Annotated in this window: 24 protein-coding genes (1 of these 24 running past the window's edge); 13 read left to right on the forward strand and 11 right to left on the reverse strand. The window is 72.8% G+C overall.

Features of this window, described 5'->3' with window-relative positions; translation table 11 throughout:
- Positions 1 to 145 precede the first annotated feature (145 nt).
- Positions 146 to 874, reverse strand: a complete 729-nt coding sequence (locus ACZ4U4_RS15525) for a hypothetical protein (protein ID WP_467873730.1) — start codon at positions 872 to 874, stop codon at positions 146 to 148.
- 198 nt (positions 875 to 1072) lie between these two features.
- Here ACZ4U4_RS15525 and ACZ4U4_RS15530 point away from each other — a divergent pair, with 198 nt between their 5' ends.
- The 5 genes from ACZ4U4_RS15530 (at position 1073) to eccCa (ending at position 38243) form a co-directional block, all read left to right on the forward strand.
- Positions 1073 to 1390, forward strand: coding sequence for a WXG100 family type VII secretion target (locus tag ACZ4U4_RS15530; RefSeq protein ID WP_467873732.1), 318 nt, complete (start codon positions 1073 to 1075; stop codon positions 1388 to 1390).
- A 148-nt stretch (positions 1391 to 1538) separates the two neighbouring features.
- Positions 1539 to 2057 carry a WXG100 family type VII secretion target gene (locus tag ACZ4U4_RS15535; RefSeq protein WP_467873734.1) on the forward strand — a complete coding sequence of 173 codons (519 nt, stop codon included), beginning with the start codon at positions 1539 to 1541 and terminating at the stop codon, positions 2055 to 2057.
- A gap of 129 nt (positions 2058 to 2186) precedes the next feature.
- Positions 2187 to 33398, forward strand: a complete 31212-nt coding sequence (locus ACZ4U4_RS15540) for a protein-glutamine glutaminase family protein (protein WP_467873737.1) — start codon at positions 2187 to 2189, stop codon at positions 33396 to 33398.
- Between the two features lie 269 nt (positions 33399 to 33667).
- Positions 33668 to 34099: a YbaB/EbfC family nucleoid-associated protein gene (locus tag ACZ4U4_RS15545; RefSeq protein WP_467873740.1), complete on the forward strand. Its 432-nt coding sequence runs from the start codon at positions 33668 to 33670 to the stop codon at positions 34097 to 34099.
- Between the two features lie 55 nt (positions 34100 to 34154).
- Complete coding sequence (eccCa, locus tag ACZ4U4_RS15550) at positions 34155 to 38243, forward strand: type VII secretion protein EccCa (RefSeq protein WP_467873742.1); 4089 nt, start codon at positions 34155 to 34157, stop codon at positions 38241 to 38243.
- Between the two features lie 75 nt (positions 38244 to 38318).
- Here the strand turns inward: eccCa and ACZ4U4_RS15555 are convergent, their stop codons facing one another.
- Positions 38319 to 41030: a SpoIIE family protein phosphatase gene (locus ACZ4U4_RS15555; protein WP_467873865.1), complete on the reverse strand. Its 2712-nt coding sequence runs from the start codon at positions 41028 to 41030 to the stop codon at positions 38319 to 38321.
- A gap of 592 nt (positions 41031 to 41622) precedes the next feature.
- Between ACZ4U4_RS15555 and ACZ4U4_RS15560 the strand changes: the two genes are divergently transcribed.
- The gene (locus tag ACZ4U4_RS15560) at positions 41623 to 42312 is read left to right on the forward strand and encodes a TetR/AcrR family transcriptional regulator (protein WP_467873745.1); all 690 of its coding nucleotides are present in this window, start codon (positions 41623 to 41625) and stop codon (positions 42310 to 42312) included.
- A gap of 127 nt (positions 42313 to 42439) precedes the next feature.
- Here ACZ4U4_RS15560 and ACZ4U4_RS15565 read toward each other — a convergent pair whose 3' ends face one another.
- Together ACZ4U4_RS15565 and ACZ4U4_RS15570 are read right to left on the reverse strand one after the other, a co-directional pair.
- Positions 42440 to 43456, reverse strand: coding sequence for a DUF6214 family protein (locus tag ACZ4U4_RS15565; RefSeq protein WP_467873748.1), 1017 nt, complete (start codon positions 43454 to 43456; stop codon positions 42440 to 42442).
- Between the two features lie 378 nt (positions 43457 to 43834).
- On the reverse strand, positions 43835 to 44206 hold the full coding sequence (locus tag ACZ4U4_RS15570; RefSeq protein ID WP_467873751.1) for an ArsR/SmtB family transcription factor: 372 nt from the start codon (positions 44204 to 44206) through the stop codon (positions 43835 to 43837).
- Positions 44207 to 44417: 211 nt separating this feature from the next.
- Here ACZ4U4_RS15570 and ACZ4U4_RS15575 point away from each other — a divergent pair, with 211 nt between their 5' ends.
- Complete coding sequence (locus tag ACZ4U4_RS15575; RefSeq protein WP_467873754.1) at positions 44418 to 45074, forward strand: endonuclease; 657 nt, start codon at positions 44418 to 44420, stop codon at positions 45072 to 45074.
- 35 nt (positions 45075 to 45109) lie between these two features.
- Here the strand turns inward: ACZ4U4_RS15575 and ACZ4U4_RS15580 are convergent, their stop codons facing one another.
- The 4 genes from ACZ4U4_RS15580 to ACZ4U4_RS15595 form a co-directional block, all read right to left on the reverse strand.
- Positions 45110 to 47641 (reverse strand): phosphoketolase family protein, encoded by a 2532-nt coding sequence (locus ACZ4U4_RS15580; protein WP_467873756.1) that lies wholly within the window; start codon positions 47639 to 47641, stop codon positions 45110 to 45112.
- A 343-nt stretch (positions 47642 to 47984) separates the two neighbouring features.
- Positions 47985 to 48170: a hypothetical protein gene (locus ACZ4U4_RS15585; RefSeq protein ID WP_467873758.1), complete on the reverse strand. Its 186-nt coding sequence runs from the start codon at positions 48168 to 48170 to the stop codon at positions 47985 to 47987.
- Positions 48171 to 48422: 252 nt separating this feature from the next.
- Positions 48423 to 49451 (reverse strand): SCO6745 family protein, encoded by a 1029-nt coding sequence (locus ACZ4U4_RS15590; protein WP_467873761.1) that lies wholly within the window; start codon positions 49449 to 49451, stop codon positions 48423 to 48425.
- A 313-nt stretch (positions 49452 to 49764) separates the two neighbouring features.
- Positions 49765 to 50580 (reverse strand): SigB/SigF/SigG family RNA polymerase sigma factor, encoded by an 816-nt coding sequence (locus tag ACZ4U4_RS15595; RefSeq protein WP_467873764.1) that lies wholly within the window; start codon positions 50578 to 50580, stop codon positions 49765 to 49767.
- Between the two features lie 429 nt (positions 50581 to 51009).
- Between ACZ4U4_RS15595 and ACZ4U4_RS15600 the strand changes: the two genes are divergently transcribed.
- Complete coding sequence (locus tag ACZ4U4_RS15600) at positions 51010 to 51198, forward strand: DUF6381 family protein (protein ID WP_467873767.1); 189 nt, start codon at positions 51010 to 51012, stop codon at positions 51196 to 51198.
- Positions 51199 to 51413: 215 nt separating this feature from the next.
- Here the strand turns inward: ACZ4U4_RS15600 and ACZ4U4_RS15605 are convergent, their stop codons facing one another.
- Positions 51414 to 52226: a VOC family protein gene (locus tag ACZ4U4_RS15605; protein ID WP_467873769.1), complete on the reverse strand. Its 813-nt coding sequence runs from the start codon at positions 52224 to 52226 to the stop codon at positions 51414 to 51416.
- A gap of 609 nt (positions 52227 to 52835) precedes the next feature.
- Here ACZ4U4_RS15605 and ACZ4U4_RS15610 point away from each other — a divergent pair.
- The 4 genes from ACZ4U4_RS15610 (at position 52836) to ACZ4U4_RS15625 (ending at position 55171) form a co-directional block, all read left to right on the forward strand.
- Positions 52836 to 53378, forward strand: a complete 543-nt coding sequence (locus ACZ4U4_RS15610; RefSeq protein ID WP_467873868.1) for a type 1 glutamine amidotransferase domain-containing protein — start codon at positions 52836 to 52838, stop codon at positions 53376 to 53378.
- A gap of 150 nt (positions 53379 to 53528) precedes the next feature.
- A complete protein-coding gene (locus ACZ4U4_RS15615; RefSeq protein WP_467873772.1) occupies positions 53529 to 53945 on the forward strand; it encodes a DUF2795 domain-containing protein in 417 nt (138 codons plus the stop codon).
- A 47-nt stretch (positions 53946 to 53992) separates the two neighbouring features.
- Positions 53993 to 54655, forward strand: a complete 663-nt coding sequence (locus ACZ4U4_RS15620; RefSeq protein ID WP_467873775.1) for a phosphoribosyltransferase — start codon at positions 53993 to 53995, stop codon at positions 54653 to 54655.
- Positions 54656 to 54700: 45 nt separating this feature from the next.
- Complete coding sequence (locus ACZ4U4_RS15625) at positions 54701 to 55171, forward strand: DUF5709 domain-containing protein (RefSeq protein WP_467873778.1); 471 nt, start codon at positions 54701 to 54703, stop codon at positions 55169 to 55171.
- 92 nt (positions 55172 to 55263) lie between these two features.
- On the opposite strand, the gene ACZ4U4_RS15630 is transcribed toward ACZ4U4_RS15625, so the two are convergent.
- Together ACZ4U4_RS15630 and ACZ4U4_RS15635 are read right to left on the reverse strand one after the other, a co-directional pair.
- On the reverse strand, positions 55264 to 55893 hold the full coding sequence (locus tag ACZ4U4_RS15630; protein WP_467873871.1) for a DNA polymerase ligase N-terminal domain-containing protein: 630 nt from the start codon (positions 55891 to 55893) through the stop codon (positions 55264 to 55266).
- A gap of 223 nt (positions 55894 to 56116) precedes the next feature.
- A complete protein-coding gene (locus ACZ4U4_RS15635; RefSeq protein ID WP_467873780.1) occupies positions 56117 to 57040 on the reverse strand; it encodes a LysR family transcriptional regulator in 924 nt (307 codons plus the stop codon).
- Between the two features lie 110 nt (positions 57041 to 57150).
- Here ACZ4U4_RS15635 and ACZ4U4_RS15640 point away from each other — a divergent pair, with 110 nt between their 5' ends.
- Positions 57151 to 57671, forward strand: the 5' portion of a protein-coding gene (locus ACZ4U4_RS15640) for a succinate dehydrogenase cytochrome b subunit (protein WP_467873783.1). 184 nt of this gene lie beyond the right edge of the window; 521 of the gene's 705 nt are visible here — the first part of the coding sequence; it begins with the start codon at positions 57151 to 57153; its stop codon lies off the right edge, out of view.

Genomic DNA, 57671 nt, shown 5'->3' on the forward strand with positions numbered 1-57671 from the left:
GCCCTATTGTTACCGCTCCCCCCCCCCCCCCCACCCCCCCCCCACCCCCCCCCCCTCCCCCCCCCCCCCCCCCCACCCCCCCCTCCCCCCCCCCCCCCCCCCCCCCCGGCCCTGTGCGGTTGCCGTGCGCTCCGGTGTGCGGCGCTCACTCCGCGATCGGCTTGCTCCGCGGCTCGGGGAAGACGGACGCGTGGTCGGCGTTGGCGTAGTAGGTGCCCGCGCGGTCCAGCCGGACGATGAACTGGCCGGCCATCTCGATGGAGTTGGCACACAGCGCCAGCACCTGGTTCATCTTCGGGACCATGCCGGCGGCGAAGTACTTGGCGGCGTCCTGGAGCTTCTCGTCGGGCTCGTTGCCGCCGTTGTGCTTGGCGTAGTTGGGGCCCACGCCTTGAGAGGCCTCCTTGCCGTGCACGGCACTGCCGTCCTTCTTTCCCCAGTCGTCCTTGTGCGTGGCCTGCTGGCCGAACGTGGCGTTGTCGGTCGACGCGGTGAGGACGAGCGCTTTCAGCGTCGTATAGGCGTCGACGGAGCGCCGGGAGGACTCCAGCATCGACTGCATGGCGTCGGTGATGCTTCCGATTCCGACGTTGATCGCCGGGTGGATGCCCGCGGACTGGTTGTCACCGCCGCCTCCGCCGCCGCCACCGCCCTTCGCCAGGTAGGTGGTGATGGGCGGCGCATCGCCCCAGATCATCGTCAGGGAGGGCGGCTGCTGGTAGCCGGGGACGTTCTGCGCCTCCTGCTTCTTCTTCTCCTTCTCCTCGTCCGACAGGCTGTCGTCCGCCGAAGGGTCGCCGCCCTGGGGCTTGTCCTTGTCGTACTCCCGGGGCGGACCGTGCCGCGAGTTCCTCGGTTCCTGTGCCTCTGCCATCGCTGCCTCCACCGGGTGCGCTCGGGTAGGGTCCGGTCAATCCCAGCTCATCCCACCGGATACCGCGGTGACCTGCCAGGTCCCTGTTCAGAGACGCCGACGCGGACGGCCCCGGGGCAGGTCCCCGTTCGGAGACACCGCGACCGTCGGGGAATTGGGGCGTACCCCGGCTCCGGGGGCCGCGCATAGGGTCGAAGAGTGGCCTCTCCTACCTTGACCCTGTCCGAGTTCCGCGTCGAGCTCGACCACCTTCACGACGCCATGTCCACGGTGAAGGGGTGCACCGCAAGCATCGAGAACGACGTGATGCTCGTGAAGCAGGTCCTCAACCTCGCCGAGGGCGTCTGGCAGAGCCCGTCGGGCGCGACCTTCGGCAACCTCCAGCGCGACTTCAGCACCAGCATGGACACCCTCGTCGAGCTGCTGCGCGAGATGTCGAACCGGATGCACGCCGCGTACGAGGAGTACCGGCAGGTCGAGGAGACCAACGCCGACAACTTCCACAAGCAGCACTAGCCCCGCGGACCGCGGACGCCGTCGCGCGACGGACCGCCCGGCTTCCGGGGCGGCGTCGCCGGGCGTCAGAACACGCCAGCGAGGGAGCCACCCGCATCGCCCGCCCCGGCCCGGAGTGCGCTCCCCCTCCCCTCTCCAGGAGCACCCGGTGAGCCCCCAGCAGCCCGACCCCATCGACCTCGACCCGACGAAGGCGCCCGTCTACGGGCTCCACGGGGCCAACAACGCCCAGATCAGCGTCGACGCCCAGCTGCTGCGGGTCTTCAGCGCCCAACTCGGCGGCACCGACGGCTCCGGCGGGCTGGTCGAGAACCTCGCCTCCCAGATCTCGACGATCAACACCGTCATGAGCGGTCTGAAGCTCGCCTGGGCCGGCCAGTCCAAGGACGAGATGGTGGCGTTCTACGACCGCTGGGACGCCTGCATGACCGACCTGTTCGGCAAGGCGGGTGACGACGCCAGTGCGGCCAACGCCGTACTGCCGCGCATCGCCTTCTCGCTGGGCGCCGCGGGCAACAACTACCTCCGGGCCGAGGACAACATCGTCAAGGAATTCACCGAATTCAAGACGCAGATCAGCGCGGAGGGCGGTGGTTCGGACAGCAACGCCACACCGCAGAGCATCAACGACCCGAACATGACCGCGATCGCCGAGACCTACGGCTGACGCTCCGCCGCCCGGCCGCCGCGCCGCGCCGCCCGCTCCCCCTCCGCACCACCGGCGGTGCTCCCGACTCTCCGGGGCACCGCCGTCCTTCCCCCGCTCCGCTCACTCCGCCCCACAGGTGATGTCGCCATGTACGAACCCGATCCGACTGTCACCGACAGCATCTACGCGCTCGGCAACGCGTGGATCGACTTCAGCGACCAGCTGTGGGAGGAAATGTCCGCCATGGACGCGTCCGTCCACGGGATGCAGTGGAGCGGCGACGCCAACAACGTCGTCCAGGACGCCTGGAACACCCTGCACAACACGCGGATGCAGGTGGCCGTGGACGAGGCGCGGCAGGTCGGCAACAACATCAATGCGTTCGGCGACTACATCAAGCAGCTGCAGGCGGAGGAGCTGCACGAGGCGCAGATGGAGTCGATCAAGGCGCTGATCGAGTTCATCCTGCCCGCCGTCGCCGCCGTCACTCTGGCGGTGCTGCTGCCGCTCAGCTCGATCGTCGCGGCGATGACCGCGGTGCTGGAGGCCATGGGCGCGGTCATCGAGGGCGCCGCCACGGCGGCGGTCTTCGCCGCGGGCATCGTCACCGACGTGGCCATCCAGGCCGGTGCCCAGATCGGTTTCGACATGGCCGCGCAGGCGCTCGCCTCGGCCGTGACCGGCACCGCCATGCCCGACTTCGGGAGCAGCGAATGGTGGAAGGGCGAGGCCGTCAACATGGGCCTCGCGGGCGCCGGCAGCCTCATCGGCCCCGGCATCAAGGGCGTCGGAATGGCGAAGCAGGGGCTGAGCGACCTCACCCACGGCGGCTCGCCGGTCAAGGCCCCCGACATCAAGCCCGCCGAGATGACCACGCCCCACGGCGGCGGGGTCGCCGGCGCGCCCAACGGCGGCTTCGCCGGGGGCGTCAACCCGACCCTCAAGTCGCCCGGCTCGATGACGCCGCCCGGCGGCGGCGCGAAGGGCATCACCGGCCACGCGGAGAACACGCCGTTCGCGCCCAACGGGGCCACGCCCGGCAAGGGCGGGCCCGGCGAGACCTTCACGAACGGGCCGAAGAACGTCTCCGCCCCGCCCAACGGAGGCGCCGTCGGCGGAAAGGCGCCGGTCGAGCCGGGACGCCCCACCCCGAACGCCACCCGCCCCGACACCTCGGTCACCGGCGGTACGGGGCCCACCAAGACGACGGCCTCCCCGAACCCGGCCCACGCCGAAACCTCGTCGTCCGTCGGCGGGCAGCACACCCCCGTCACATCCAAGACGTCCCCCCCGAACGAGACGGCCCACCCGTCCTCGTCGAGCGGGAGCACCGGCACTCCGACGGCCAACAAGCCGTCCGGTACGCACCCATCGGCGAACGAGCACGCCCCGAACAGCCAGACCCCGACGGCGAAGGGCAACCCGGCCGAGGGGCAGCACTCCACCAACTCCCCGACGCCTACGAAGACGTCGGAGCAGGTCGACCACGCCCCCAAGAAGTCCGCCGGGGAGGGCAACACCACCGACACGAGCGTCGGCGAGGAGGGCACCCACCAGCAGCACACCGGCTCCGAGGGGACGCCGGTGAAGGCCGGGGACGAGGCCGTCTCGGTGGGGGGCCAGGCCCAGAAGGGCGCCCACGAGACGTCCGTGGTCCAGCAGGCGAAGACGGAGCACGTCAACGGGGGCACTGCCAAGACCGAGAACATCAACGGCGGCACCGCGAAGACGGATGCCACCCATACCGGCGGTCCGAAGACGGAGAACGTCAACGGGGGCGCCGCCAAGACCGAGACCACCGGCGGCGCCGCCAAGACGGAGTCCACCACCAGCGCCGTCAAGACCGACAACGCCCAGACCGGCGCCGCGAAGTCGGAGCACACCGGCAACGCCACCAAGACGGAACAGACCCACACCGGCGCGTCCGAGAAGCAGAACCAGAGCGCGTCCGCCCAGAAGCAGCACGCTCAGGACTCGGCGGCGAAGGAATCGGCCGCCGCGAAGGACACCGCGAAGGACACGGGCAAGGCGTCCGCCACCACCAAGGAGACCCAGTCCGGGACCTCGGCGACGAACACCTCGTCGAAGGGCACCGCCGCCGACAAGACCGGCGAGCACGCGCCGACGAAGGCCGAGACGAAGACGGAACCGAAGGCCGAAACGAAGGCCGAAACGAAGGCCGGTACCAAGGCGGAAACCAAGGCCGAGACGAACGCCTCCGCCGGGGACACCGAGCACACCTCCGCGTCCTCCGGGAAGAAGGCCGCCGAGGAACACGAGGTGGGGGCCGAGGGCGAGAAGAAGGTCACCGCCGACCGGCAGACCGCCTCGCACGCGTCGGGGTCGGGCGCCCCCGGCGAGGGACACGCCGGGCCCGCCGCGAAGCACGACGCGGGCGAAGCCGCCCAGGCCAACGCGGCGAAGGAGCACGCGGGGCCGTCCGCCGCCAAGAAGCTCGCGGACAAGTTCACCGCGGCCAGGAAACAGGCCAAGTGGGATGACGTGACCGGCTCGGTGAAGAAGGACTTCGCCGACAAGCTGCGGGCGGCGGATCAGGTCAAGGACCTGGCGTCGAAGGAACACCTCCACGCGGGGCTGAAGAAGGCGCAGCAGCAGTTCGCCAAGACCGCCAAGACGTCCAAGGCCCTGCAGGACCTGGACACCGCCGAGCGGCAGACGGTCTTCGACAAGGCCGTGGACGAGCTGCGCGCCACGCACGAGAAGATCTTCGGAAAGCTCCGCGACAACCCGGATGTCACCACGGCTCAGGTCACCAAGGCCGAGCAGCAGTGGCAGCGCGAGCTGAACAAGATGAACGACACCTACCGCGGGCGCGCCAAGCTGTACCGCCTGGAGGAGGAGTTCGAGCACCGGATCGACGGCCTCGTGAACAAGGCGAGGGGGGAATGGCGCGGCCTCGACGAGGAGTTCGCCGCCTCCGCCGTCAAGGAGTACCGCGCCGGCCTCGAAAAGGCCGCGGACGCCTCCTCCGCGCCGCTGAAGGAGAAGCCGCACTGGCAGGTCCCGGACCCGCGGGACCGGTTCACCTCGATGGCCGACGACCTCAAGCACGGCATCATCGACGAGACCATCCGGAAGAACGCGTTCGACGACATTCTGGGTCAGACGCACAAGGACATCGACAGCAGGCTGGCCGCGGCCCGGGACACCGACCCCAGCTGGTCCCACAGCGACCTGCAGGAACTCGCCGACCGCTACCACGAGGGCGCCCGGAACCACTTCGCGAAGATGGCCGGCGAGGAAGGCGCCAAGGCGCTCCACAAGCCGCTGCCGAAGAAGCTCACCCCCCAGCTCAGCGGCAAGGACCTCAAGGCCGCCGAGGACAAGGCGCTCAAGAAGTGGGGCCCCGAGCACGACACCATCGTCAAGCAGCTCGAAGCCGAGCTACAGGCGACGGAGGACGTCCGGCACTTCGTCTCCGAGCTGCCGACCGTTCTCGACGACACGCTCCTGAACGCCTCCTTCAAGGACCTCGGGCACGGCTTCGCCGGCCGGTTGCAGCACACCGACAGCGTCCACGCCTCCCTCAAGAACGACGCGGAGCAGCTGCTCGCCGACCTCAAGAGCAAGCCGGTGGGCACCGACGCGTCGGACCTCTCGGCCGGGACCGCGTCCGGACTGTCCAAGCTGGACCGGAGCATCGCCGACCGCTTCCGGTTCGAGGCCGAGGCCCACGACCTGTGGGACCCCCACGGCCCCACATCCCTGCCGCATGCGAAGGATCTCGGCGGGCAGGGCGACTGGGTGCGGTCCCGGCTGCACGACCTCGCGAAGGACGCGGTGGCCGACGTCCGCAAGGGGCTCGGCGGCACCGGCTACTCCGGCGCGCACGTCAAGGACGCGCTGTCCCGCCTCGACACGGACCTGACGGGTATCAAGAAGTCGGCATCCGAGCTGGCGCAGACCGCCGAGCACTTGCCGAAGGTGAGCCGCGACGCCGAGCAGGCGTGGCACGACCTCACCGGCGGCCGCAACGACCTCGACGCCGCCGTGATGGAGCGGATGAAGGCGGACTTCCGGCACGAGTGGCTGTCCGGTTTCGACACGGTCCATGCGGAGGGCCACCTCAACGGCGGCAGCTGGACGCCCCCCGGCCCGCACGGCTCGTCCTACCCGCACCCCGCCCTGGCCGCCGATCACGCCGTGGCCAAGGATCAGCTGCTCGGCCACTACCAGCACGTACTGGAGGTGTCCGAGGAGCGGAACATCCATCTGTCGAAGCTCGCCTCCGACGTGGAGAAGGCCGCCGCCGGCTGGAAGCCCCTGGATCAGCGGCTCACGACGCCGCTGAGCGCCGTGGACAAGGCCGCCCTCGCGGAGGCGAAGGCGACGGCCGACTTCCGTGAGCTGGGCGGGCTTCCGGAGTTCAAGCCGGCCGCCGCGGACATCAAGGCCGTCCTGGACGAGGTCACGGCCGACCTCCACGCCGAGTTCGACAAGCTCGTCAAGGCGCCCGTCCCCGGCAAGGCCGGGCCGGCGTCCCTGATCGACTCCTGGGCGGACGTCCACAAGAAGCTCATCGACGGCCTGCCGGAGCGCTTCGACGCGCGGGCCCGCGGGGCGGCGCACGACACCGACGTCACCAAGGCGTTCGATGACCACCTGTCCGGCCCCGCGTACCGGCAGGAGCCGCTGCCCAAGGACCTCGTCGACCTCGTCAAGTCCAAGTACACCGCGGAGTTGCAGGCCAAGCAGGACGCCGCGGGCGGCAAGGAACTGTCGCCGGCCGATCTCCACGAGCTGGGCGACCCCGCCGACCGTCTCGCCTTCGCGAAGGAGGTGGAGGCCCGCACCGACGCGTTCATGAAGCACTACGACGCCGCCGCCGGCAAGCGGGGCGCGGACATCGGCAGCGATGCCTTCCGCAACGACGGCAGCCGGGAGAGCTGGCGCCTCGGCGTCCGCGACCAGTTGCTGGACGCGTACAAGGACCTGCGGCAGCTCCGCGCGGACGGCGTCGCGGGGCCGCACGCCGTCGACCAGGCGCTGCACAGCCCCACCGCCCGGCTGCAAGAACACCTCCGCCTGGAGCAGGACGTGCTCCCGGGGATCGAGGAGAAGCTGGAGGACGCCGCCCTCCGGCACGACATCGGCGCCGCCGACGCGCCCTTCACCAAGGCCCTGGAGAGCCTCAAGAAGGACCTCGCGGACGCCGTGAACGACGCCTTCGGCACGATCCGCGGGGAGAAGTGGGCGCCGCACGCCGTCGACAACGCCGTGCAGGAGGCCCGCGGGGCCGCGGATCTGATGCTCGGTGAGCGGGCGCTCGCCAACCGGGTGAAGTACCACATCGAGGTCGAGACGCACCTCTCGAAGACCCGCAACGCCGTGGAGAACGACCTCCTCGGCGACTACCACGAGGCCACCTACACCCGCGTCGCGGACGAACTGGCCGCGAAGATCGAGCAGCTCGCCGAGGTGCACCTCGGCGAGCTGCGCACCGGCCGGCGGACACTGCTCGGCGGTGAGCTGGACCCCGCGTTCCGCGAGTGGCGCAACGAGGCGGACACGCTCTTCGGCGACCGCTACGCGCACCTCGACCGGGACGCGGCCCGCCATGACGCGACCGTCGAGGCAGGCGAGGTGTTCGAGAGCAGGTTCGGCGGCCACTCGGCCTTCGACGACGTGCCCCATATCCCGGACTGGCACGGAAGCGCCGATGTCGTCTCCGCCTTCCGGGACGACTGGGTGGCCCTGAACGACCACTTCCGCCACCCCGCCGCCACCGATCTCACGTCGTGGCTGGCGACGGAGAAGAACACCGTCGACGCGTTCCGGCAGGGCGCCGAGAAGGTCCGGGCGGCGGAGGCGCTCCGGTGGGCGGAGCAGTGGGAGAAGCACGGGGCGACGCCGGCGGCCAAGAGCGGGCCGGACGGTGCGGCCGGCGGCCTGGACGGCGCGGGCTCCCCCGGAGCCACCCGGCACTCCCCCGGCCCGCAGAAGGTGCACGAGCCCGAGCCCGCGGGGGCGCAGCAGCACACGCACCAGGAGCAGGCGCCGCTCCGGCACGCCCCTGAGAAGGAGACCGCCCCGACGCGGCAGCCCTCCTCGGAGCAGCAGACCCCGGGGACCCGGAAGCCGGAACAGCTCACCGCGGACCGGAAGCCGCAGCACCTCACCCCGCAGGAACAGAACCCGGCGCAGCACGGCACCGCGCAGGAGCAGGTCCAGGACGTACAGCAGACCGCCGTCGGTCAGAAGTCCCCGGCCACCTCCCGGGACCTTCAGCAGCACGCCGGCAAAAAGGCGGTCCGGGAGGCCGGGGCCCAGGGGCAGCGCTCCGTCCGGCAGCGCTCCTGGGACCACTACTCCCAGCTCCGGTCCGGCAACGCGCACCCCGGCTTCCTGCAGACCTCGGCCGCCCGCCGGATCCAGCAGGAGTTCACCGACCACTTCGCGCACGCGGTCGAGCAGGACGGCAAGGCCGACAGCGAGGCCGCCGGCATCGCCGCCGAGGCGACCTTGCCCAAGTGGCAGCGTGCCTACGAGAAGTGGCACGAGCGGCAGGTCCTGCAGGACGAGTTCCGCCAGGCGCTGGCGGCGGGCCCGCTCACCGCGCGACCCGGCGTCATCCAGCACAAGCTCTGGGAGAACAACCTCAACGCACACCAGCCGCACTGGGACCACACCGCCCGGAGCTGGTACGACAGCCACCTGACGGAGCTGAAGCAGGAGTACGTCGAGCTGCGGTCCGCCCAGACGCCCGAGGAGCGGGCCCAGGGGCCGGCGCCCGCGGTGACCAAGGCGTTCCGGGCCGCCGCGCTGCGCCTGACCGACCTCGCCGAGCCGATGTCGCATCTCGACACGGAGCTGAGCCGGCGGACGGCCGGTTCCGGTCCGCTCCGGCATCGCTGGAGCGAGTCGACGGTCACCTGGTTCGAGGCCGAACAGCACGCCCTGCGGACGCAGTCCAGGGAAGAGCTGGAGCGCGCCCCGCACACCCTGGACGAGATCACCGACACGTTCGCCGCGCGGATGCGGGAGCTGCACCGGATCGCCGAGCTGCGGGAGCAGCCGCAGCCCGACGACGAGACCGTCATGTACACCCCGGTGCCCTCGCACGTCCCCGCCGACGACTGGCGGATCCCGGTGCTGCGGACGGCCGAGCAGAAGCTGCAGTCGGTGTACGAGGGGCTGCTCGACCAGGCGGCCCGGGACGCCGCGGCCCGCCGGCAGGACCACGAGACCGCATGGACCTGGTTGGCGGAGCACGCGGACGAGCTGTCGCCGCAGCAGGTGCAGCAGCTGAGCGACGACGCGCTGCGCGTCCGTGAGGTGGGCTCCGGCCCGCAGGAGATTCGCGAGGCGCTGCAGGGCCACAAGGCTCTGGAGACCGCGCGGGCGCAGGCCCTGCGCAAGGCGCGGGCCGCGTTCGACCGTGCCGCGCACGCCTGGCGCCACGCCCTGCCCGCCGCCGGGCGGACCGGGCCCGCCCACGCCCTCGACGACGCGTCGGCCGAGCAGGTCGTGCAGGAGGAGTGGGCGCACTTCGCGCAGAAGCTGGACGTCCACATCCGGACGACGTTCGCGACGGAGAAGGACACACAGGGCGACCGGCTGCGGCGGAACCTGCGCCTGGGTGTCAAGCAGCTGGGGGCCCTGCTCGACGAGCTGCCCGCCGCCCTGGATCTGCGGGCGCACCTCGCGTCGGAACTCGCCCACGCCGACCGGCGGTTCGACGCGGTACTGCAGAACCTCACCACCGAACTGACGGATGGTCAGAAGGCGCTGCTCGAAAAGTTCGGCGCCCAGGACGCCGGCCTTTCCCGGAGCGGTGCGGATCTGGTCCGTGAGGAGATGCACGCCGCGCTGGACGCGCTCTTCCGCCGGCACGTCCCGGACGGTCTCGCCGCCGCGGTGCACGGCGACGATCCGGCCGGACTGGCGGAGTGGCAGCGGCAGTTCCACGCCGTGCTGGAGACCCTGCCCCACCGGCTGACCGTGCAGCTGGCGCGCGAGAGCGTCGTCCTGCGGTCCTGGCAGGACTTCGACGTCACCGTCGCGGCGCTGAGCGAGCCGTCCCGCCTCGCGACGCAGTTCCTCTCCCATTTCCCCGGGCTCGCGCCGGAAGTGGCGCTGCCGCTGGCGGCGCGGTCGGTGCGGGCTTCCTTCGCGGCGTCGGTGAGCGACGCTTTCGCCCGGACCTTCGGCCACGGCTGGGGGCCCGGGAGCTTCGAGGAGTGGGAGGCGACGTACGCGAAGCTCGCCGGCGAGGAGCTGGAGTCACGGCTGACGATCGCCGCGGCCGAGCTGTCCGCGCTGGCGCAGGCGGACACGGTCTTCACCGAGCAGCTCGCCGACTGGCGGTCCGCGAACCCCGGAAAGACGCTGGACGACGAGGCGGCCGGCCGGGTCTCCGACGCGTTCCGCACGCGTGTCGCGGACGCTTTCCGCACCTCGCTCCGCGGCTCGTTGTCCGAGCCCGACCAGCTGTTCAGCGGCCTGGTGGACTGGGGGCGCCGCCTCCGGCGGCTGGAGTACGAGCTGCCCGCGCACCTGCACTTCGAGGCGGACGCGCCGGGCACGCTGCGGGCCGCCGCCGAGGCGTTCGGGAAGCTGGCCGACGGCCGCCCGGTCGACGAGGGCGACCTCGCCCGCCTCGCCCGCGAGCACCAGGAGGACTTCTTCGGCGTCTACCGCGCGCTGTGGGCGCCGCGCGACCTCGCCACGTCCTGGCTGCGCGCCCACGACCACACCCGGAAGCCGTCCGCCACGCAGTCGCCGACGGACACCTCCCTGCACGAGGTGTCGCTTCCCGGACGGTCCGTCGTCGCCCCCGGGCAGACGTCCGTCCCGTCCGGGGTGCAGTCGGGCCACACCGCTCCCCCGGTGTCCGATGACGCCACCGGGTCCGTGCAGCTCCTCTCCGAACCGTTGCCGCAGGCGCCCTCGTCCGCCACGGCGACGCAGGACCCGGCCGACGCGCCGGCGACCGCCCGGGACCGTGCCGCCGCGGTCCGGCGGGCCCAGCAGGAGCTCCGGCGGGCTCAGCGCGAGGTCGTGGCCGCGCTGCGGAAGTACGACGCGCTGCTCGCGGCCGAGCGGAGCGCCAGGAACACCTCGCCGGGCGGCGCGACGGCCGGCTTCGAGCAGGCCGTCGAGGACGCCTCCGCCATGCTCGACGTGGTGCGGAAGGCCCTGGCCGACGCCACGGCGCGGTGGGAGGCCCTCCAGCGGGCCACGGTCGGGGGCGGGACCGTGCACGCGCCGACGGGCCCGGTCACCGTGCCGCCGGTGCAGGCGGACGTGCCGGTCCTGCAGGTCGGCGAGGAGCCGTCCGGCGTGCCGATGCCCGCGCTCACGGAGACGGAGCGGGCCGCGCTGGAGCTTTCGGTCCTGCTCACCGGGCCGCAGCCCGCCGCGCCCGAGCAGCTGGTGGCGCTGGTGCACACCTTGCCGCGGCCTGCCGACGCCTTCGAGGCCGACGCCCTCGACCGCGCCTTCTTCCAGCTCACCCAGTTCACCCTGCCCGAGGCGCTGTTCGTGGCGCAGGGGGCGGGTCAGGGGCCCGGCTGGCTCGAACCGGCCTACGCGGTGCACGTCCTGACCCATGTCTACGGTCCGCGTCATCCGCTCGACGACTGGGACATCGACCTGCGGCACACCGCCGAGGGCGTGGAGACGTGGCAGCTGCCGCAGGTGCAGGCGTTCGCGCAGGTGCTCCGCTTCCAGCTGGAGCACGGACTGCTGGAGCAGACGTTCCATCTGCTCTCCTGCCTCGGGCGTGATCTGCGCAAGGTATGGGGCGTCGAGGACGCGTACCGGACGTTCGCCGACAGGGGGCTGCGGGAGACGCTGCTCGCCGTGGCGCCGCGGTCCGCGGAGCGCATCGGCGTACTGCTGGGCGACGGCCCGACCCGGCAGACCGCCACGCTCGACGAGGCCCGCGCCTGGTACGCGTATCTGGAGGAGATGCGGTACCAGCACCCCGAGCTGGGCGATCTGCCGGTGCCCAACAGGCACCCGGAGGACGGGTGCTACCTGCGGGCGCACATGGCGGCGATGAAGCTCCTCCAGCAGGGCGCGCCCGTCCGGAAGATCACCGTCGCCCGGGTGAACCCGCAACTGACGGTGCGTTCGGCATACGCGCGCAACGCCCGTCCGGGCGCACCCGGAACGGTGCAGTGGCAGTACCACATCGCCGCCGGCGTGCCTGTGCGGCTGGACGACGGCACCGTCGTGTTCACGGTGCTGGACACGGCACTGGCGAGGGGGCCACTGCCCTACCAGGAGTGGCTGGCCACGATCGGCGTGTCGCAGTCCGAGGCGCAGACGCTGATCGAGGGCCCGGCGTTCCAGGTCGTCGACCAGCTCAATGCCGCCCACGCGGCGCGGCCCCATGAGTGGACCGACATGGGCGGCCTCCTCTACTCGAACCAGGCCGTCACCGTCATCACCGACCCGTCCGTCTACTACTTCCCCTGCCCGGGGCGCGCTCCGTTCACCTCGATGCGGCAGGCGGACGCGCTGCACCAGTCCCTGCTCGATTCGCTCACCTCCTACACGATGGAGCAGGAGCTCCGGGACCTGCTGCGGGAAGCACACGAGGGGGCCCAACGCCACTACCAGTCCCTGGGGACGGCGGACGCAGAGATCTGGGCCGTGGGGATGTACGACCGGCTCGAGCTGTACGGGCTGCTGGAGCACGACATCTTCCTGACGGCTCAGCTGACCGGCCTGCTGCCGTCCGACCACCCGGCACTCACCGGCACGGGCGGGCCGGCGGCGAACCAGGACGCCGCCCTGGCGTACTGGGCGGACGGCGAGATCGTCGTGCCGGAGCACCACACGCAGGCCGCCGGACCGCCGCGGCCCACGGTGCCGGGCCCCCGGAAGACCGGGGCCTGGCTGCGGGACACCGGGCGGCCGCAGCCCCTGTCGGACGACCCCGTGGTGCGGGAGTGGCTCGCGAAGCTCGCCCCCCGTCGGCCCGTGGTGGTCCAGGAGGCGGATCCCACGGCGCTCCAGCTCAAGACGGCGGACGGCGACCTCGTCGCGGCCGACGACCTCGACAGCGTGATGATCGTCGCGCCCGGAACCAACCAGCCCGTCGGCCGGGCCTACCACACCGAGAAGGAGACCCTCGACCGGGCACGGACGCTCATCGACCTCGATCTGACCAACCCGTACTTCGCGCACTTCGACCCGGCGCAGTCGAAGGGCGGCTTCCCCGCGGTACCGCAGGACGCGATCGACACCGTGCCGTACCAGCCCGGTGACCAGGTGTACCTGGCGCTGCTGCACGCCCAGGACGGCTGGCTGCTCGTCTCGGACCACGACGAGCCGGTCCGGATGTCCGCGAAGCAGTTCGCCGTCGGCGAGCTCCGCAAGCGCCCCAGTCTCCGTGCCCTCAAAGCCCGCACCAACGGTGACGCCTGGATCGTGCTGGCCGCCTGTGAGGCGGGGGCCCAGGACGAGAACGGCGTCTCGATCGCGCAGACCATCGCCGATGTGACCGGCATGAAGGTCGCGGCCACCACCACCAAGCTGGCGCCTGCCCCGGGCTTCAAGGAGTTCAGCTTCCTCGTCTACCCCGACGCCCACGGCAACCGGGGCGAGTTCCTGACCTTCCACCCGAACCGCCGCCCCACCGCCGGGCCCGTCACCCGGCCCGCCGGGCCGCCCAGCCTCGCCCAGGTGCCGCTGCCGGTGCCCCGGGGCAGCGCCCCGAACGCCCCGCAGCAGCTCGACGCCGCGACGGCGGGCGGCACGACGCCCGTCGCCACCGCGCTGCCGACACAGTCCGCGCCCCCGCTCCACCCGGAGACGGACGCCCAGAGCGATGCCTCCGTGACGAACGGGAGCGTCGTGCGGGATCCGTGGGACGTGCCGTACGCGGACGCCTTCGTGATCCGGCACGGCCAGCTGTCGACGATGGCCGCGCAGATCGCGCGGGAACTCGACGAGGCGGGCCCGGGATCGGCTTCGCTGCTGGTGGTGAACGCACAGGGCGCCGACTCCTTCCAGTTGTACGCCGCCAACTTCGACGGCACGGTGCGCTGGATCCGGTCCGGGGGCGGGACGGTGCACACGACGGAGCAACTGTCGTTCCCCGGCCGGCAGGTCGATGTCCTCACCCTCGACCTGAACGCCGACGCGACGCTGCGCAGGGGCGGCGACGGCGGCACGGACACGTTCCCCGGTGAGCTGTCCGGCATCCGGGGACGCTTCACCGTGGTCGCCGCGCCGCCGCGCACCGGCGAGCCGCACGAGGAGGCGCTGGCGGGCCTGGCGGACCTGTACCACAAGCCGCTCCCGCCGATCGGTTTCGGCGCGGCGTACGGCACCAACGCCGACGACGCGCAGTACCCCCTCGGCATGTTCGGCACCGTGCTCTCCTTCCGCGGCGCCCGGTTCGACGGCGCCAGGCTGCCGCACGCCCGGCAGCACACCGGAAACCGGGCCGCGACGGAGCCGCACGCCGCCTTCGCGGACCTGGTCGTCGAGCTGCTGCCGCGGACCGACGCCACGCTCCGCGGCCACCTGGAGTCCTCGGTGCGCGCCCGGATCCGGGCGATGATCGCGCAGTGGGGTGCCCGGGACTTCGCCCGGCGGCTCGTCGACGGCGGGCTGGACGTCCTCGTCCCGGGCGCCCGCCGCACCGAGCACACCGTCCACGTCCGGATCACCGGCATCGTGCGGGACCGCGCCTCGCTCACCGAGTCGCCGTACCGCCCGCACGGCGAGAAGAACATCGGGCTGCAGGAAGCCGCGTCGGACCGCTCGACGGGGACCGGCGAGACCGTGAGCAACAGCCGCGACGTCAACGTGGGCGTCTCGGTGCCGCAGTCGGTGAGCGGCGCCGCCGTCACACCCAAGGCCGGATTCGGCCTCTCCTCGTCGCAGTCCTACGGGCAGAGCCGCAGCACCAACGCGTACAGCAACCCCTCACTGGGGCTCAGCGGTGAGCTGTCGCACTTCTCCTTCGCGGACGCCCGGCTGGTCGTCACCACGACCGGCCCCGGGGTGCAGCCGCAGGAGCAGACGCACAGCACGCCCGGCGACCTCCTCGTCGCCTTCCCGACGGAGCTGGTGGCGCTCGCCACCGACGACGCGGGAGCGCAGTGGCACCACCTGGGCGACCGTCCCGGGCCGCGTGCGACCGCCCGGCTCACCTCCGAACTCCTGCGGTTCTTCTTCATTCCGCAGCAGGTCGGCGGCGTCGGCGCGATCCGGGACCGGTTGCTCGGCGACTACCGCACGGACGCCCGGCCGGGCAGCGCGCTGCACGAGTTCCTGCACCACCGGATCAACGAGCTGAATTTCCTCGGCGATCTGCCGCGCATCCTGGACGGCGGGATGCCGCTGCCGCAGACGACGCTGAGCGGCGGCAAGAGCCTCACCACCCGCCTGCGGGGGCAGATGCTCGGCTTCCGGCGCATCGGCGAGCCCTCCGCCGTCCCCGCCGTCCTCAACAGCCGCTGGCTCGAACTGCAGGGCGCCGCCACCAGTTCCGGCAGCGGCTTCTCGGTCAGCGGCGGCGCGACGTTCGGCCCCGGGTCCGGGCAGCTGCCGTCGTGGCTGGCGCTGTCGGCGCCGCTCACGCTCGACCTCGGCACGTCCACGTCGTTCAGCACCTCCGGCGATGTCGGCGGTGGCCGCTGGCACTCCGTGCGCTACAACGGCAACACCGTGCCGTTCCTCCTGGACCTGGAGATCGAGGCAGGTTCGCGGCCCCTCGGCGACCCCGTCGGACGGGAGCACACCGTCCGCGTCACGGTCGTCGTCCGGGTCCCCGAGGAGCTGGCCGACACGTTCCAGAAGACGCTCCGCCAGGTCATCGACGAGGAGACGCAGTCCGTCGGCGCGGAGGGGAACTCCGCCGTGTCCGGGCCGCTGCCCCTCACCTTCACCCCGGAGGCCGAGGCGCCGCAGCCGGTCGTCCCCGCCGAGCTGCGCACCCCGCACGGCAGCTCGGGGCTGCACGGACCGGTGGGCCTGTCGGGCCTCACCCGGACGAACAGCGAGGGCCGGCAGCTGCCCACCGACATCCGGGCGCAGCTGATCGCGCAGTTCCTGGAGGCGGAGCGGGTCACCGGCATGCCGGAGTGGACCGCGGAGGAACTGCGGTCCTTCGACGCGTTCCTCGACACGCATTTCCACACCCAGTCGCTGAACGCCCGCTTCACCGAGCTGTTCGGCGAGGACGGGCTCCACCGCACCCTGACGCGGCCGCTGGCCGGCCAGGACACGGAGGTGATCCGCTTCCAGGTGCGCGCCGAGCGGGTGGCCGACGAGGAGGGGAACGTCACGCCGCTGTCCGCCGTGCACCTGGAGCAGGCGGGCTTCGATCTGTGGCCCAGCGCCATGCGGGACTTCACCAACTCCGAGTCGCACAGCTCCCAAGCCGCGCTGACCCTCGGTCTGTCGACCGGCTGGGGCGAGAACGTCGCGCACGGGAGCAGCATCAAGCTGTTCTCCCGCAGCAAGACCGACAAGAACGGTCTGACCTCGTACGCGTACATCCTCTCCGGTCTCAACTACGCGGGCGCCGCCCACCAGTTGACGTACCGGACCGTGCTGTACACCTCCGTCACCGTCGAGCGGATCGCACCGCCGCGGCCGCTCGGGGCGCTGAACAGGAAGCTCCGGGAGCTGAGCGCGGCGGCGCACCACGAGCCGGTGGCCCCGACCACACACACCACGCCCGTCCGGACGGTCACCGGTGAGGCGCGGTGGCTGGTCCCGGCGCCCGCCGGGAGCACCGCGGTTCCCCCGTCGGCCACCGGCGCGGCGACGACGCCCGGCGGTCCCTTCACGCTGACCCAGTACGACCGGGTGCTGGGCGTCGCCGACACGGCCCGGGTCCGCGCGCAGGCGCGGGATCTGCTCGTGGCGCAGGGCGTTCCGCTCCACCAGGCGCAGCTGCATCTCGAAACGGCCCTCACCCATGACCAGTTGGTCGCCGCGCTGCACCTGGGCTCCGGCGCGGGCGCCCTGCACCTCGTGCTGGACGGCGTCCTCACCGACCGCAAGGTGCGGCTGGACTACGAGGCGCAGCTGTCCGACGTGATGGACTCGGCGGAGACCGTCGAGCTGAGCACGCTGGACCTCGCCGAGTACTCGGCGGGCTTCTCCGGCACCCGGAGCGTCACCACCCACCACGGCAACCAGGCGCACTCCGCCACCTTCTCCGGCGGTTCCGGCGATCTGACCGGCGGCGCGGGCTACGGGAGGTCGCACTCCCCCGGCAAGGGCCGGAGCGTCTCGGAGATCACCAACGTCAATCCGGGCCGCTATGTCGCACACGACAAGGTCCCGCACCGGACGCGCACCGCCCGGGTGGTGTGGAAGCTGACCGTCCGGGCGCAGCACGTCAACCAGCTGGGCGGCTGGTCGCCGGTGGCCCAGCAGGCCCCGGTCACCGTCGAGAACGGCGTCACGTTCCTCAGCCCGGAGTGGCCGGCGCCCGACCAGACCCTGGTGCCGTACGTGCCCGTAACCCTTCCGGTCGCCTCGATCCCGCCCGTCGCGGCCAGCGAACGCTTCCTGTCCCCCGTCGACCTGCCGGCCGCCTCGGTCGCGCTCGGGCACACCCCGCAGAGTCCGGCGGCCCTCTTCGACCTGCTCAAGCAGGAGATCCGGCAGCTGTTCGGCGAGCACGCCGACGAGGCGTTCGAGCACCGCTGGGTGCAGGGCTCGCAGCCGCAGGACTCGATGACCGAGCCGCCGCCGGCGCTCTCCGGCTCGCTGGACTCCGTCATCACGCCGCGCAGCCTCCACGCGATGGTGTCCGCGATGCTCGGTGCGGGCATGGTCTTGCACACCGTGGTGCCCGGGGCGCTGCACAGCACCCACTACCAGCTCCGACTCCGGTACCACCGCGACCCGGAGAACCGGGGCGCACGCTTCAACCAGCAGCTGGTCAACGGCACGATCAGCAATTACGTCCAGTGGAACACCGCCGAGGACCTCGCCCTCACCCGCGACCGGGCCACGGGGAACACGTTCAGCGGGACGTTCTCCGCCGCCACGGTGTCCTACAGCCGCTCGTCGAGCTCCTCGCGGACCCAGAACGCACGGACGCTGACGCGCCGTCACGACGGGCACACCGTCGCGGGCCCGCTGGCGGGCTTCCTGATCGACGGCGAGCTGGAGATCACGCTGACGAAGACGTCCCTGCCGTCGCGGGGCGCCACCACCGCCACCGCCGACCTGGCCCGGCGGGCCACGCGGGCCCTCGGCGGCTCGACACACCGGGCGAGGGTCCCGGTGCGGGAGCAGTTCGCGATTCCGTTCTCCGCGCTCCAGCTGACGCCGCCGCTGTCGGTGCCGCGCCCGCTGCCGACGCGGCCCGTCGAAGAGGCCGGACCGCGGGAGTTCTGGGAGGCGGTGGCACGGCACCGGATCCCGGCAGCCGCGGTGAGCGGCAAGCAGATCGGCGTCGCGCTCCGTCCCGAAGCGCTGCGCCAGCTGTTCGACACCGGCATCAAGCCCCTGCTGGAGCAGTCCGGCGGCGGGGCCGAGGACCTCATCAGGGACGGCGGGTTCGCGCAGGGCGGCATGATGCGCCTCCTCGACCCGCACGTCCTGGTCCGGCACCTGGGGCTGCACGGCCTGAACGGCACGCCGATGGCCGTGGGCCCGGACCTGCGGGCGGCCGGCGGCCCCTTCACCGACACCGTCGGTACGCTGCGGATCGCCATCGTCCCGGCGCAGCTCGGCGACGCGCTGGGCTGGTTGAAGGTGACGACGGAGCGCAGCGACTACGGCTCCCAGAACAACGGGCTGGCGTCGGGCCACGGGCAGGGCAGCGGCCTCTCCGTCGGCCTCGGCCGGAAGTTCGGGCCCGCGACCCCGAACCTCGGGGTGTCCGCCACCACGTCCGTCAACGGGTCCGTCACCAGCTCCGGCTGGGCGATGCACCGCGTCGAGGGCGCGGCACGCACCACGTATGTGCACCACCACGGCTACACGGACGCCTATGTCGTGCTGTGGCTGGACACCACCCACCAGCGCGACAAGCTCCGCTACGGCGGCGGCCGGCTGAAGCATGTCTTCAAGGTCCCTGACCTGCTGTCCCTGTGGTTCACCCCGGAGGCCACCCTGCTGGGCCTGGGCGGTGTGCCCACGTCCGCGATCCGTACGCCGTCCGGCTACTACGTTCCGGCCCGCAAGGCCGACGGCGAGGACGACGCGGCGCTGCTCGACCTCCTCCGCGCCCAGCAGCTGCCCGCCACGGAGGGCGCCCTCGTCTGGCAGGCCACCACTCGGGGCGACGGCACCCTTCTCGCGTACGGCGCCACCTTGAGCCGCGAGGAGTTCGAGACGCGGTTCATCCACGCCGAGCTGAGCCGCGATCTGGACACCGCCGGCCACGTCGTGACGTGGGGTGAACCGGCCGCGGACGGCACCGTTCTGATCACGGCCCAGGCCCCGGCGCCGTCGTCGCTGCACGAGGAGTCCGGCAGCGGGAGCGGCAACGAGGACGACCGGCAGGACCGGAAGGACGACGAGAGGGAGAAGGACCCGAGGGAGAAGCCGCAGGACCGGCAGTCGCACAGTTCGCCGTCCGGGACCGAGGAGAAGAGCGAGAAGGCGAAGGGGAAGGAACCGGCGAAGGCTCCGCCGGCCGTCCAGGACTGGTCCCACCTCAACACGGACACCGCGCAGGACAAGGTGCTCGCCCGGAGCGGGCTGAAGCCGGTGAGCATTCCCGGCGACGGCGACTGCTACTTCCGCGCCGTGTTCCGGACGATCGACCCCGGCCGTGTCCTCGCCCGGTCCGAGATCCAGGAGATCCGGAACGGACTCGGCGCCGAGCTGCGGAAGCTGCTCGCGGGCGACGACGAGAGCTTCTGGTACGCGTTGACGGCCGAACTGGCGCCCCCCGGAGCCGACGGCCGCTCCCTCCCGCGCGAGATCGAGACCTACGCCAAGAAGCGCCCCGGGCTGACGGAGCGGCTGAACGCGGGCGAGATCGCCGCCTGGCGGCAGGCCCTCCGGCACACCCGCGTCGGCGCCACGCTCCTCGCGGACGTGACGACTCCGGGCCGCTACCACTCCGTCGGCGGCGACCTCGTCCCCCTGCTGTTCTCGCGCGTCCACCCCGAGATCAACGTCTCCGTCCTCACCCCGGGCGGCACCACGTGGCACCACATGCTCGGCGACGACAACCCGGTCCACATCGTCCGCGTCTACCTGGGCACCGGCGAGGGCTCCGCGCACTACCTCGCCACCGCCCCCCTCGACGCCGAGCAGCCGCTCCCGGCCCAGGCGCAGCAACAGGACACCACCCCGCAGCCCACCGCCCCCGCCACGCAGCTCCCCGCTCCCCCGTCGCGCCTCTCCCTGGGACAGCTCAGCGCCGGTGACCACATCGAGAAGCTCGGGCGGTCCGAGGAGGAGCTGGTCGACGCGGTGCTGCCGGCGCTGCGCGCGGCGTTCGGCGACGAGACGGCCGTACTGGTGCGGCAGCAGCTGCTCCACCATCTGGGGACGCCGGAGATCAAGCCCTGGCTGTCCGGGATGAGCCGGGGCGCCAAGCGGTCGGTGCCGATCGAGGTGCCGGGCTGGGCCGGTGAGGTCGAGGTCGGGGTGGTGTTCACCCACGCCGCGACGACCGGGACGCTCGCCAAGGTCGAGTTCGAGAACGGCGCGGAATCCGCCGCCGGTGCCGGATATCTGAACGAGTCGGGCCGGCACGCCGCGGCGGGCGCCGGACTGCGGGTCGCCCTCCCCGGAGGCCGGATCGACTTCTCGGGCGACGCGCGGTACCAGTCCGCGGGCGGCGGCACCACCGAGCAGCTGGACCGGATGTTCGCCCGCGCCAAGACGCCCGCGACGGCGCTGGAGATCAGCGCCGACGCGGAGTTCACGCTCGACTTCTCGAAGGTGCGCTCCACCGGAGTCCTGCCCACCGCCCTCCGCAAGGACAAGCCGCTCCCCCTGCCGGAGCCGCAGTCCGGCGGCGAGCACGCAGCCGCCCAGCGGCTCACCGCCGTGCTCCAGGCGACCCTGCACATTCCCACCTGGGAATCGGCCGACCACACCACGGCGTGGGGCACGACGGACCACACCGTCTTCCGGTGGGGCCCGGACCAGAAGAGCACGGCCGGCCACCCGCACCGGCTGCCCCCCGCCCGCGTCCGGGAGCTGCGCGCCATCGGCTCCACCGACGTCGTCGTTGATGTGTACGCCGCCGATCTGCACGGCAACCGGCTGCACGGCATGGAGGACCTCCTCGCCCAGCAGCTCGCCGGGGGCCCCTCCGTCGACGACCTCGGCGCCGAGGTGTTCGGCGACGACTGGCCGCAGGTGCGGAGCCAGCTGCTGGGCCGCGTCGATTTCGGCGTGCTGCACGGCCAGCTCACCGCGACGATGAACGGCGAACCGCTGGAGATCGATCTGCTGGACGGTCTGGGCTCGGTGCTGTTCTCCACCGAACTCGCGGCGATGCGCCACGTCCACGACACCGTGGAGACCGAGTTCAACGTCGGCACCGATGTGAGCCGCACGGTGACCACGGTGTCCTCGGCCGGCACCGGGAAGTCCGGCGCGATCCGCGGCCAGATCGCCCCGATGGGCGCCGCGCCGCTCAAGGCCGTCGGCCGGCTCCAGGGCCAGTTCGGCGACGACGCCGTCACCATCGAGTCGTCGTCCAGCCGCGCCGGAGCCGCCACCAAGGCCAAGGTGCCCGGCTCGCTCTTCGACGGCGTGGCCTTCCTCCGCGTCGAATTCGTCCGCGGCAGCGGCGCCACGTCCGGGCGGCGCCCCGCCACCGGGGCGGGACGGCAGCGGTCCACCGCCGCCTTCACCACCCTCGGCTTCCGCACCCTCTCCGAGACCTCGGAGACCGAGCGGACCGACACCGCCACGGTCTTCCGGACGACCTGGACGGAGCAGCTCACCGCGCCCCGACCGGCCGGTGCGCCGCGGCCGGAGCCGGTGCAGCAGCCGCGGGTCCTCAAGGAGTCGGAGTTCGGTGCGGACGAGACCGTCCACCGGCCGCCGTTCTCGGTGTGGCACGGCACGTCGGGCAAGGGCGGACTGCCCGACTCGGCCGTCGTCCACGGCGTGTTCGCCGGTGGCGACATCCAGCTGATTCCGCAGATCGGCCGCACCGCGCAGACCACGAACACGCCGGTGATGATCCGCGAGCGGATCGACGCCATCGGTCTGGCCCACTTCACCGAGGACGAGTGGCAGGAGCTCAAGGACGAGGCCCACAGCAGCTTCCGCCTGGAGCGCTTCGGCGCCGGGCTGGGCCGGCTCACCCGCGGCGGCAGGCTGACCAGCTCGCCGCTGGGCAACGCCGTCGGCAAGAAGCACCTGACCATCGCGGCCCAGGGCCGGCTCACGGCGCTGCGCTATCTGCGGCCGGTGGACGCCGCGGAACTCAACATTCTCAGCGAGACGTCCGGCGGCACCGCCCGGCGCGTCATCTCCTGGACGGAGTTCGGCGGCGAAGGAGCCCTCGGCGGGCACCTCACCCTGCCGGAGAAGAGCTTCATCGAGGGCATGGCGGGCAAGGGCAAGGCGTTCCGCCACCGCACCGGTGACCGGTCCGCCGATCAGACCCGGAGCGTCGACAGCATCAAGTACGCCGAGCCGATGGCGGTGTTCGCCGGCGAGGCCACCGTGTGGTTCGACGTCACGGACGAGAAGGGCGTGACGCAGCCGGCGGAGGGCGTCGCCACCCTGCCGTTCCTCGTCGCCATCCCGCAGTCGCTGTGCACCCAGATCAACGGCGTCTCCGTATTCCTCCGCGAGTCCGAGCTGGCGGCGGAGAAGAAGCTCCGGAAGGCCCTGGCGCCGCAGGAGGGGACGGGTGCGTCCGCGTCGTCGGCCGTGCCGGACACCGCGGGCGGGAAGGAGACCGGGACGGAGCAGACCCCGGCGCCGCACCCGCCGCGATGGGTCGCCGCGCACCAGCTGGCGCCCACCGACCATGTGCTGAGCCTCGGGCTGAGCCCGGAGCACGACACCTGGCCGCTGGCGGCGCTGTTCGAGGCGTTGCGGGACGAGTTCGGCGAGACCCACTGGCCCCAGGCCCGGGAACAGCTGACGCCGCACTACGACCTGCAGACGCTGCGGCCCCGCGTTCCGCAGCTCAGCCGGAACCCGAAGGCGATGGCGCCCGTCATCGTGGCCTCCGGCGGCACCGTCGCCGAGGTGTCGCTGACCGCGCTCACCTTCGGTGGCCTGCGGCACCGCCGCGCCGTCAAGAAGTTCGAGGTGGAGAGCGGCACCGCCGGGGCACGCGGCACCGGCCACATGGTGGACAGGCGCGACCGCACCGGGACCACGTACCAGACGGACATCAAGGCGCCGGTCCTCACCGTCCAGTACGCCGAGAGCGGCATCGAGGACACCAGCACCGGCCGCGCCATGGACGCGGGCAGCGCCGCTCCGCACACCGGCAAGACCGTCGAACCGTACGACCTCTTCGACGGCTCGGTCCGGTTCGTCTTCGAGATCAAGGTGTCGCGGTCCTGGCTCGCCAAGCTGCCCAGGGCCCTGCCGTCCCTCAAGCCGGAGAAGGTGACGGAGCGGGAGGACGGGCGCGCGGCGAGCACGTCCACCGGCCGGACCGGCACGCCGCAGGAGAACGCCGCCGAGGAGCGGCAGGCGCCGAAGCCGCTGCGCGTCACGGCCGACGTCTCCGCGCTCTTCGCCTTCCCGCACCGCGACCTCACCGGCGCCGACGGCAAGCAGCTGACGGACCACCAGTGGTCGCTGACCGGTGTGCCGCAGCGCATCAAGGACTCGGGCCGACTGGGCGACAGCGACATCGTCGCGTCCGTCCTGCCCCCCGCGTCCGGCTCCATGAACAAGCTGCTCGCAGCCCTCGACGGCCAGGGCACGCTGGTCTTCGGACGCGGCTGGCAGCAGGCCAGGGACCAGCTGGCCGGCAAGCTGACCACCGACCTGATCCGGCAGCATCTGCGCGCGATGATGGCGGACCAGCCGCTGGTCATCGCCGTGCAGGGCGGCTCCTTCCGGATCACCGCGGGCGTCCGCCGGACGGTGGAGGAGAAGCCCCGGACCACCTCGGACGGGGGGACGGGGGCCGTCCCGAAGGCGGGCGTGCGGACCGGCGAGACGGAGTTCACCGTCGGCACCGAGCGCAGCCTCAACATCGGCTACTCGGACGGCACCTCCGCGCTCGCCGGCGGCTCGGCCAAGGGCCGGAGTCTGGCCGCGAACGGCAGCATCCCGGTCGCGCCGGGTGTCAACGCGGTGGTCGGCCTCCGCGGTTTCCGGGGCCGTGGCCACGACAGCATCTCCACGGCGGGCACCGCCGGAAAGGTCACCTCGGCCACCAAGACCAAGGCGCCGTCGGCGCAGCACCAGGGCGAGATCGTGCTGTTCGTCGAGATGGTGTCGGCGCGGAACGGGCTGTTCGACAAGGCGCGGCGGACCGTGGACCGGATGCGGGCCCGCGCCATCGAGGAGAAGCTCGGTGGGGTGCGGAACGAGTCCGCGGTGCGCTCCACCGGGGCGACGCCGCGCATCGGCGGACTCGCCGAGGTGCTGCGGCGGCTGCGGGCCCTCGGCCACCGCGCGTCGGCCGACGACGCCGCGGCGCGGATGAAGCTGCTGACGCGGCGCGGTGTGCTGCTCCAGCGGGGGCTGGGCCGTGCGATCGGCAGCGTCCGGCTGGGCTTCGGCTATGTCGTGGAGGACGTGGCGACGGCGAACGCCCCGTCCACCACCTGGCCGCAGCAGCCCGCCGATGACTGGGTGGTCCGCAGCCTGGACTCCCTGCGCGGTGTGCACCAGCTCCTGGCGCAGGGCGCCGAGGCCCACCTCGGCGCCGGGAAGTGGCACGCGAAGCCGGGCGGCGGCGAGAAGACCTGGGCGCAGACGGCACAGGACACGTTCGGTCTTGAGGCGCTGCAGGCGTGGCTGGTCCGCATGGCGACCGTGCGGGTGCCCGACGGTCAGGTCCTGGCGCCGGGGTCCACCCTTGAGGTGGGGCTCTGGGAGGAGAAGGGGCAGCTGCTCCGGATCGCGGCCACCGTCGAGCTGATGACGGACGCGCCGACGTTCGTCCGGGTCGACAAGAAGGCCGAGGCGGCGCGGGCGGCCGAGGCCGGTAACCAGTTCGGCACGGCGCAGCACAACACCGAGCAGTGGTCGGCCCGGGGGCAGTTCGGCGCCTCGGGCGGCGCACCCGGGGTGGACTCCGTCCGCGGCACGGTCCACGTCAGCGGCGGCGTCCAGTACCGCGAGGGCGGCACCCAGCGCGACACCAGCCGCGTCATCACCGGCACCAAGACCCCCCGCCCGCAGGAGATCCACTCCGGCTCGGTCCGGCTCACCTTCCACTACTACCGCGGCGATCAGCTCCTGGGCACGGCGCAGGGCCTGATGCCGGTGACGGTGGGCATCCCCGTCCAGGAACAGCAGCAGCCGGAGGCTTCCGGCACGGCGAAGGCGGCGCTCCCCGGGAAGAAGTCCCTCACCCCGCCGGACGCCACGGACCTGACGAACGCCCTGGTCACCGGTGGGGAAGAGCGTCTGACGTCCTCGGTGGCGAAGGAGTCGCAGCCGGTCTCCCGGGACGTCCGGGAGCGCTACACGACGCACTACCTCCTGGCGCAGGGCAAGCGCGTGCTGGGGTTCAATTTCGCGGGCGCCGCGGCGCGTGCGGTGCATCTGTACCTCAGCACCCGCGAGCGCGGGACGGCGCCGCCCGTCACCGAGCTGCGGGTCTTCGGCGACGTCTCCGTGCTGAAGACCGCGAAGGACGCGGCGCACACCCCCGGGACGCTGGCCGCCCAGCTCGTGGCGGAGTTCCGGGAGCGGATGCGCGAGGCGTCGGTGCACGCCGTACGGGACGGCGGCACGCCGCTGGACCTGGACGCGGTGCAGGTCCTCGCGGTGAAGCCGTCCGCGTCCGAGACCGCGGACCACCGGACGGACGCGATCCGCGTCGAGATCACGCTCCACCTGCCCGGCGTGAGCGACGCCTTCCTCGACGACGATCTCCAGGTGGAGGCCGTGCCCCGGGAGTCCGAGGAGGAAGAGGCCGTCCCGGTCAGGATCGGCGACCTGGTCAGCCGACGGCTCATCACCCGGCACAGCGGTGGTACGGCCGGCTACCACATCGGGCGGGTCTTCCACGGGAACAACGAGGTCAACCACCACATCGAGGACAACACCCTCTTCGATCCGTCGTACCCGCACTTCCTCCTCCTGCCGCCGGACGGCGGGCAGTCGCCGGTGTCCAGGTGGGGCACGGTGCCGTGGCAGCTGTCGCGCGATCTGTACTTCGCGGTGACGCACGGCGCGCCCGGCAAGGCGGAGTTGGTGATCGACGAGGACGGTTTCGACGCCAAGTACGACGCCTCCGGCCGGACGCTGGGCGCGGTGCTCAAGAACCGGAAGAGCCTGACCAACCTGCTGGCGCCCCTGCCGGAGCCGGACGCGAAGCCGAAGCCGTTGCCGCAGCTCGTGCTGCTCATCTGCCTGGCGGGCGCGACGGACGAGAGCGGGGTCACCACCGCGCAGGAAGCGGCGGACCGGGCCGGTCTGGAGGTCTGGGCGAGCACCACATCGGTCCACGCCTGGGGCCCGGCGCTGGCGCAGACCAAGGGCGCCGCACTGGCCCTCGAGTACGACGAGGACGCGCAGAAGGACGGCGAGTGGCGGCTCTTCCGTCCCACGTCGTGGACGTACACCGCGCACCCCAGGTACAAGGAGTACGCACGCAGGTTCAAGAGCCTGGTGAGGCTGCTGAAGCAGGGGACCGCCAAAGAGTTCCTGAGCGGCTCGGGCCAGTGGGAACAGCTGAAGCCGGACGTCTACGCACTCCTCGACGGACAGCAGAACATCCCGATCGACCAGGACACCAAGGGCGTCTCCCCCGAGGCCACCCGGCCCGCCTTGCGGCGCACCCGTGAGATGGGCATCTGGGTCTTCGGCCAGCTCCAGCGGATGAAGCGCGCGCTGGACGGCATGCCGCAGGAGGTGCGGGCCGAGGCGACCGTGGCGGCGGACTTCCGGGAGCTGCTCAAGGAGACGGAGGAGCAGTCCGCGCGGATCATGGAGGAGCTGCTCCCCCGGTGGGACGAGCAGGTGGGGGAACCGCTCGAACCCCTCATCTCCTCGGCCGACCTCCCGGTCCTCACCGAGGAGGCGCCGCAGGACGACGACGTCATCGCTCCCCCGCCCGGATTCGAGGACCCGGCCCTCTTCGAGCCGGGCCGGAAGGCGACGGCCGCACCGCACGCACCGCTGACGGCGCCCGGCACTCAGGTGACACCGCCGACGGAGACGCCGTCCGGCACGCAGCTGTCCTCGGACGGCGAGGCCACGGACCAGGAGTCCACGGACGGGGAGTACACCGACGACGGGCCGACGGACGACGACCGGCAGTGGGCCGGCGACATCGTGCGTGGCCCGCTGGTCGTCGAAAGGCCCGAGGTGCAGGCCGTGGTGGCGGCCGTGCGGGAGGACATCGCCCGCCGGCGGCGGGAGTTCGCCGACGACATCGCGGCGCGGCGGGAGGCCGCCTCGCTGCTGGAGCCGGAGCTGACGGCGCTGGGCGTCACGATGCCGTCGGGCCTGCCCGGCGGCGGGCAGGCCAAGAGCGTGCCCCTGCCCACCAGCTCCCTGGACACGGACGGCGCCGGCGGCTGGGAGACGCACACCGTGTACTTCGCGGAGCGCTCCAAGGAGCTGTCGGACGAACAGCTCGCGAAGATCAGGGAACTCGCCGCCGAGTTGGTGGAGTTGGGGCTCGCCAACCGCCGTGCGGGCCTGCCCGTCCCCGAGATCGAGATCTCCGGGACGGGCAACAAGTCCCAGCAGTCGGCGCTGGCGCGGGCCCTCCACGTGAAGAACGCCCTCGGTGCCCACCTCAAGGAGTTGCTGGAGCGCGCCGAGGACAACGTGCTCTCGCTACGGGAAGGGCACTTCCGCATCACCACCGGCACGGCGGCGCAGAGCGCTTCCCCGGCCTCCAAGCAGGAGCAGCGCCGCGCCGTCCTCTCGGTGAACCGGGTGCCGCGCCCGGTGCGTACCGGCGAGATCTCCGGCGACGTACCGGTGGCCCGGCTCGTGCACATGCAGTGGCTCGGCACCAAGCCGCTGAGTGCGTCCGCCAAGGAGAACATCGAGGAGTGGGCCGAGGCGGCCCGGGCGGGCGGCTGGGAGCTGGTCTTCCGCGCCGACCAGGACGCCCTGACGGCCAACCAGGAGTTCCTCGACGGTCTGCGCGGCCGGCCGTCGGTGCGCGTCGAGTCGATGGAGGGCTTCTTCGACTCGGTCGTCGTCCCGCAGGCGTCCTCGTCCACCGGGCCGGACACCGTGTCGGACATCGAGCGTGCCCGGGGCCTCTACCGGTACGCCCTCGGGAAGAAGGCGTACCCGATGGCGTCGGACGTGGCGCGGTATCTGATCCTGCTGCGCGACGGCGGCGTGTACACCGACGTCGACATCGCGCCCGGACAGATATCCCTGCCGCAGCGGGGTCTGGCGATGGCGCCTGACGCGGTCCCCTTCCTCGGGGCGATGCTCCAGGACTGGTCGGACTACACCAGGGTCGCCAAGGACGCCACCGCATGGCTGTCGCAGCGCCAGAAGCGGTCCACGCACGTTCTGGAACCGCTGCGGCATGTCGCGGCGTACCAGTTCGAACTCGGTGAGCTGGGCAACCACTTCATCGTCGCCCCCGCGGGGTCCCTCTTCCTGGAAGGGCTGCTGCACGCCCTTCCCACCCCGGAGGGCCTGCGGAACTCCCCGAACGGCCAAGACCTCAACGCCAACGCCGTAGCGCTCACCGGCCCGTGGTTCCTGGCCTCCCGGACCATCACCCACCTCAAGGAAACCCACCGGCTGCCGGCCGACCTGAGCCGTAACGGCCATGGCACCGGCACGCTGTTCCGGGCGGGCCGTCTCCAGGTGGACCCGCGCCAGCTGGAGCTGTGGGGCGGCGTCCAGTGGCTGACGGCCGACAGCGACGCACGGGTGGACCGTGCGCGCTCGGCGGCGGGCACCCCGGTGCCGGATCCGACCCCGCAGGACGAGGAGTGGGCCGAGCAGCTGCTGAGCGACGTCTTCGCCGGCTCCTCGGGCGCCCCTGCCCCGTCGCTGCGGCGCCTGCGGGCCCTGGCGGTCCGTAAGGCGGCCGAGTTGCGGGCGGCGAAGGGCCCGGAGCAGGCCGAGGCGGAGCGGTCGCAGATCCGCGAACAGGCGCTGCTCGCGTACGGCTTCCAGCCCACGGACGGGCTGGCCGGCGCGGAGCCCCTGCTTTCCCTGTCCGCCTCCTCCACCCAGGACCGCACCCCGCCGCTCGACACGCACACTCAGACGCTCGGGAACGTCCCGCAGCCGCGTGCGCCGCAGGAATTCCGCCCGAGCCTGGAGACCATCGAGGAGGTTCCCGGGCAGCAGGACCCGGAGATCGCCGAGCGGTACCGGATGCGGCTCAGCGAGGAGGAGTCCGCGGCGGCCTCACTCCTCGTGATCTGCAGTGTCGCGGCCCGTACGGTCGCCCTGTACCGGAACAGCCTGCACGAGGGGACCGCGCCGCCCCGGGTCGAGGTGCGGGTGGTCCTCGACCCGGTCGTCCCGCTGCTGATGGGCGGTGAGGTGATCCCCGCCGAGGACCTCCTCGACTCCTCGGTCGCGGCGCTGCGGGATCAGCTGCCCAAGCAGGTCGCCCTGTTCGACGAGGCGACCCGCGAGGCGCTGAAGGACGTGGAGTTCTCGGTCGTCCCGGTGGAGCAGGAGCCTGCCGACGACGACACCGTCATCGAACCGTACGTCGAGTTCCTGATCCGGATGCCCGGTGTCACCGACGCGTTCACCGAACCGGGGCACCACATCCGCTACATCGCGTGGGAGACCGGCGCGTCCCACTCGCTTCGGATCGGTGACCTCCAGCACCAGCGCCTCATCAACGACAGGGGCGAGCGGGCCGGGCGGGTCTTCTTCGAGGAGAAGGAGTCCGCCGGGCGGGTCCGTACGCACACGCGCCTGGATCTGACGAAGCAGGTCTTCGCGCACTACGGCCGACCCACCGAGAACCGCAAGCTGGGGGTGGCGGGCCGGCGCGAGCCGGTGCCGTGGGACCTGTCCCGCCCCGTCTATCTCGCCTCGACCCACGGGGCCCCCGGTCACCTGGAGCTGACGGTGTCCGCGGGGGGCTCCTCGGCCACGGGGAAGGCGCGGGGCAACGCGCTGGGCAAGGCGCTGGAGCGCCGTCCGAGCCTGCGGAATCTCATCGACGAGCACGGCAGGTCCGTTCAGCTCGTGCTGATCGTCTGCCATGCCGGAGCCACGGACGCGTCCGGCCGGAACGTGGCCCAGGAGATCGCCGACCGGCTCGGCATCGAGGTGTGGGCCGCCACCACCGCGGTCATCACCGTGACGGCCCCGGTCACGCGCCCGTACCAGCTGGACTACACCTTCGGCCTGGCACCCCACGAGGAGACGGGCGCCCCCGGCCAGTGGCTGCTGTTCCGGCCCGCGGCCTGGGGCCTGCCCACCGGGGTGGCGGCCGAGGCGCCGGAGGCGGACGAGGAGCAGGAGACGCCCGCGGTCCCACAGACCGACGATGTCCTGGACGACGAGGCCCTGGACGACGAGATCCTGGACGAGGAGGTCGCGGCGCTTGCGCCCACGGCCCCCGTGCCCCAGGCGCCCCGGTCCTCGGTCCGGCGGTCCGCGCCCGCCGCGGCGATGGACCTGGACGCCCTCGACGAGCCGCTGACACCCGGGACCGCGGAGCCGGCCGAGGAGTCGCAGAGCGAGCAGACACCGTCGGAGACGCAGTCCGAGGCGTCCGCCACGGAGGAGACGCCGGAGCCGGTCGCGAGCGGTGCGGTCCGCGAGACGTACCTGCTGCGCTCCACGGAGAAGGCGCAACTGACCCGGCAGTCCATGCTGACCGTGATCTCCGAGGTCGCGGCGCGGGTGGTCGCGCTGGGCGAGAGCACCCGGCGGCGTGGCACGGCGCTGCCACGCGTCGAGGTGTCCGTCTTCGGAACCACCGGGCCGTTGACGGTGGACGACGCCGACGAGGAGCACACCGGCCGCACTCTGGCGTCGGACCTCACCGACCGCCTGTGGTCGGAGCTTTACCGGCTGGTCGGGGACGATGCCGATGACTTCGCGATCACGCAGGTGAAGCCGCCCCTGTCCGAGGGCACGTTCACCGCCCAGCTCTCCCTGGTCCTCCCCGATGTGACCGACGCCTTCCTGGACGAGGACGACGCACTGCCGACGGTGACCTCGGCCACCGACCGGCATGTCGTCATCCGGCCTCGCGACGTCGAACACCGGCGGATCCTCATCAGGCAGAGCGGCGGCGTGGAGCACCTCGCCGGCCGGGTCTTCCATCCGGCGCGCGAATACGCCGACAACAGCTGGGACATCACCGACCTCGACCTCAGCAGCCGCCGCTTCCCGCACCTCCTCGAGGTACAGGACGAGTACGGCAACGAACGGGACGAGATCGTGGACTGGGGCACGGCGGGCTGGGACCCGCAGCGCCCGATGTACCTGGCCATGACGCACGCCGAGCCCGGCTGGCTCGAGTTGGTGGTGTCCCAGGGCCTGCACCGGGAACGCCACCTCGTTCCGGGCACGACGTTCGGCACGATGCTGAACCGGCGCCCGAGCCTGGAGAACCTCAAGCGGACCGGGCTGCGCCCGCAGCTCGTCCTCGTCGCCTGCTCGGCCGGTGCCGACGAGGCGGAGACCGGCGTCAACGCGGCCCAGCAGGTCGCGGACGAGACCGGTCTGGAGGTGTGGGCGAGCACCGCCACCGTCAGCTCGATGCGGCCGACGGGTGACCGGCCGGGCACCGCCTTCGGCCTGGAGGTCGAGGACGGCCGCCGCGGCGAGTGGAGGCTGTTCCTCCCGACGTCCTGGACCAAGGAGTCGCATCCCTGGTATCCGCACCACGCGCAGAGCTTCGCGCAGCTGACGGACGTGCTCAGCAACGGCTCGGTCCTCGCAAACCTGCTGGACGGCTGGCCGCTGGTCGCGGAGCACTGGAACACGCTGCGGCAGCGGCTGTGCGACCAGCTCTTCGACGCCCCGGAACGCTTCGCGTACCTCATGACGGACGCCACGACGATCGCCTCGTCGCACCGCTCGGCGCAGCCCGTCCTGCGGCGCATCCGCGATCTCGCGGCCTGGGCCCGTGATCAGCTCGGCGCGCTGTACGGCCGGCTCGGCCAGGTGCGCGACGAGATGGCTCTCGCGAGCCTGCTCGCCGGTACGGCGGAGGAGACCCCCGCCACGCAGCAGCTGGGCGTGATGCGGGAGGAGGCCCGCCAGCTGTGGGCGGCCCTCCACAACGAGCTCCTTCCCCTGTGGGACCGCCGCCTGAGCGAGGCGGACCACGACACCGGGCCCACCGCGGACGAGTCGGACCACGACGATGTCATGGAGAGCGACGACGACGAGTACGTGGATGACGCCTCCCTGGGGTCGGCGTCGATGGACCTCTCCTCCGGCGCCACGGCATCGGAGGCGTGGGACAGCGACGGCGAAGCGGAGCTGTCCGACGAGGAGACGGAGGAGACCGAGCCGCCGGCGACCGCCGGACCGGCCCTCTCGAACGTCCGCAGGAAGAACGCACCGCACTCGGCCGTCCCGGCTCCGGAGAAGGGCGCGCAGGGCAAGGAGTTCCTGCCCCCGGCCCCGCCGGCGGCTCCGCGGAAGGCGGCCTCCGCGTCCGGGCCGCAGCAGCAGCCGGCGGCCTCGTACCGGTCCGCCAATCTCGACGCGAAGCCGCTGGCCAACCTGGACGCCAAGCCGGTCGCCGGGCCCGCTCCGCAGGTGACGGCTCCCCCGGTGACCGCACCTCAGGTCAGGAAGGACCCGGTGCGGCGACCGGCCACGGGCACGGCGTCCGGCACGGCGCAGCAGGTGCCGCTGGCCGACAGTCAGGACACGTTCCAGGGGCGGCTGCAGGTGACGCGGTGGCGGCCCGGCGGGGCGAGTGCGCCCGGTGCGGCCGTCGGGCAGCTCCGGTACCGGTTCGGGCAGCTGGACCTCGTGCGTCTCACGCCCGGCAGCCCGGTCACGAAGCTGGCGGCCGGCGGGCGGGGCGGGCAGCCGCCGCGGGTGCTGCATCTGAGCGGGGCGCTGTGGGACGACCCGTCCGACGGGACGGCACGGATCGTCGAGGCCCTGCTGCGGCGGGCCGCCGGTCTCGCGCAGGGTGACGGCATCGACCCGGGTGCCGACCACGTCCTCGTCACGGCCAACGCGCCGGTGCTGACGCCCGAACTGCTCGGCGCGTACGGCTTCACGGAGCTGGTGGGCGGCGGTGGCCTGTGGCACGCACCGGCCGGTGACCTCATCGCCGTGGGGCGCACGCTCCCGCGGCCGGAGGGACTGGTCGTCGACAACTGCGAGACGGCCCGGTAGCCGGGGCGGTGCGGTGGCACTCCGGACGGGGTGCCACCGCACCGGGCGTCCCCGCTCCCGGCGTCCCGCCCCGTCCCGTCCAGGAGGTCCCCGAACAGGGATCTGGGCAGGTGCGGGGCGGGGCGGGAGGATGTGCGTGGACCGATGCCGTTCCCCGCGCGCGACGCCCGGCGGCCACCTGTCGCCCGGTGGCGCCCGAAAGGGCCGCCGTCTTCCGTCGTGCACCGGCATCGCCACGCCGATTCCCGCCCGCACGAGGAGCACCGCCCATGTCCGACCGCCCATCGTTCGACCTCGCGGCCCTCACGGAGCGGATGCGAAGCCTTCAGGGCAGTCTCGCCGGAATGAACGACGCCGTCGGCGGGGCCGAGGCGACCGGCCATGCCGGTGGCGGTCTGGTGACCGCGAAGGTCAACGGCGAGGGCCGGGTGACGTCGCTGCGGATGGATCCGTCGGTCATCGACCCGGACGATCCGCAGACGCTGGAGGAGCTGGTCATCGCCGCGATCGACGCGGCGCAGTCGACGCTGCGGGCGGCCCGCGCCGAGCAGGTCGAGGAGTTCACCCAGGGGCTCACCGGCCTCGCCGCGGGCCTGCGGGAGCAGACCGCCCGCCGCCCGAAGTCCCCTCCGGTGAACCCGTTCGCCGGCCTCGCCGACGGTGCCGCCCGGCCGCCCCAGGACGGCCGGGCACCCCGCTGACCCGGTCGGCCCCGTCCCCCCTCTGCCGCCCCACCTCCCTGCACAGAGAGCCCTGATGTCGCGGATCGTCTTCCACCGCCCCGCCCGGGTCGCCCCGCCCCAACTCCCGACCGACCCGGTGGTGGTGGCCGCGCCACCGCAGCCGATCGCCAAGGACTCCGGCGCCAACTGGCTGATGCTGCTGATGCCGCTGCTGTCCAGCATCAGCATGGCCGCGTACATGATCGTCGCGGGCAAGAAGATGCTGATCCTCCTGGGCATCTCCTTCGTCCTCCTCTCCATCGGCCTCACCTTCGGTGTGCGGATGCAGATGCGCGGCAACCAGCGCAAACAGCGGCTGAGCGCCCGTGACCGCTACCTGGAACACCTCGTCGAGGTGCGGAAGACGGCCCGTCAGGTCGCCTCCGACCAGCGGACCGTCGCCGCCTGGCAGCACCCCTCGCCGCACCGCCTGTGGGCCATCGCCCGGCGGCGCCGCCGGGTGTGGGAGCGCCGCCCCACCGACCCGGACTTCCTCCAGGTCCGCATCGGCACCGGCCGGGCGCCGCTGTCCACGCCGGTGCGGCTGGCAACCCGGAACGACCCGACGGTCGAGTACGACGCGCGTGCCAAGGCCGCCGCGGACCGGCTCATCGAGAACACCGCGAGCGTCGGCCACCAGCCGGCCACCGTCGATCTCGACCAGTCCGGTGTCATCAGCGTGGTCGGCCCGGCCGGGCGGGCCCGTGGTGTGGCCCGGGCGCTGCTGAGTCAGGTCGCGGTGCTGCACGCGCCCGACGACGTCTGTCTGACGGTCGTCACCGGCGGCTCCGAGGACGCGCAGTGGGACTGGGCGAAGTGGCTGCCGCACACCCATGAGGAGGACGCGACGGGTGAGGCGGGCGTGGTCCCGCTGGTCGCGGAGGACTTCGACGGTGTCGCCGACCATCTCGCCGCCTGGCTGACCGCCGCGCACGAGCAGGCCGCCGCCGCCCGCCGCACCTTCACCTCCGGCCGCGAGGCCGCCGCAGGCCGCCGCCGTCTCGTCGTCCTCCTCGACGGCTACGACCCGCGCAGCGCCTGGGCCCGCTCCGCCGTCGCCACCCAGCTGCTGGCGGACGCGGGTCCCGGCACCGGCGTCACCGTCGTGTGTGTGGTGAGCCGCGAGGCCGACGAGCCGACCCGCGCCGATGTCCGCGTCCACGTCGACGAGGACGGCCAGCTGCGCATCGAGAACCGCCGCAACGACGGCCGGGGCGCCGCCCCCGTCGACGGCGCCGTCGCGGACGAGCCGAGCCCGGTGCTGTGCGCGGCGACCGCCCGTGCGCTGGCGCCGCTGCGGCTGTCCGCGGAGGGCGAGGAGATCCTCGCCCAGACCATGTCGCTGCCGAACCTGCTGGGCGTCCCGGACCTCGACTCGTTCGACCCGGAGGACCTGTGGATCGAGCCGGACTCCGAGGACGTGCTGCGCTTCCCGGTCGGCTTCGACGGCGAGGGGCGGCCGCTCGCCCTGGACCTCAAGGAGGCCGCCCAGGGCGGTATGGGCCCGCACGGGCTGGTCGTCGGCGCCACCGGTTCCGGCAAGAGTGAGCTGCTGCGGACCCTGGTCGGCGGGCTGACCGCGATCCATTCGCCGGACATCCTCAGCTTCGTCCTCGTCGACTTCAAGGGCGGTGCGACCTTCGCGGGCGTCACCGAACTCCCGCACGTCGCCGGTCTGATCACCAACCTGGTGGACGATCTGGCCCTGGTCGACCGGGTCCGTGACGCCCTCCAGGGTGAGCAGCAGCGGCGGCAGAAGCTGCTGCGGGACGCCGGGAATCTCGACAACGTCCGCGAGTACCAGCTGCGCCGGGCCGCCGGGCAGACCGGTCCGGACGGGCAGCCGCTGGAGCCGCTGCCGTATCTCCTCGTCATCGTCGACGAGTTCGGTGAGCTGCTCTCCAGCCGCCCCGACTTCATCGATCTGTTCGTGCAGATCGGCCGCGTCGGCCGAAGCCTCGGCATCCACCTGCTGCTCGCCACCCAGCGGCTGGAGGAGGGCAAGCTGCGTGGTCTGGAGTCCAACCTCTCGTACCGGATCTGCCTGCGGACGTTCTCCGCCGCCGAGTCCCGCGCCGTCATCGGCACCCCCGACGCCTACCAGCTGCCGCCCATCCCCGGCTCCGCGTACCTCAAGGTCGCCGACTCGGTGTACGAGCGGTTCCGTGTCGCCCATGTCTCCGGGCCGCACGAGAGCGCCGAGGAGCGGGACGCCGTGGAGAGCCCGGTGTCCGCGGCGCCGGTGCCGTTCGGGCTGCGCCGTGCGCCGGACCCGGACGCGGAACCGGCGCCCGAGCCCGAGCGGCGCCCCCGTCCGCTGCTCACCGGCCCCACCGAGATGCAGGTGCTGGTCGAGCGGTTGCTCCGGTCCGGTCAGGCCGTCCACCAGGTGTGGCTGCCGCCGCTGCCGCGGGCGCTGCCGCTGGACGCGCTCACCGGCCCGCTCGCCGCGTCACCGGACGGTCCGGGGCTGCGCGCCCAGTGGTGGCCGGAGCACGGCACGCTGAAGGTGCCCGTCGGTGTCGCGGACATCCCGGTGATGCAGCAACAGCACCCCGTCGTCCCGGACTTCGCCCACGAATACGGGCATCTCGCCCTCATCGGCGCGCCCCAGTCCGGCAAGAGCATGTTCCTGCGCACCCTCATGCTCTCCGCGATGGCGACCCACTCACCCGACGAGATCCAGTTCCTCTGTGTCGACTTCGGCGGCGGCGCACTCCAGCCGTTCGACCGGGCGCCGCACGTCAGCGGCGTGGTCGGCCGGCACGACGTGGAGCGGGTGCAGCGTGCGCTGGCCGAGGTGGTCCAGCTGCTGACCGAGCGGGAGCAGCTCTTCCGGGAGCTGGGTATCGACTCCGCCGAGGAGTTCCGGCGCCGCCGCGCGGCCGGGGAGCTGCCCGACGGTGTCCGCAGCGCCGACATCTTCCTGCTGCTCGACAACTGGGCCGGGATCCGCGGCGAACTGCTCGACCGGATCGAGATCGACGCCGCCGTCCTGGACATCGCGGCGCGCGGTCTGGGCGTCGGCATCCACCTGGTGCTGACCGCCAACCGCTGGGCGGATCTGCGGATGGCGCTGCGCGACAGCATCGCCGCACGCCTCGAACTGCGGCTCAACGACCCCGCCGAGTCGGAGATCGACCGCCGTGCGGCGCGCCGCTTCGCCTCCGCGACCGCCCCGGGCCGCGGTCTGGCCCCCGGTGGTGTGCAGTTCCAGGTGGCGCTGCCGCGGCTGGACGGGATGGACACCCTCGACGGTCTTGCCGATGCGCAGCAGGACGCCCTCACCAAGATCGCCGACTCCTGGCCGACGGCCGCGGCGCCGCCGATCCGGATGCTGCCGGAGCGGATCGCCCGCCCCGAGCTGGCGGCGCTGCCCGCCGCGTCCGACCGCCCGTCGGCGGGTGTGGCGATCGGTGTGGCCGAGCAGGATCTGCTCCCCGTCCACCTGGAGCTGACCGACGCGGACCCGCACTTCCTGGTGTTCGGCGACTCCGGCTCCGGCAAGTCCGCGTTCCTGCGCAGCTGGCTGACGGGGATGGCCGAGCGGTACTCCGCCTGGGAGGCCCGTTTCATCGTCGTCGACTACCGGCGTTCGCTGCTCGGCATCGTCCCCGACGAGCACCTCGGTGCGTACGCGGGCGACGCCACCGCCGCCGCCTTCTACGCGGAGCAGGTCGCCGAGAAGCTGGCCGAGCGGATGCCGCCGGCCGACGTCACCCACCAGCAGCTGCGCGACCGCGACTGGTGGGAGGGGCCGGAGCTGTATGTCGTCGTCGACGACTACGACCTCGTCGCCAACGGGCGGCAGTCGCCGCTGGCGCCGCTGGTGGACTATCTGCCGCAAGCCCGTGAGCTGGGCTTCCATCTGGTGACGGCGCGCCGGGTGTCGGGGTTCGCGCGGACCGCGATGACCGATCCGATGCTGACCCGGGCGCGGGAGCTGGGCGCCTCCGGGCTGGTGCTTTCCGGCGAGTCGAAGGAGGGCGTGGTGCTGGGCGGCGAGCGCGCCGAGCAGCGGGTGCCGGGCCGTGGTGTGCTGGTGCAGCGCCGCGCGCCGCGGACGGTGGTGCAGCTGGCGCTCACCGAGGCGGACGCCGCCGATCAGGGCGACGGCCGCTGACCGCCGCACCGCGCTGAAGCCCGTACGTCGTGGGGCCCGGTCCGTCCGGGCCCCACACGTCTGTGCGGGGCCGGGTCATTCGAGGTCGTCCCACTGGTCGAGCAGATCCTCGTCGCTCAGCTCCTCGGTGGGCATCGCGGGCGGCTCCAGGGACTGTTCCGTCCACACCACCTTGCCGCGCTCGGGGTAGCGGGTCCCCCAGCGTTCGGCGAACTGCGACACCAGGTAGAGCCCGCGGCCGCCCTCGTCGGTCATGGCGGCGCGCCGCAGATGCGGGGCGGTGGGGCTGCCGTCGGAGACCTCGCAGATCAGACTGCGGGCCCGCAGCAGCCGTACGCGGACCGGGCCGGTGGCGTAGCGGATGGCGTTGGTGACGAGTTCGCTGAGGATGAGTTCGGTGGCGAAGCCCAGGTCGGCCAGGCCCCAGGAGCCGAGCCGCCCGGCGACCTCCGCGCGGACCGGGGCGACGGCCGACGGGTCGCTGGCCACGGCCCATTCGGCGACGTGGTCGGAGTCGAGGCGGCGGGTGGCGGCGACGAGCAGCGTGATGTCGTCGCCGGGCCGCGGTCCCACCATGGCGTCGAGGATCGCCTGGCAGGTCTCCTCCGGTCCGGCGTCGGGCAGCCCGGTGAGGACGTCCCGGAGCGCGGCCAGACCGACGTCGGCGTCGCGGTCGTACTCGCGGATCAGCCCCTTGGTGAAGAGCACCAGCCGACTGCCCTCGGGCAGTTCCAGCGTCGCCGTCTCGAACGGTTCGCCGCCCAGGCCGAGCAGCGGCGAGACGGGGATGTCGGGGAAGCTGACCGTGCCGTCGGGCAGCACGAGTGCCGGGGTGGGGACCCCGTTGGTGGCGAGGGTGCAGCGGCCGGACGCCGGGTCGTAGACGGCGTAGAGGCAGCTCGCGCCGGAGACCTGGGCGGTGTCGGCGGCGCCGCTGTCGTCGATCCGGCCGACCAGTTCGTCGAGGTAGCCGAGGAGTTCTTCGGGCGGCAGGTCGAGGGCGGAGAAGTTGTGTACGGCGGTCCGCAGCCGGCCCATGGTCGCGGCGGCGTGCAGACCGTGGCCGACGACGTCCCCGACGACCAGCGCGACGCGGGCGCCGGGCAGCGGGATGACGTCGAACCAGTCGCCGCTCACCCCCGCCGCCTGCGCCGGGAGGTAGCGGTAGGCGGCGTCCACCGCGTCCTGGTCGGGGAGCCCGCCGGGCAGCAGGCTGCGCTGGAGGGCGACGGCGGTGGCGTGCTCGCGGGTGTAGCGGCGGGCGTTGTCGATGCAGACCGCGGTCCGTCCGACCAGCTCCTCGGCGAGCGCCAGATCGTCCTCGTCGAACGGTCCGGACGCCGCGGTGCGCCAGAACTCCGCCAGGCCCAGCACCCGCCCGCGGGCCCGGACCGGCACGCTGATCAGCGAGACCAGGCCGAGGGCACGGATCCGCTCGGCCCGCCCGGCGTCCGCGGGCCGGATGGTCCCCTCCGCGGAGGCACCGGTCCGCTCCGGCCCGCCGGCCAGCTCCGGCACCTCGGACAGATCGGCGACGAGGACCGGTTCGCCTTCGGCGAGCGCCCGGGCGTGCGCGGCGGGCCGCACCGCGGTGACCGGCTCGCCGACGGGAAAGATCGCGCTGCCGCCGTCCGGCCCGGTCCCCTCGGGCACCGCGGTGACGGCGGTCCGGCGCAGCGGGTGGCCGGAGGTGTCCGGTTCGTCGCCGCGCAGAACGGGGTCGGCGAGGTCGATGGTGGCGACGTCGGCGAAGCGCGGGACGGCGACATCGGTCATCTCGCGGGCGGTGCGCCGCACGTCGAGGGTGGTGCCGACCCGGGCGCCGGCGTCGTGCAGCAGCCGCAGCCGTTCCCGGGCGGCCTCGGCGCGGCCGGTGACCGCCTGCAGTTCGGTGGTGTCGCGGAGCGTCGCGACGCTGCTCGCCGAGGAGCCCGGGCCGTCGGTGAGGCGGACGTTGATGACCAGCAGCCGGTCGCCCGAGGGCCGGACGGCGTCCGACACGGCGCGGCGGTCGGTGAGCAGCGCGGCGACGGACGGCTCCAGGTCCAGTTCGGCCACCGGCCGCCCCTCGGCGTCCGGCGCCAGGTCCAGCAGCCGCCGCGCCTCGTCGTTGGTGAGCAGCAGCCGCCCCTCGGCGTCGACGATCAGCACGCCCTCGCGGACGGCGTGCAGCACCGCGTCGTGGTGTTCGTACATCCGCGTCATCTCGGCGGGGCCCAGGCCGTGGGTCTGGCGGCGCAGGCGGCGGCCGACGAGGAGGGTCCCGATGGTGGACAGCACCAGGACGCCCGCGGCGCTCCCGAGGAGGGCGGGGAGCTCCCCGGCGGTGGTGTTCTGCGCCCGTTTGACGGTGACACCGGCCACGGCCAGCCCGGCGATCGAACCGTTGCCGCGCTCGACCGGGACGACGGAGGTGACGGTGATGCCGCGGACACCGGGGATGGTGCGGGTGAAGGCGCCCTGGTCGAGGGCTTCCCGGTACATCGGGTCGGCGTGCCGGCCGATGAGCGACGGGTCGGGGTCGGTGTAGCGGACGCCCTCGGGGTTGAGGAGGACGACGAAGTCGATGTCGGCGGACTCCCGGATCGCCTCGGCGCGCGGCTGCAGTTCCGCGGTGGGGTCCTTGCCGTCGAGCGCCTGTGCGGTGCCGGGTGCGCGGGCGAGTGCCTCGGCGACGGCCCGGGTGCGGTGCTGGGCGTCGCGGGTGCTGGCGTTGCGCGACTGGAGGACGAGTGCCAGCGCGGCGATGGCCACGAGGACCACCACCAGCACCAGTTGGATCAGCATCAGCCGGCCCGCGAGGCTCCGCACGTTCCAAGGGAGGCGCAGGGCCCGCGGTGGTGCGGAGCCCGGTGCCCGGTGCCCGTTCTTGCGCATGCGCTGCCCGTCACCCGCCGGATCGCCACACACGCCTCGGACGGAGACCGGCCCGGCCCGGTGGCTGAGGAACTGGAAGCATATCGACGCGAATATACCCATTTATCACCACGGCCGTACGGCAACCGCGGCGCCCGCCACCCGTTCCGCCGCACCCCGTACGCCACTCGGCCCCCATGCCAACCACCGGCCACATCGCGGTCGTTACCGCAATTTTTTCAGCCATCCAGGAGGTTTACGAAGAAGCAGGGAGCAAACACCGCGCGGGCCGAGGAATGCACGGCGCGGGCCGACGAAGATCCACAATGCGACAGCGCCCGTACGCCGCGTCCTTGCGATTCCTCGCTCGAACGCTGCGCACGGGCGCTGCCACGGACTGGTTCGGACGATCCCCCGCGTCGTCCGAACCAGCCGAAGCGGCCGGAATTCGCACCTGAAAAGGCGGGCATCCGACTTGCCCTGAGTATACTGGTTGCTAGCCAGCCAACGCAGGAGTTACAGCATGTCCCCTCGCAGCGCATCGGTCAACGAAGAACTCCGTCGGCGCTCCCGCGAGCGGCTGCTGCAGGCGACGGTCGACCTCGTGGGCGAGCGCGGCTACGACGCCACCACCCTCGGCGACATCGCCCTCCGGGCAGGCACCGCACGCGGTCTGGTCTCGTACTACTTCCCCGGCAAGCGCCAGCTTCTGCAGTCGGCCGTGCACCGCCTGATGCACCTCACCCTTCAGGAGGCCCTGGAGCGCGCACCGCGCCCCGAGGGCCCGGACGCCGGCCGCGAGCTGATGGCCCGCGCCATCGACGCGATCCTGGGCCTCACCCGCGACCACCCGCTGCTGATGCGCACCCACATGGCGGGCATCCTCACCGCCGACGGCTTCATCCAATGCCCCGAGCAGCAACGGCTCGCCCATCTGCTGCGGGAAACCGTCATCGCCTACGGTTCCACCGACCCGGACACCGACTACCCCCTGCTCCGCGCCCTCCTGATGGGTGCGGTCGTCCCCCTCCTCCTGCCCGGTGCCCCCACCCCGCTCCCCCGCCTGCGCGCGGAACTCTTCCAGCGGTACGGACTCGACCGGCGGTCGGGGTTCCCGCCCGCGGACGACCCTCCGGCGGAGAACCCTGCGGAAGCCTCTGTGACGGAACCGCGTACGGCCGCGCCGCGGGGTGCGGGGCGGGGCGACTCGTAAGACCGACCCGTAAGGGCAGCCCTGAGTGGTGGCCCTCCCGGACCCGAGGCACTTCTCAGGCCCCTCCCCCGGCGCGCTCTCTTCCCGTAGGGCGCCTGCGCCGCTCACGGCCGCCAAGCGTGAGTGGTCACCCCTGGCGCTTGTGGTGCCGGGGCGACAACAGGCCCGCGTCGCGCGCCCCGGCGATCAGCCGCAGGGCGCGGCGCCGCCCGCGGCCGGTCGCGCTCATCACGGCTTCCACCGGGTCCCGCCCGTCTCGCTGCGCCGACCGGTACGCGTCCGCCACCGCCTTGCTCCGGTCGCCGCTGCGGCCCCGTAGCACCCGCCCTTCCGGCACGGTGGGCCGGTCGGCGGCCGGGGCGTCGGATGGGTCGGCGGACGTGCCGGTGGAGTCGGGGGCCGGGATGTCGGGGCCGGGGATGTCGGGGCCCGGCGCGGCGGATGGTTCCGGGGCCGGATCGGCGGTCGGGACGACGGTCGGGTCGGGGTGCAGGTCGGCGGTCCGGGCCGGAGCCGGAGCGGGAGCGGCTGGCGGTTCGGCGGTGGCGGTCGGTTCGAGGGTCGCGGCCGGTTCGGTGGCGGGGGCTGCCGTGAGGGTCGCCTCCGATTCCGCCGCCGGGGGCGTCGCCAGGTCGGTCGTCGGGTCGGTCATCGGGTCGGTTGTCGGACCGGCTGCCGGATCCGGCACCGTCTCCGCCGCTCGCTCCGCCGATTGCGCTGCCGCCGGCTCAGCGGTGGGATCCGGCACCGTCTCCGCCGCTCGTCCCGTGACGGCGGGATGCGCGTCGGGCCCGGTGGACGGCGCAGCGCCGCCCGTCTCCGGCTCACCCTCGGCGGAGGACGCGACACCGCACGCCCCGGCCCGGCCCGAACCGCCGCTCCCCCGCGCACCACCGCTTAGTGGTCCGGACACGGCCGACGGGTCGGCGGTGGGTGCCGGGACGGGGCGGGGTCTGCGGGTGCGGCCGGTGGCGATGCGGCAGGCGTCGTCGAGCGGGCCCTCGATCCAGTGGGCGAGGGTGGCGAGCCCGCTGAGCGGCAACGGCGGGTCGGCCCGCAGGTCCTCCACGGTGATGCCGTCGTCCTCCACGGTGACCAGCACATCGATCCGGGCGCCGTCGGGGAACGTCAGCCGCGCACTCACCCAGGGCTCCAGCGGGTCCGGCCGGGACGGCGCATCGGCCGTTTCCCGGGGGTGATCCCCCTCCGGGGGGTCGTCCGCGCCCCTGCGGGGCGGCGCGGCCGAGCCGTGTCCGCGCAGTTCCCAGGCGGGCCAGTCGGCCCTCGCATCCTGAGCTTCATATCGTTCACTAACGGTATAAAAGTCGCTTTCCGACACGGAGGAAACCTAGCGCCCGCCCCGCCCGGCCCAGCCCCGCGGCACGCTCATCGCACCGGGACTACACCGATAGCGCAGCTCACTTCACCGGCGGAGTACGACTCACCTGCCCGGAGGCCCGCCACCTGCCGCCTTCCCAGGGCCGGGCCGGGACGGTCACCACTCCTGCGGCGGTCCGCCCGGTCAGTCCTCGCCGAGCCGGTCGGCCTGGAGTGCGGCCGCGCGCAGCACGCCCTCGATCAGGCCGGGGAAGAGCGCGTCGAGGTCCTCCGTACGCAGGGCGTTCATCTTCGCCGTGCCCCGGTAGATCTGCTGGATGACGCCGTTCTCGCGCAGGACGCGGAAGTGGTGGGTGCAGGTGGAGCGGCTCACCGGCAGCTCGATGTCCGCGCAGTTCAGCTCGGTGCGGGCGGCCGCGAGACGGCAGACGATCCGCAGCCGCATCGGGTCGGCGAGGGCGTGCAGCACCTCGGCGAGGCGGATGTCCTCGCGGCGCGGATGCTCCAGTGCGCGCGTGCCGGTCGCGGTGCCGGCGGACGGCGTCTCGGTCGGCATGGCGGCTCCTGACATGCGGTGGCGGTGAACGGCGGGCCGGTGCCCCACCGGCCCTCATTGTACGAGGAGCATCGTAGTTCCAGGGTCGTCGCCCGGGGCCCAATTCCCCGGACCAGCCACTCCATAGCTCCCCGCGCGCCGTCCCGGCCACCCGTGAGACAACGGAGAGGGGCAGCCACCCGTGCACGCCGAGGGAACCGGAGGTGCAGGCATGAGCCGGAAGCGCGATCGGGACGTGGCCGGGGTCCTGCTGGACCGGCACGGTACGACCTATGCGGCGGAGGCGGGCATCCGGCTGCGGGACACCCCGCAACCGCTCTATCAGCTCCTGGTGCTGGCGTTGCTGCTCAGCGCCCGGATCCGGGCCTCGGTCGCGGTGGCGGCGGCCCGTGCGCTGTTCGCCGCCGGGATGCGGACGCCCCGGTCGATGGCCGAGGCCACCTGGCAGCAGCGCGTCGACGCCCTGGGCGAGGGCGGCTACCGGCGCTACGACGAGCGGACGGCCACCCAGCTCGGCTCCGGCGCGACGCTGCTGACCGACTCGTGCGGCGGCGACCTGCGGCGGATGCGGGACGCGGCCGGTGGCGACCGCTCCGCGCTGAGCGAGGCGTTGCAGGAGGTCCCCGGCATCGGTCCGGCCGGAGCTGCGATCTTCCTCCGCGAGGTCCAAGGGGTGTGGCCCGCCCTCGCGCCGTTCCTCGACGCCAAGGCCCTGCAGGGCGCCGAACGGCTCGGACTCCCCCAGGATCCCGACCGGCTGGCCGCGCTCGTCCCGGACGAGGACCTCGCCGCGTTCGCCGCCGCCCTCGTCCGGGCGGCCCTCGATGCCCATGTGGTCGATGACGTACGGGACGCCTGTGGCGGGTGAGCCGACGGCGCGGCCACCGGTACGGGGCGGTGCCCTCACGTGCCCTCCTCGTCCCAGGTCCAGTCGGCGACCTCCGGCAGATCCGTGCCGTGGCGGCGGGTCCAGGCATGGTGGCGGGTGCGGGCGTCGGCCATCGCCTGGCGTACCGCGACGGCGCGGACGCCGAGCCCTGGTACGCGGTCCACGACGTCCATGACCAGCCGGAACCGGTCGAGGTCGTTGCGGACCACCATGTCGAACGGTGTGGTCGTCGTGCCCTCCTCCTGATAGCCGCGCACATGAAGATGCTCGTGTCCGGTCCGCCGGTACGTCAGCCGGTGGATCAGCCAGGGGTAGCCGTGGTACGCGAAGATCACCGGTCGGTCGCGGGTGAAGACCGCGTCGTACTCGGCGTCCGGCATCCCGTGCGGATGCGCGTCGCGCGGCAGCAGCCGTGCCGGATCGACGACATTGACGACACGGACCGCCAGGTCGGGCAGGTGGCGGCGGAGCAGCCAGGCCGCGGCCAGGGTCTCCTGGGTGGGCACATCGCCCGCGCAGGCCAGCACCACATCGGGCTCGCGGCTGCCGTCCTCCGTCCCGGCCCACTCCCAGACGCCGACGCCCCGCGCGCAGTGCGCCCGGGCCTCCTCCAGCGTCAGCCAGTCGAACGTCGGCTGCTTGCCCGCCACGATCACATTGACGTAGTCGCGGGAGCGCAGGGCGTGGTCCGCGACCGAGAGGAGTGTGTTGGCGTCCGGCGGGAGATACACCCGGACGACCTCGGGGCTCTTGTTCAGCACATGGTCGACGAAACCGGGGTCCTGGTGGGAGAAACCGTTGTGGTCCTGACGCCAGACATGCGAGCTGAGCAGGTAGTTCAGCGAGGCGACGGGGCGGCGCCAGGGCAGCCGGCGGGCGGTGCGCAGCCATTTGATGTGCTGGTTGACCATCGAGTCCACGATGTGCGCGAACGCCTCGTAGCTCGCGAACAGTCCGTGCCTGCCGGTCAGCAGATAGCCCTCCAGCCATCCCTGGCACAGATGCTCCGACAGCACCTCCATGACCCGGCCGTCGCGCGCCAAATGCTCATCGGTCGGCAGCGTTTGTGCCTGCCACGCCTTGGCGGTCGCGCCGTAGAGCGCCTGGAGACGGTTGGACGCGGTCTCGCCCGGGCCGACGACGCGGAAGTCGCGGCGCACGGCCGTCGCCGCCATCACGCCTTCGAGGAGTTCGCCGAGGACGCGCGTCGGCTCGTGCGTCCGCCGTCCCGGGGCCTCGACGTCGACGGCGTACTCCTCCAGCGGCGGAATCGGCAGGTCACGCAGGAGAAGTCCACCGTTGGCGTGCGGGGAGGCGCCGAGGCGGCGGTCGCCCTCCGGGACGTGCGCCAGCACCTCCGGACGCGGGCGCCCGTCCTCGTCGAACAGCTCGCCGGGACGGTAGGACCGGAGCCAGGACTCCAGTTGGCGCAGGTGGGCGGGGTTCTCGCGGACGGCGGGGAGCGGCACCTGATGGGCGCGCCAGGTGCCCTCGACCGGCGCTCCGTCGACGTCCCGCGGGCCGGTCCACCCCTTGGGCGTACGGAGCACGATCATCGGCCAGCGGGGCCGGTCTCCGCCGCCGTCCGCACGGGCCGCGTGCTGGATCGCGGTGATGCGGTCGAGGGCGTGGTCCATGGCGGCGGCCAACGCGTGGTGGACCGGGCCGGGTTCGTCGCCCTCGACGTACAACGGCTCGTGGCCGTAGCCGCGCAGCAACGCGTCCAGCTCCGCCTCGGGGATGCGGGCGAGGACGGCCGGATTGGCGATCTTGTAGCCGTTGAGGTGCAGGATCGGCAGGACGGCGCCGTCGTGCACCGGGTCGAGAAACTTGTTGGCGTGCCAGGACGCGGCGAGCGGCCCTGTCTCCGCCTCGCCGTCACCGATGACGCAGGCGACGACCAGCCCCGGATTGTCGAACGCCGCCCCGTAAGCGTGCGTCAGCGCATATCCCAGCTCACCGCCCTCGTGCAGCGAACCGGGCGTCTCCGGCGCGACGTGGCTGGGCACGCCCCCGGGGAAGGAGAACTGCCGGAACAGCTCCGCCATCCCCGCAGCGTCCCGGCTCACGTCCGGATAGATCTCGGAGTACGAACCGTCCAGCCAGGACTGCGCCAACACGGCCGGACCACCGTGGCCCGGCCCCCAGATGCAGACGGCGTCCAGCTCCCGGGCCTTGATCACGCGGTTGAGGTGCGTGTGGACGAGGGTGAGGCCCGGCGAGGTGCCCCAGTGCCCGAGCAGCCGGGGCTTGATGTGCTCGGGCCGCAACGGCTCGGTGAGCAGCGGATTCCCCTGAAGGTAGATCTGCCCGGCCGCGAGGTAGTTGGCGGCCCGCCACTGCGCGTCCACCTGCGCCAGGTCGGTGGGTGAGAGAGGGGCGGGGGCGGTCGGGACGAGGTCGCTGCGGGTGGAGGTGGCAGCGGACGGCGGATCTGGAGCGCCGGAGGTTCTGGTGGGGTCCGTGCGCTGCGCGGTGCCGGTGGAGCCCTCGGGCGTCGTGGAGCTGGAGTCGGTGGGACGGGCAGGGTCGATGGGGTGGGGCATCCGGGCCTCCTGGGTCGGTCGGGGGTGGGGCCGGGGAATTGCGGGCGACAGTTGGTAACGGGGTGAGTGCGGTCCGTGGCGGCCGCCGGGCGTGCGGGCACGTGGCCTCGCGGGGTGGGTACCGCCGCGTCGGATGGGGGCGTCCGGTCCAAGCGCCTTCGTCTCACGGACCGGCCGGCGCATCCGCGTCCGTCCGATCAGGGCGGCAGACCTCTCCTCCACGGTGGTGCGCACGCGTCCACCCCGGAATGGGCCGTACACGTCCGCCTCGACCCGGCAGGTCCGCGAACGTCTCTGCCCGGTCGTTGCAGGTCCAGCCCGTTCCTACCGGCCCGAGGCCGTGTCAATCCGGCGGCTCGGGCACCTGCGGTTCGGCGTCGGGATCGACGTCCGGCCGGGGTTCCGGACCGGGCTCGTCCTCCGGCTCGGGTTCCTGCGGTATCGGTCCTTGTGGCTCAGGGTCCCTGGGCACCGGGCCCGGCTTGTCGGGCGTGGGCCCGGATCGTTCGGAGGCTGATTCGGTCGTCATCGTCGCTCCTTCCTCCCTGGAGCCTCATCGGAACCACCGTGCAGAGGCGCCTTCTGACGGGTACCACGGCGCGTGCCCCGCCGCTCGGCGTGGCCACCCGGCTGCCTGTCTCACCGCCGCGATGCGGGACATGGCCCGCGCCCCGGGGGTGACGCGTCCGCGGGCTGCCAGAACCCGCTTCCGGGCCGATGCGCAGCGGCCACGAGGCGGAGCGACGGGCGCCCGCGTTCCGGGTACCCGGCTCCGAGGGAATCAGTCGGCCTCGGTCTCGGCCGAGCGCGCCCGGCCTGTGCTCCGGCCGTCGGTGTGTCTGCTGGGTGCCGGGGCGGCCGGCAGACCTATCGGGTTGGGGAACGGCAGCAGCTTGGCGGCGAGGACACGGTGGGTGACGGGCTTCAGGTCCCGGAGGAGCTGTTCGGTCCCTGCGGCGGTGAGGGGTCTGAGCAGGCGGGCCGCGAGGGCGTCGGTGCGGTGCTCGATGTCGGTCCGTTCCGCCGCGCCGCGGGCGGTCGCCGCGCCCTCGCTGTCGACCAGGCCCCGCGCGCACAGGCGGGCCGTCGCGGCGGCCCACTCCTCCTCGGTCCAGCCCCGGTCCTGGCGCATCGTCTCCGCGGGGACGAGGCCGCAGGCGACCGCCAGGACCAGGGGCTCGCAGCCGGTGAGTCCGTGCTCGGCGAGGACGGCGAGGTGGGCGTCGCCGCGGAATTCGCGGAGGGCGGTGGCCAGTTGCCAGAGGTCTTCGACCGGGTCGGCGCGGTCGCAGAGCGCCTGGTTCGCGGCGAACAGCGGCCGGGCGGTTCTCGGTGCGTCGTCGACCATGGCTCTGAGCGCGGGGGCCACCTTCGCGACGGACGCTTCGATCGCCGGATCGGCGGCCCGCAGGGCGTCGGCGGCGCAGCGGGCGCGGGCGTCGAGAACCCGCTCCGGGCCGACGATGCCCCAGGCGGCCGGGAGGGCACGGGCCGTCATTGCAGGAGCGAACAGGCCCAGCAGCTCGGTGGCCACTGAGGCGGACACGGCGCCCGCGGGTGCGGTGCGGGCGGCGAAGTAGCCCATCCAGAAGCCCTTGAGGCCGAGGGCCTTGCCGAGGCCGCGGCAGGTCGCGTCGAAGTAGGTGACGGCGTGCAGCGGTTCGGTCAGGTGCCAGAGCGTCCGGGCGGCGCCCGCCTCCGCTCCGGCGTCCGGCCGGGACCGTTCCTGCGTCCGGTCCGCCGCTCGGTCGTGCTGTGCGTCTCTTTCCTGTCCCGCGCTCCGGTCGTGCTGTCGACCGCGGTCCTGCACCTGCCCCTGCACTTCTCCCCCCGCCCTTCTTCGTTGCTGCGATGTGTGTGCTGCGCATTGCTGCCGCGGCGTGACGCATTGCGGCGTCGATGAGGCGAACGCTACCGCCGCGTAGCGCGTGTGGGCAGGGTGTTCGAGCAAGGTCAGGGGCTGATCGGGGAGATCCCGGAGCCATCACGGATAGTCACCCTCCGTAATCCCAGGGGGAATTCGGGGGCACGGCGGGAACTCACCGTGACAGCCGGACGCGGAACGTCGCCGGCCCTCGGGGCCGGGCCCCGATCCAGGCACGGCGGTCGCTCACGGACGCCGGTCACGGGGCCGCGGCGAGGGCCTTCTCCCGTACGTAGGCGCAGGAGCGGCGGAGCAGCCGGGAGACATGCATCTGGGAGACGCCCACCCGGTCGGCGATCTCGCCCTGTGTCAGGCCCAGGTAGAACCGCAGGTAGAGGATGTGGCGCTCGCGTTCGGGCAGGGTGCGCAGGCCGGTGGCGGCGGCTTCCCGGTCGTCGACCAGGCCGAGCGCCGGGTCCTCCTGGCCGAGCAGGTCGCCAAGGGTCTGCTGGGTGTCCTCGCCGCCGAGGGGGCGTTCCAGGGAGAGCACGGTGAAGGTCTTCTGGGCGTCGAGGCCGATGAGGACGTCCTCGTAGGGCATCCCGGTGTGGGCGGCGACGTCCTGGACGGTGATGGTGGCATGGCCGGGCCGGACGGAGAGTTCCTGGCGCGCCCGGTGGACCTGGGCGCGGAGTTCCTGGGCGCGACGGGGGACGTGGACGGCCCAGAGTTCGTCGCGGAAGTGGCGTTTGATCTCGCCGATGATGGTGGGGACGGCGAAGGCGCCGAAGGCGGTGCCGACACCGGGGTCGAAGCGGTCGATGGCCTTGAGCAGGCCGAGCGCCGCGACCTGGCGGAGGTCCTCGTCGCTCTCGCCACGGCCGCTGTAGCGGCGGGCGAGGCGGTGGGCCATGGGGAGCCACGCGCAGACGATCTCCTCGCGCAGCCGGGTGCGGGCGGGGCCGTCCGGGAGGGTGGCGAGCTGGTGCAGGGCGGCGCGGGTGTCCGGGTCGAGCTGCGGCTTCCGGCGTCCGGTGGGCGCCTGGTGGGCGACGCGTCCGGTGTGGATTGTCATTCCCCTCACGCCTTCCGTTCCGTGGTCCGCCCGGTGGCCGCGGGGTGCGGGTCCGTGGCGAGATGTTCCGGTCGGTGGCTGGTGTCCGCGGGGCCGTGGTGCGGCCGTGGGCTCCCGTTGCCCGGGGCCGCGCGTTCGGGGCGGTTCGGCCCGAACGCTCGGGTCGCGGAGTGTCTCCGCCCGTCAGCGCGGCGCTTCTTCACTCGTCCGTGTGATGTCCCTTCCACTGTGCAGCAGGCGGGGGCGGTACGCGACGACAGCGTTCCGGCCGCAGGTGGCAGGCGGTGTGCGGCGGTGGGACGGCGCCGCGGGGCGGCTCGGTGACCGTGGGTGATTCTTCAAGGTGCCGATGGGGGCGGGCGCTGATTCGCTGGGGGTGAAGGTTGCCGACCCGTGTGTTCGCGCGGACGGACCGTTCGAGGAGTGATCATGAGCGCAGACGAAGTGCGTGGCCGGCTCCGGCAGATGCGCGAGAAGGCGCAGCAGTTGGAGGACCGGGCCCAGCACACCCGCGACCCCGCCGAACGCGACCGGCTCAAGGAGAAGGCCCGGAAGCTGCAGAGCCGCAGTGAGCAGGAGAGCGGCATGCGGAGCGGGGACATCCATCCGTCCCTGTGAGGCTGCCGGAGCGCGGGAGCCGACCCCGCCATATCCCTGAGGGAAGCCAGGTGTTCGCCCTCGGGAGGAGACCCACCGTGCGGCTGTGCCCGCCCCCTGCGGAGGGGCGGGCACAGCCGTCCGCCGGTACAGGTGCGTCTCCGGGTCGGTCGTTCCCGCAGACGCTCTGCCCGTAAGGAAGGCGACGGTCCCCTACGGGATCCGGCTCCGGAAAATCAGTCGTTCTCCGGGGTGTCCGTGACCGTGAAGAGGGCGCCGTGCGGGTCGCAGATCATGGAGCGTCCGCCGGGGCGGCCGGTCTGCGGCGCCGGTGACATGACCGTTCCGCCGGCGGCGACGGCCGCGGAGATGACGGACTGCAGGTCGCGTACCTGGAAGTGGACGTGCCACCGGGGGCGCAGATGCGGGTCGGGGGCCTCCTCCACACCGCCGCCCCGGAGCGTGGCGACGATGTGCCGGTCCTGGCGGACGATGACCTGCTCGTCCTCGTAGGTGACGTCGCAGCCGCCGGGGCGCTGGGTGGCCCAGTCGAAGATCTCGGCGTAGAAGATGGCGGCGGCGAAGGCGTCGCGGGTGCGGAGTTCCAGGCAGGCGGGGGCGTTGGCGCGGCCGACCGCCCAGCGCAGGGCCTGGCCCTCCCAGAAGCCGAAGACGGCGCCGTCGCGGTCGGAGGCGAGGGCGGCGCGTCCGGTGCCGAATTCGAGGGGGCCGACGGCGACGGTGGCGCCGCGTTCGCGGACGCGGGCGGCGACGTCGTCGGCGCTGTCGACGGCGAAGTACGGGGTCCAGGCCGTGGTGGCGCGCAGGCGCTGGGTGAGTTGGGCGATTCCGGCGACGGGGCGGCCGTCGTCCAGCGCCACGCAGAACTCGTCGCCGAGGCTGCCCTGCCGGAACTTCCAGCCGAGGACCTCCGTGTAGAAGTCCTGGGTGGAGCGCAGGTCGCGGGTCATCAGGTTGACCCAGCAGGGCGCGCCGTGCGCGGGGACGGTGGGGGCGGTGGCGGATGCGCGGTGCTCAGCGGCCGACATGGTGGACATCTCCCTTTCGCAGGCCACGCGGTGAGCACTCCGCCGGGTCGGCGTGGTGCACTCGGAAACGGTGCGGCGGGCGGGTGGCCGAGGCCCGGGCGCGTGGCCGGGCGGCCGTGTTCACTCCAGGGCGAGGCGGCCCCTCTCCGACGGTACGCCTGCGCCGGGTGCCCGGCGCGCTCGCGCGGGCCGGGCGGGGCATCGGCCCTGTACGGGCCGGGGAGTCCGTCGCCGGGATGCGATCTCGTCGTATCGGGAGTGCGATGGAGGAGTCCGGGGAGCGTACGGGTGACGGGGGGGGCGCGCGATCCCGGCGCGGGCGCCCGGTGTGGCGGGGCCCGTAGCGCGGCGCCGCCTCCCCTTCCGGGATTTCGGCGGGCAGCCGCCTCCCGATTTCCGGAACGCCGTGCGGTGCACCGCGCACACAACGCACCCGGAAAGGGGGAGGAATCTCGTCCATGCACGTTCGGGAGAGATGTGCATTCGGGACTCGGAAGAAAAGCGGGGGATCACGGAGAGGGGATCCGAGGCGGGACAGCGCACGTCAGGAATTTCATGGAACCAGGCATTCGACAGATCCGGCGACATCGCGACGAGAGGGCGGACGACATGCAGATCGCGTTTCTGGTGGCCTCCGAGGGCGTGGAGCAGGTTGAGTTGACGGAGCCGTGGCAGGCGGTGGTGGATGCCGGCGCGGTGCCGCATCTGGTGTCGCCGTCGGGCGGATCGGTACAGGCTTTCCATCATTTGGACAAGGCCGACACGTTCACCGTGAATCGCACCCTGGACGAGGCGCAGGTGACGGATTACGGCGCGCTGGTGTTGCCGGGCGGGGTGGCGAATCCGGACGCGTTGCGGCTCGACCGGCGGGCGGTCGACTTCACCCGTGGGTTCTTCGACGCCGGAAAGCCGGTGGCGGCGATCTGCCATGCGCCGTGGATGCTGATCGAGGCGGATGTGGTGCGGGGGCGCACGCTCACGTCCTGGCCGAGTCTGGCGACGGACATCCGTAATGCGGGCGGGTCCTGGGTCGATGAGCGGGTGAAGATCTGTACCAGTGGCAAGAATACGTTGGTCACCAGCCGTAAACCGGATGATTTGAAAGCGTTCTGCGCGACTCTGGTCAATGAATTGGATGACGGCGGGCGGTGAATTTCCCGGGAGGAAGCACGGGACGCGGTTTCCGTCCGCAGCCGTGAAAGGCGAGCGGATGGTCGGAGCGGATCGCCGTTCAGGGGGCGGGTCCGGCGGGGCGGCGTGCCCCGCCGTCCGCCCCCTGTACGGCGTCACCTGGAGGAAGACATGGTCATGGAGCACGGTGCGGACAAGATCGGGCCCGCTCGGGACGAGATGATGAAAAAGGAACTGCGGGCGGAGATGACGGCCGACCGGTCGCTGCGCGCCGCGGAGGACCGGGAACTCCAGCCCGCGGGTGAGGATCAGCCGGAGGTGGCGCAGGCACCCGACAGCGCATTCCGCGGGGGTACGCCGCGGGGAATGACCGAGGAGGACGTCGGTATCCGTTCCGACATCGCACGCCATCTCGGTCGGAGCATTTATCCGGCGGACAAGCCGTCGGTGGTCGACAAGCTGCGCCGGGACCATGCTCCGGACCGTCTGGTGTCCCTCGCCGAAAAACTGCCGTCCGAGGGCACGTATCCGAATGTGCAGAGCATCGCGCAATCCCTCGGCCTCGGCACGGAAAAGCGGCGGGGCTGAGCGTGACCGGATCGGATGAGGCGCCGGGCGCATGGGGAGGGCAGGGTATGCGGTATTTCGACCGTCGGCATGCCGGGGAGGCGTTGGCGACCCGCTGTCTGGAGCTGGTGCGCACCGGCGCCCTCACCGCCCCGCTGGTGGTGGCGCTGCCGCGGGGCGGTGTCCCGGTGGCGGCGGTGGTGGCGCGAGCGCTGGGGGCGCCGCTGGAGGTGCTGGTGGCGCGGAAGATCGGGGTGCCGGGGCGACCCGAGGTCGGGGTGGGGGCGCTGGTCGGCGAGGATCCCCCGGTGTTCGACGAGGGCGCGCTGGCGGCGCTCGGGCTGACCGCCGAGCAGTTGGCCGGGGACGTGGAACGGGAGCGCGCGGAGCTGCGCCGCCGGGAGGAGATGTACCGGGCGGGCCGTCCGCCGCTCGGGGCGGCCGAAGTGGCGGGCCGGGCGGTGCTGCTGGTCGACGACGGGCTGGCGACGGGCGGGACGGCGCGCGCCGCGCTGCGGTATCTGCGGCGGCTGGAGCCGGCGCGGCTGGTGCTGGCGGTGCCGGTCGGTGACGCCGCTGCGGCTGCGGCGCTGCGCGAGGAGGCGGACGATGTGGAGTGTGTCCATCAGCCGCGGAATTTCCACGCTGTGGGCGAGTGGTATCTCGATTTCGACCAGGTGCAGGACGCGGAAGTCATCAGTATTCTGCGGGGTTCCGGCACCGCAGCATGAGAAAGCAGGGTGAGAAACCCTCGCATCCGGAGAAGGAGAGCGGACATGCCCGACAACACGATGGGGGACGAGGTCTATCAGCCGTCCGCTTCCGATCCGCAGGACAATCCCGATGACCTGGATATGGAGGACGCTCTCGGTGAGCCGGATCTCGACCAGATCCTGGACGAGGGATATTCACCGCCCGAGCGTCCGCTCGCGGTGAATCGCGGCACCACGGCGCGGGAGCAGTTCGACGGCGAATCCCTGGAGCAGCGGCTTTCGGAAGAGGTCCCGGAGGTGTGGGAGCCGGACGGGGACGGCATCGGGGACAAGGTGGACGGCGACGGGGAGCCGGTGGACGACCAGGTCGGCGAGGAGCGCGCCGGGCGGCTGATGACCGCCGAGGAGGGGTTCCCGCGCCACCGCAACGACGTCGTCGCGCACGATGTCGGGATCGACGGCGGGGCGGCGTCCGCCGAGGAGGCGGCGGTGCACCTGTGCCCGGAGAGCGGCGAGGAGGCCACGACGGGCTGAGGGGCGGACCGCTGCGCACGGGGGCGCCACCGTGAGCGCTTCAGGCCGGCGGGCCGCGGGAACCCCGGCCGGATAACCGTCCCGGCGGCCGTTCAGGAATCCTGCGGCGGTGCGTCCCGGGCGTCCGCGGCCACCTGTCCGAGGGTGCGGCCGCTGCGTACGGAACGGGCGCGCAGCGGGTCGGGGGCGCCGTGGGCGGCCGCGCGGGTGTCGTTCTCCTTGACCAGCAGCCAGGACTCGCGGTCGCCCGCTTCTTCCCCGGTGCGGAAGCGGGTGAGGGCGTAGCCACCGTGCAGTTTGGCGCCGTCGAGCCAGAAGGAGGCGTGGCCCCGCGCCAGCGCCTCGGCGAAGCTGACCTCGTGATCGCGGCGCTTGCCGGGGAGCGGGCGGTAGGTGCCCTGGTCCCAGACGATGACGGTACCCGCGCCGTACTCGCCGCGGGCGATGACGCCCTCGAACTCCCGGTACTCCAGCGGATGGTCCTCGGTGGGGACCGCGAGACGCTTGTCGCGCGGGTCGGCGGACGGCCCCTTGGGCACGGACCACGATTTCAGTACGCCGTCGACCTCCAGCCGGAAGTCGAAGTGCATCCGGCGGGCGTCGTGGATCTGGACGACGAAGCAGGGCGCGTCCCCCGGGGCGCCCGGTTCGCCGCGTGGTTCCCCGGTGCGGTCGAAGTGCCGTTTGCCCCGGTAGACGGCGAGCCGGTCACGCTCCCCCAGGCCGCCACCCGCCTCGGAGGGGGCGTTCCGGCCGCCCGCGTCGTGCGTCGCGTCCTCGCCGTTCATGTCCGTCCCTCCGCCCCTGTGCCACACCGGCGCGTTCGCGGGGCCGCGCGCCCCGCACGCCCATGTTTGCGCCCTGTGGACGGCGCGGCCACCGCAGCGCGGTGCGGGCCCTTGGGCGCCGGAGGCCACGCGGGCGGTGCCGGAGGTCTCCCCGGGCTCAGACCGGACGGGTGCCCGGCGGCAGCGTCCCGGCGCGGGCCGCCTGTGCCAGGTACTCCGTCAGGACGCTCCGCAGCTCCCGCGCGGCCCGGGGCGGCTGGACGTCCTTGCGGTGCGCGAGGCCGATCGTGCGGCGCAGGCCCGGTGGGGCGAAGGGGGTGACCCGCAGCGGTCGTCGGCCGGCGACCATGGCGGGCAGCACGGCCGCGCCCAGTCCGGCCTCCACCATGCCGAGCACGGCGTCCATCTCACCGCCCTCCACCACGAAGTGCGGCTCGAAGCCCTCGGCGCGGCAGGCGGCCATGGTCATCTCGCGCAGGTCGTAGCCGTGCCGGAACATCACCAGCGGCCGGTCGCGCAGGTCCGCGACCTCGATCCACGGTGTGCCCGGCGGCGGGGCGTTCAGCGCGGAGGCCACCACCAGCTCCTCGCCGAGGAGTTCGGTGGTGGCCAGGGCGGGGTCGTGGTCCTGGAGCGGCAGGATGATCAGGGCCAGGTCCAGGCTGCCGGTGGCGAGGTGGCCGACCAGGTCGCGGGAGCCGCCCTCCTCGATCTGGAGGCTGATCCCCGGATGCCGTTGGTGGTAGGCACGCAGGACCTGCGGCAGCAGCCCGGTGCACAGGCTGGGCGTGGCGCCGAGGCGGACCCGGCCGCGCCGCAGCCCCGCGACGTCCTGGACCTCGGCCCGGGCACGTTCGGTGTCGGCGAGGATGCGCCGGGCCAGCGGGAGCAGCGCCTCACCGGCGTCGGTGAGGGTGATGTTGCCGCGCGCCCGGTGGAAGAGGTCGGCGCCCAGCTCCCGCTCCAGCGCCCGGATCTGCTGGGAGAGCGAGGGCTGTGCGACGTGCACCTGCTGGGCGGCGCGGGTGAAGTGGCGGGTCTCGGCGACCGCGAGGAAGTAGCTGAGCTGCTGGAACTGCACGGTCTCCGACCTTAAGGGCTGTCTCGTAGCCGATCGATAGGATTGGGCTATCGAAACGACCAAGTTTATGTCTTTTACCTGTCGCGGTCGCCGCCTCTACGTTCTCTCGCGTGACAGTCGCGACTCCGACGGCCCGGCCGTCGACCCTCCGCACGCTGTGGTCCTCCACCCTCGGCAAGAAGGCCGTGATGGCGGTGACCGGCGTGATCATGCTGGTGTTCCTCGTCGCCCACATGCTGGGCAATCTGAAGATCTTCTTCGGCGCCACGGAGTTCAACTCCTACGCGGCGTGGCTGCGCACGATCGGTGAGCCCGTCCTGCACCGCACGTGGTACCTGTGGCTCCAGCGCACCGCCCTGGCCGCGTGTCTCGTGCTGCACGCGGTCTCCGCGTACCAGCTCAGCCGCCGGGCCGCCACGGCACGCGGCCGGGGCCACGCCCACCGCCCGCCGCCCGGCCCCGCCTTCGCGACCCGCACGATGCGCTGGGGCGGCGTCATCCTCGGGCTGTTCGTCCTGTGGCACCTCCTCGACCTCACCACCGGGACGGTGAACCCGCTCGGCGATCCGGACCGCCCGTACGAGAACGTCGTGGCCGACTTCCGGAACTGGTGGGCGAACGTGATCTACCT

Source organism: Streptomyces sp. NPDC029159, assembly GCF_055564055.1.

What these genes read in the sequence shown, in the direction of transcription:
- ACZ4U4_RS15610 (WP_467873868.1), top strand. Translation starts at nt 52,836, where the DNA reads ATGCAGATCGCGTTTCTGGTGGCCTCCGAGGGCGTGGAGCAGGTTGAG.
- ACZ4U4_RS15615 (WP_467873772.1), top strand. Translation starts at nt 53,529, where the DNA reads ATGGTCATGGAGCACGGTGCGGACAAGATCGGGCCCGCTCGGGACGAG.
- ACZ4U4_RS15625 (WP_467873778.1), top strand. Translation starts at nt 54,701, where the DNA reads ATGCCCGACAACACGATGGGGGACGAGGTCTATCAGCCGTCCGCTTCC.
- ACZ4U4_RS15605 (WP_467873769.1), bottom strand. Translation starts at nt 52,226, where the DNA reads ATGTCGGCCGCTGAGCACCGCGCATCCGCCACCGCCCCCACCGTCCCC.
- ACZ4U4_RS15620 (WP_467873775.1), top strand. Translation starts at nt 53,993, where the DNA reads ATGCGGTATTTCGACCGTCGGCATGCCGGGGAGGCGTTGGCGACCCGC.
- ACZ4U4_RS15560 (WP_467873745.1), top strand. Translation starts at nt 41,623, where the DNA reads ATGTCCCCTCGCAGCGCATCGGTCAACGAAGAACTCCGTCGGCGCTCC.
- ACZ4U4_RS15555 (WP_467873865.1), bottom strand. Translation starts at nt 41,030, where the DNA reads ATGCTGATCCAACTGGTGCTGGTGGTGGTCCTCGTGGCCATCGCCGCG.
- ACZ4U4_RS15600 (WP_467873767.1), top strand. Translation starts at nt 51,010, where the DNA reads ATGAGCGCAGACGAAGTGCGTGGCCGGCTCCGGCAGATGCGCGAGAAG.
- ACZ4U4_RS15545 (WP_467873740.1), top strand. Translation starts at nt 33,668, where the DNA reads ATGTCCGACCGCCCATCGTTCGACCTCGCGGCCCTCACGGAGCGGATG.
- ACZ4U4_RS15540 (WP_467873737.1), top strand. Translation starts at nt 2,187, where the DNA reads ATGTACGAACCCGATCCGACTGTCACCGACAGCATCTACGCGCTCGGC.
- ACZ4U4_RS15595 (WP_467873764.1), bottom strand. Translation starts at nt 50,580, where the DNA reads ATGACAATCCACACCGGACGCGTCGCCCACCAGGCGCCCACCGGACGC.
- ACZ4U4_RS15585 (WP_467873758.1), bottom strand. Translation starts at nt 48,170, where the DNA reads ATGACGACCGAATCAGCCTCCGAACGATCCGGGCCCACGCCCGACAAG.
- ACZ4U4_RS15575 (WP_467873754.1), top strand. Translation starts at nt 44,418, where the DNA reads ATGAGCCGGAAGCGCGATCGGGACGTGGCCGGGGTCCTGCTGGACCGG.
- ACZ4U4_RS15525 (WP_467873730.1), bottom strand. Translation starts at nt 874, where the DNA reads ATGGCAGAGGCACAGGAACCGAGGAACTCGCGGCACGGTCCGCCCCGG.
- eccCa (WP_467873742.1), top strand. Translation starts at nt 34,155, where the DNA reads ATGTCGCGGATCGTCTTCCACCGCCCCGCCCGGGTCGCCCCGCCCCAA.
- ACZ4U4_RS15570 (WP_467873751.1), bottom strand. Translation starts at nt 44,206, where the DNA reads ATGCCGACCGAGACGCCGTCCGCCGGCACCGCGACCGGCACGCGCGCA.
- ACZ4U4_RS15580 (WP_467873756.1), bottom strand. Translation starts at nt 47,641, where the DNA reads ATGCCCCACCCCATCGACCCTGCCCGTCCCACCGACTCCAGCTCCACG.